The 57,101-nt window shown below is 65.6% G+C and carries 51 protein-coding genes (2 of these 51 only partly in view); 27 read left to right on the plus strand and 24 right to left on the minus strand.

From position 1 onward, the window contains the following. From AADZ90_RS17850 to AADZ90_RS17865, 4 genes are all read left to right on the plus strand, one after another. A protein-coding gene (locus AADZ90_RS17850; RefSeq protein WP_367311973.1) for a Crp/Fnr family transcriptional regulator crosses the window boundary here: on the plus strand, positions 1–303 show its end. It extends 438 nt beyond the left edge of the window; only the last 303 of its 741 coding nucleotides appear in the window; the start codon falls outside the window, past its left edge; its stop codon occupies positions 301–303. Positions 304–385: 82 nt separating this feature from the next. Continuing rightward, a complete protein-coding gene (locus AADZ90_RS17855; protein ID WP_367311974.1) occupies positions 386–1,558 on the plus strand; it encodes an amidohydrolase family protein in 1,173 nt (390 codons plus the stop codon). Between the two features lie 129 nt (positions 1,559–1,687). After that, positions 1,688–1,885 carry a hypothetical protein gene (locus tag AADZ90_RS17860; RefSeq protein ID WP_367311975.1) on the plus strand — a complete coding sequence of 66 codons (198 nt, stop codon included), beginning with the start codon at positions 1,688–1,690 and terminating at the stop codon, positions 1,883–1,885. Positions 1,886–1,966: 81 nt separating this feature from the next. Next, positions 1,967–4,171, plus strand: a complete 2,205-nt coding sequence (locus AADZ90_RS17865; protein WP_411997084.1) for an esterase-like activity of phytase family protein — start codon at positions 1,967–1,969, stop codon at positions 4,169–4,171. A 33-nt stretch (positions 4,172–4,204) separates the two neighbouring features. Here the strand turns inward: AADZ90_RS17865 and AADZ90_RS17870 are convergent, their stop codons facing one another. The 4 genes from AADZ90_RS17870 to AADZ90_RS17885 all read right to left on the minus strand — a co-directional run bounded on the left by AADZ90_RS17870 (position 4,205) and on the right by AADZ90_RS17885 (position 7,827). Next, positions 4,205–4,978 carry an ATP-binding cassette domain-containing protein gene (locus tag AADZ90_RS17870; RefSeq protein WP_367311977.1) on the minus strand — a complete coding sequence of 258 codons (774 nt, stop codon included), beginning with the start codon at positions 4,976–4,978 and terminating at the stop codon, positions 4,205–4,207. Continuing rightward, on the minus strand, positions 4,975–6,051 hold the full coding sequence (locus AADZ90_RS17875) for an ABC transporter permease (RefSeq protein ID WP_367311978.1): 1,077 nt from the start codon (positions 6,049–6,051) through the stop codon (positions 4,975–4,977). Before AADZ90_RS17875 ends, AADZ90_RS17870 begins: the two co-directional genes overlap by 4 nt. 59 nt (positions 6,052–6,110) lie before the next feature. Next, a complete protein-coding gene (locus tag AADZ90_RS17880; protein WP_367311979.1) occupies positions 6,111–7,133 on the minus strand; it encodes a sugar ABC transporter substrate-binding protein in 1,023 nt (340 codons plus the stop codon). Between the two features lie 190 nt (positions 7,134–7,323). Next, the gene (locus tag AADZ90_RS17885) at positions 7,324–7,827 is read right to left on the minus strand and encodes a fasciclin domain-containing protein (protein WP_367311980.1); all 504 of its coding nucleotides are present in this window, start codon (positions 7,825–7,827) and stop codon (positions 7,324–7,326) included. Positions 7,828–7,985: 158 nt separating this feature from the next. On the opposite strand from AADZ90_RS17885, the gene AADZ90_RS17890 reads away from it, so the two are divergent. Then, positions 7,986–8,810 (plus strand): DUF6502 family protein, encoded by an 825-nt coding sequence (locus AADZ90_RS17890; protein ID WP_367311981.1) that lies wholly within the window; start codon positions 7,986–7,988, stop codon positions 8,808–8,810. A gap of 17 nt (positions 8,811–8,827) precedes the next feature. Next, a complete protein-coding gene (locus AADZ90_RS17895; RefSeq protein ID WP_367311982.1) occupies positions 8,828–9,742 on the plus strand; it encodes a DUF5666 domain-containing protein in 915 nt (304 codons plus the stop codon). Positions 9,743–9,778: 36 nt separating this feature from the next. On the opposite strand, the gene AADZ90_RS17900 is transcribed toward AADZ90_RS17895, so the two are convergent. Beyond that, entirely contained in the window at positions 9,779–13,786 is a 4,008-nt protein-coding gene (locus AADZ90_RS17900; RefSeq protein WP_367311983.1) for an ExeM/NucH family extracellular endonuclease, read from the minus strand. A gap of 138 nt (positions 13,787–13,924) precedes the next feature. Between AADZ90_RS17900 and AADZ90_RS17905 the strand changes: the two genes are divergently transcribed. The 6 genes from AADZ90_RS17905 (at position 13,925) to mdoH (ending at position 22,896) form a co-directional block, all read left to right on the plus strand. Continuing rightward, the gene (locus AADZ90_RS17905) at positions 13,925–15,526 is read left to right on the plus strand and encodes a thiamine pyrophosphate-binding protein (RefSeq protein ID WP_367311984.1); all 1,602 of its coding nucleotides are present in this window, start codon (positions 13,925–13,927) and stop codon (positions 15,524–15,526) included. Continuing rightward, positions 15,513–16,673 (plus strand): CaiB/BaiF CoA transferase family protein, encoded by a 1,161-nt coding sequence (locus tag AADZ90_RS17910; protein WP_367311985.1) that lies wholly within the window; start codon positions 15,513–15,515, stop codon positions 16,671–16,673. The genes AADZ90_RS17905 and AADZ90_RS17910 overlap by 14 nt, the downstream gene beginning before the upstream one ends. Before the next feature lie 169 nt (positions 16,674–16,842). Next, on the plus strand, positions 16,843–18,192 hold the full coding sequence (locus AADZ90_RS17915) for a tetratricopeptide repeat protein (RefSeq protein WP_367311986.1): 1,350 nt from the start codon (positions 16,843–16,845) through the stop codon (positions 18,190–18,192). 38 nt (positions 18,193–18,230) lie between these two features. Beyond that, entirely contained in the window at positions 18,231–19,511 is a 1,281-nt protein-coding gene (locus AADZ90_RS17920; protein ID WP_367311987.1) for an OpgC family protein, read from the plus strand. After that, complete coding sequence (locus AADZ90_RS17925; RefSeq protein ID WP_367311988.1) at positions 19,508–21,022, plus strand: OpgD/OpgG family glucan biosynthesis protein; 1,515 nt, start codon at positions 19,508–19,510, stop codon at positions 21,020–21,022. Before AADZ90_RS17920 ends, AADZ90_RS17925 begins: the two co-directional genes overlap by 4 nt. Continuing rightward, the gene (mdoH, locus tag AADZ90_RS17930; RefSeq protein ID WP_367311989.1) at positions 21,010–22,896 is read left to right on the plus strand and encodes a glucans biosynthesis glucosyltransferase MdoH; all 1,887 of its coding nucleotides are present in this window, start codon (positions 21,010–21,012) and stop codon (positions 22,894–22,896) included. Before AADZ90_RS17925 ends, mdoH begins: the two co-directional genes overlap by 13 nt. Before the next feature lie 404 nt (positions 22,897–23,300). Here the strand turns inward: mdoH and AADZ90_RS17935 are convergent, their stop codons facing one another. Together AADZ90_RS17935 and AADZ90_RS17940 are read right to left on the minus strand one after the other, a co-directional pair. Next, positions 23,301–24,650: a DNA-packaging protein gene (locus AADZ90_RS17935; RefSeq protein WP_367312046.1), complete on the minus strand. Its 1,350-nt coding sequence runs from the start codon at positions 24,648–24,650 to the stop codon at positions 23,301–23,303. Beyond that, entirely contained in the window at positions 24,586–24,930 is a 345-nt protein-coding gene (locus AADZ90_RS17940; protein WP_367311990.1) for a hypothetical protein, read from the minus strand. Before AADZ90_RS17940 ends, AADZ90_RS17935 begins: the two co-directional genes overlap by 65 nt. A gap of 332 nt (positions 24,931–25,262) precedes the next feature. Here AADZ90_RS17940 and AADZ90_RS17945 point away from each other — a divergent pair, with 332 nt between their 5' ends. The 3 genes from AADZ90_RS17945 to AADZ90_RS17955 all read left to right on the plus strand — a co-directional run bounded on the left by AADZ90_RS17945 (position 25,263) and on the right by AADZ90_RS17955 (position 27,288). Further along, positions 25,263–26,246, plus strand: a complete 984-nt coding sequence (locus tag AADZ90_RS17945; protein ID WP_367311991.1) for a GT-B fold glycosyltransferase domain-containing protein — start codon at positions 25,263–25,265, stop codon at positions 26,244–26,246. A gap of 92 nt (positions 26,247–26,338) precedes the next feature. Next, the gene (locus AADZ90_RS17950) at positions 26,339–26,767 is read left to right on the plus strand and encodes a hypothetical protein (RefSeq protein WP_367311992.1); all 429 of its coding nucleotides are present in this window, start codon (positions 26,339–26,341) and stop codon (positions 26,765–26,767) included. 182 nt (positions 26,768–26,949) lie between these two features. Then, positions 26,950–27,288: an SH3 domain-containing protein gene (locus AADZ90_RS17955; protein ID WP_411997085.1), complete on the plus strand. Its 339-nt coding sequence runs from the start codon at positions 26,950–26,952 to the stop codon at positions 27,286–27,288. Between the two features lie 4 nt (positions 27,289–27,292). Here the strand turns inward: AADZ90_RS17955 and AADZ90_RS17960 are convergent, their stop codons facing one another. Further along, complete coding sequence (locus AADZ90_RS17960; protein ID WP_367311994.1) at positions 27,293–27,706, minus strand: VOC family protein; 414 nt, start codon at positions 27,704–27,706, stop codon at positions 27,293–27,295. 251 nt (positions 27,707–27,957) lie between these two features. Between AADZ90_RS17960 and AADZ90_RS17965 the strand changes: the two genes are divergently transcribed. Continuing rightward, positions 27,958–29,265, plus strand: coding sequence for an O-acetylhomoserine aminocarboxypropyltransferase/cysteine synthase family protein (locus tag AADZ90_RS17965; RefSeq protein ID WP_367311995.1), 1,308 nt, complete (start codon positions 27,958–27,960; stop codon positions 29,263–29,265). 467 nt (positions 29,266–29,732) lie between these two features. On the opposite strand, the gene AADZ90_RS17970 is transcribed toward AADZ90_RS17965, so the two are convergent. Further along, positions 29,733–30,230 (minus strand): SIMPL domain-containing protein, encoded by a 498-nt coding sequence (locus tag AADZ90_RS17970; protein WP_367311996.1) that lies wholly within the window; start codon positions 30,228–30,230, stop codon positions 29,733–29,735. Between the two features lie 145 nt (positions 30,231–30,375). Here AADZ90_RS17970 and AADZ90_RS17975 point away from each other — a divergent pair, with 145 nt between their 5' ends. Further along, positions 30,376–33,162 carry a hypothetical protein gene (locus AADZ90_RS17975; RefSeq protein WP_367311997.1) on the plus strand — a complete coding sequence of 929 codons (2,787 nt, stop codon included), beginning with the start codon at positions 30,376–30,378 and terminating at the stop codon, positions 33,160–33,162. Between the two features lie 67 nt (positions 33,163–33,229). On the opposite strand, the gene hppD is transcribed toward AADZ90_RS17975, so the two are convergent. Next, complete coding sequence (gene hppD, locus AADZ90_RS17980; RefSeq protein WP_367311998.1) at positions 33,230–34,327, minus strand: 4-hydroxyphenylpyruvate dioxygenase; 1,098 nt, start codon at positions 34,325–34,327, stop codon at positions 33,230–33,232. 120 nt (positions 34,328–34,447) lie between these two features. Here hppD and AADZ90_RS17985 point away from each other — a divergent pair, with 120 nt between their 5' ends. Continuing rightward, positions 34,448–34,921, plus strand: a complete 474-nt coding sequence (locus AADZ90_RS17985) for an Lrp/AsnC family transcriptional regulator (protein ID WP_411997086.1) — start codon at positions 34,448–34,450, stop codon at positions 34,919–34,921. Here AADZ90_RS17985 and cobT read toward each other — a convergent pair. After that, on the minus strand, positions 34,910–35,920 hold the full coding sequence (cobT, locus tag AADZ90_RS17990) for a nicotinate-nucleotide--dimethylbenzimidazole phosphoribosyltransferase (protein WP_367312000.1): 1,011 nt from the start codon (positions 35,918–35,920) through the stop codon (positions 34,910–34,912). The genes AADZ90_RS17985 and cobT overlap by 12 nt on opposite strands. A gap of 48 nt (positions 35,921–35,968) precedes the next feature. Between cobT and cobS the strand changes: the two genes are divergently transcribed. Further along, on the plus strand, positions 35,969–36,727 hold the full coding sequence (gene cobS / locus AADZ90_RS17995; protein WP_367312001.1) for an adenosylcobinamide-GDP ribazoletransferase: 759 nt from the start codon (positions 35,969–35,971) through the stop codon (positions 36,725–36,727). A 100-nt stretch (positions 36,728–36,827) separates the two neighbouring features. Here cobS and AADZ90_RS18000 read toward each other — a convergent pair whose 3' ends face one another. From AADZ90_RS18000 to rpiA, 9 genes are all read right to left on the minus strand, one after another. Then, entirely contained in the window at positions 36,828–37,559 is a 732-nt protein-coding gene (locus AADZ90_RS18000; protein WP_367312002.1) for a VCBS repeat-containing protein, read from the minus strand. 95 nt (positions 37,560–37,654) lie between these two features. Then, positions 37,655–37,978 (minus strand): 2Fe-2S iron-sulfur cluster-binding protein, encoded by a 324-nt coding sequence (locus AADZ90_RS18005; protein WP_367312003.1) that lies wholly within the window; start codon positions 37,976–37,978, stop codon positions 37,655–37,657. Between the two features lie 113 nt (positions 37,979–38,091). After that, the gene (locus AADZ90_RS18010) at positions 38,092–38,844 is read right to left on the minus strand and encodes an SDR family NAD(P)-dependent oxidoreductase (protein WP_367312004.1); all 753 of its coding nucleotides are present in this window, start codon (positions 38,842–38,844) and stop codon (positions 38,092–38,094) included. 209 nt (positions 38,845–39,053) lie between these two features. Further along, positions 39,054–40,526, minus strand: a complete 1,473-nt coding sequence (locus AADZ90_RS18015; RefSeq protein WP_411997089.1) for a Do family serine endopeptidase — start codon at positions 40,524–40,526, stop codon at positions 39,054–39,056. A gap of 197 nt (positions 40,527–40,723) precedes the next feature. Then, positions 40,724–40,918 (minus strand): DUF2065 domain-containing protein, encoded by a 195-nt coding sequence (locus AADZ90_RS18020; RefSeq protein WP_367312005.1) that lies wholly within the window; start codon positions 40,916–40,918, stop codon positions 40,724–40,726. Continuing rightward, positions 40,918–41,955, minus strand: coding sequence for a protease modulator HflC (gene hflC / locus AADZ90_RS18025; RefSeq protein ID WP_367312006.1), 1,038 nt, complete (start codon positions 41,953–41,955; stop codon positions 40,918–40,920). Before hflC ends, AADZ90_RS18020 begins: the two co-directional genes overlap by 1 nt. Then, a complete protein-coding gene (gene hflK, locus AADZ90_RS18030; protein ID WP_367312007.1) occupies positions 41,955–43,139 on the minus strand; it encodes an FtsH protease activity modulator HflK in 1,185 nt (394 codons plus the stop codon). The genes hflC and hflK overlap by 1 nt, the downstream gene beginning before the upstream one ends. A gap of 84 nt (positions 43,140–43,223) precedes the next feature. After that, entirely contained in the window at positions 43,224–44,696 is a 1,473-nt protein-coding gene (locus AADZ90_RS18035; protein ID WP_367312008.1) for an FAD-dependent oxidoreductase, read from the minus strand. Between the two features lie 3 nt (positions 44,697–44,699). Next, positions 44,700–45,488 carry a ribose-5-phosphate isomerase RpiA gene (gene rpiA / locus AADZ90_RS18040; RefSeq protein ID WP_367312009.1) on the minus strand — a complete coding sequence of 263 codons (789 nt, stop codon included), beginning with the start codon at positions 45,486–45,488 and terminating at the stop codon, positions 44,700–44,702. A gap of 152 nt (positions 45,489–45,640) precedes the next feature. On the opposite strand from rpiA, the gene AADZ90_RS18045 reads away from it, so the two are divergent. Further along, positions 45,641–46,528, plus strand: a complete 888-nt coding sequence (locus AADZ90_RS18045; protein WP_367312010.1) for a DMT family transporter — start codon at positions 45,641–45,643, stop codon at positions 46,526–46,528. Here the strand turns inward: AADZ90_RS18045 and AADZ90_RS18050 are convergent. Continuing rightward, positions 46,488–47,186: a thiamine diphosphokinase gene (locus AADZ90_RS18050; RefSeq protein WP_367312011.1), complete on the minus strand. Its 699-nt coding sequence runs from the start codon at positions 47,184–47,186 to the stop codon at positions 46,488–46,490. The genes AADZ90_RS18045 and AADZ90_RS18050 overlap by 41 nt on opposite strands. A gap of 236 nt (positions 47,187–47,422) precedes the next feature. Here AADZ90_RS18050 and AADZ90_RS18055 point away from each other — a divergent pair, with 236 nt between their 5' ends. Beyond that, positions 47,423–49,345 (plus strand): hypothetical protein, encoded by a 1,923-nt coding sequence (locus AADZ90_RS18055; protein WP_411997087.1) that lies wholly within the window; start codon positions 47,423–47,425, stop codon positions 49,343–49,345. Between the two features lie 45 nt (positions 49,346–49,390). Here the strand turns inward: AADZ90_RS18055 and AADZ90_RS18060 are convergent, their stop codons facing one another. Both AADZ90_RS18060 and AADZ90_RS18065 read right to left on the minus strand, forming a co-directional pair. Then, positions 49,391–49,630: a DUF2842 domain-containing protein gene (locus AADZ90_RS18060; protein WP_367312013.1), complete on the minus strand. Its 240-nt coding sequence runs from the start codon at positions 49,628–49,630 to the stop codon at positions 49,391–49,393. A gap of 10 nt (positions 49,631–49,640) precedes the next feature. Beyond that, entirely contained in the window at positions 49,641–50,933 is a 1,293-nt protein-coding gene (locus AADZ90_RS18065) for an adenylosuccinate synthase (protein WP_367312014.1), read from the minus strand. A gap of 131 nt (positions 50,934–51,064) precedes the next feature. Between AADZ90_RS18065 and secG the strand changes: the two genes are divergently transcribed. The 3 genes from secG (at position 51,065) to AADZ90_RS18080 (ending at position 54,098) form a co-directional block, all read left to right on the plus strand. After that, entirely contained in the window at positions 51,065–51,427 is a 363-nt protein-coding gene (secG, locus tag AADZ90_RS18070; RefSeq protein ID WP_367312048.1) for a preprotein translocase subunit SecG, read from the plus strand. A gap of 158 nt (positions 51,428–51,585) precedes the next feature. Continuing rightward, complete coding sequence (gene pyrG / locus AADZ90_RS18075; protein WP_367312015.1) at positions 51,586–53,229, plus strand: CTP synthase; 1,644 nt, start codon at positions 51,586–51,588, stop codon at positions 53,227–53,229. Further along, positions 53,229–54,098 (plus strand): PhzF family phenazine biosynthesis protein, encoded by an 870-nt coding sequence (locus tag AADZ90_RS18080; RefSeq protein WP_367312016.1) that lies wholly within the window; start codon positions 53,229–53,231, stop codon positions 54,096–54,098. The genes pyrG and AADZ90_RS18080 overlap by 1 nt, the downstream gene beginning before the upstream one ends. Here the strand turns inward: AADZ90_RS18080 and AADZ90_RS18085 are convergent. Beyond that, on the minus strand, positions 54,095–54,859 hold the full coding sequence (locus tag AADZ90_RS18085; RefSeq protein ID WP_367312017.1) for a MipA/OmpV family protein: 765 nt from the start codon (positions 54,857–54,859) through the stop codon (positions 54,095–54,097). The genes AADZ90_RS18080 and AADZ90_RS18085 overlap by 4 nt on opposite strands. Before the next feature lie 205 nt (positions 54,860–55,064). Here AADZ90_RS18085 and AADZ90_RS18090 point away from each other — a divergent pair, with 205 nt between their 5' ends. From AADZ90_RS18090 to AADZ90_RS18100, 3 genes are all read left to right on the plus strand, one after another. Continuing rightward, complete coding sequence (locus tag AADZ90_RS18090) at positions 55,065–55,511, plus strand: tellurite resistance TerB family protein (protein ID WP_367312018.1); 447 nt, start codon at positions 55,065–55,067, stop codon at positions 55,509–55,511. Then, positions 55,508–56,290: a phosphate/phosphite/phosphonate ABC transporter substrate-binding protein gene (locus AADZ90_RS18095; RefSeq protein WP_367312019.1), complete on the plus strand. Its 783-nt coding sequence runs from the start codon at positions 55,508–55,510 to the stop codon at positions 56,288–56,290. The genes AADZ90_RS18090 and AADZ90_RS18095 overlap by 4 nt, the downstream gene beginning before the upstream one ends. A 98-nt stretch (positions 56,291–56,388) precedes the next feature. Beyond that, positions 56,389–57,101 carry the 5' portion of an ABC transporter ATP-binding protein gene (locus AADZ90_RS18100; RefSeq protein WP_367312020.1) on the plus strand. It continues 67 nt past the right edge of the window, so the window shows 713 of its 780 coding nt (coding positions 1–713); its start codon is at positions 56,389–56,391; the stop codon falls past the right edge of the window.

A 57,101-nucleotide genomic window follows, 5' to 3' on the forward strand; every position in this document is an offset into this window, starting at 1 on the left:
CGCCTGGATGCGCGTGACCGCCTCATCTATTTCCTGCTCAGCCTGCGCTCCCGCCTTGCGGTCTCGATCCGCGGAATGGGGGACAGATTTCAGTTGCCGTTCAACCAGCAGGAACTCGGCGATGTCCTGGGTATCACCTCGGTCTACGTCAACAAGATCTTGCGCCAGCTTTCGGATGCGGGCGAGATCGAGATCGATCGGCCTTATATCCGGCTTCTCGAACGGGAGAAATGGATCGCACATGTCGACTTCATCGACCGGTTTGCAGAGGTCGACACCAGCTGGTTCCCACGCGCCGCTTAGCTGCGAGGGCCCTAAATTCAGGTAGATTGTCACCGCCCCGATACAATTAACCCTTAGGTTGTATCGGAAACCGAGGTGGCAGATGTTGCATCCAAACGCCCTTCCCGAGGTGCGCCTGACCGGAGCGCGGGTTTTGCAGAACGATCATCTGCAAGCCCTTTCTCTGTGTCTTGCGAATGGTCGCATCGTGGGGCTGTCCCGTTCGGATATCCCCCAGAACGGATCTGAGATCGACCTGAGCGGATATGTCGTCCTTCCGGGCATTGTGGATTTGCACGGTGCACTGTGTGGCCGGCAAACCCTCAGCCACGACGCTTCGAATGCCACGCTTGCCGAAGCGATCGAAGAAACCGCGCGCGACGCGGCGCGCTGCGGCATCACAACGGGCTGGATTTCACAGGGATGGTCCTGGTCGGGGCGGGACCTATCGCCGTCCTTTGCGCACCGCCTCCTTGCCGTGCTCGGCCAGATCAGAAAGTCGCTGCCCGTTGATCTCCGCCCGCAACTTATGGTCGAAACCCACGCAACGAACACCGGCGACCTGCTGCTTGAAGAGGTGCGCCAGCACGGCGTCGATTTCGTTCTCTTCCGCAACAGCCTCGGCTCGATTTTCGGGGAACCTCACCACAAGCCAGACTTTGTCGCAGACAACGACCGTGCGGACGCCGCCCGCGGACGCCGCCGGGAGGTGCCGCGGTTCCTTTGCCGCATGGCCGATGCGTTCGATGCGCTTGGCCTGCGATACGGCAGTTTTGCCGACCCCGACGGCATCACGCGCGAAAACTATGCGATGATGGGCGCGCGCCTGTGTATGCTCCCCGGCGCGTCATCGAGCGCACGGATTGCCAAGGCCGTGGGCGACCCGGTTCTTCTTTCCGCAATACGGCTTCTGCCTCAGCGGACCGGTTTCGAAAGCATGACCGAAATGCTTGTGCGGGTCGGACATTGCGACGCGCTGGTATCCGAATCGTGCCGGGAAGACCTTGGGATCGCCGCGTTCGCGCTGGCCGATGACGATATCTTGCCGATGGGTGAGGCGTGGGCTCTGGTCTCGCACAAACCGGCCGCGTTGCTGGGGCTCAAGGATCGCGGACATATTGCGGAGGGGTTGCGCGCCGATCTGGTCATCGTTCGGGAAAAAGATCGTCGGATCGAGGCAACAATTTCAGGCGGCCGCCTCGTTCACGCAAGCGGCGATGCGGGCCGCAAGCTCGCTATCATCACGGCCAGTAAGACGCTCGTCGCGGCGGAGTGAGCGGGCGGAAAGAAGGTGCGCAACGCGGCGTTCATGCGCTGAATGCTGCCGCAAATGAAATGACTCGCAATAGCCGTCAACTCAGGTTAACCCGGTATCCGGACGACAAGACCTTTGACGGAGACGAGCGTGCAGTCACACCAAGCCGATGCGCGTCACATCCTCAGCCTCGCCGAAGACGAGATCCCGGCTTTCATCCGGGGCCAGATTGAGGCCAAGGTTTTCTCGACGACGATGAAAAGTCTGAACCGGGAACTCTTCTCAACCGACATCGATGCCCGCCAGATGGCGCAAACGGCCCTGACGCGCCTCGGTTTCGAGGTCTGATCGGCGCACCAGGCGCTTTCATCGTTCCGTTACGCAATCGTCACACTCGCGTAACGCACCGGGTTCACGCCGCGCAGGTCAATGCATCGGAAGGAACCCCAAGTGACGATCTGCCGTATCTCGACCGCGTCCGTCTTCGCCCTCATCGCAGGCGCCTCCAGCGCCGCGGCGCAAGACACTGCCTTCAACAGACTCGCTTCTTTCCCAGTCCCCGCAAACACCCCCGACGGTGGCGATGCATCGCGGGAGATGTCGTCGGAGATCATCGATGCGACCGCCGACGGCATGACCTTGGTCTACACCGACAGCCCCCTTGGCGCCCTTGGAATCATCGACATCACCGACCCATCCGCGCCGCAGCCCGGCGGCATCATCGACCTGGATGGCGAACCGACATCGGTGGCTGTGGTCGGTGGCATCGCCAATGTCGCCGTCAACACCTCTGAAAGCTATACCGAGCCGTCGGGATACATCGCATCGATCAATATCGCAGACCGAAGCGAAGCGGATCGCTGCGATCTGGGCGGCCAGCCAGACTCCGTTGCAAAAGCCCCCGACGGCAGCTTCCTCGCCATCGCGATCGAGAACGAACGCGATGAGGATCTGGGCGACGGCCGGACGGGGCAGATGCCCGCAGGCGCGCTGGCCATCGTCGACTTGACAGGCGAGGGTCTTCTCAACTGCGACACGCTGCAGATGGTCGACCTGACCGGCCTCGCCGAGGTTTCGCCCGAAGACCCCGAGCCGGAATTCGTCGACATCAATACCGAGGGCGAAATTGTGGTCTCCCTTCAGGAAAACAATCACATTGTGGTCGTCTCTGCCGAAGGAGAGGTGCTCAGTCACTTCTCCGCTGGCGCGGTTACACTTGAGAACGTTGATACCGAAGAAGAAGGCGCCCTCCGCTTCACCGAAACGCTGGAGGATGTCGTCCGCGAGCCGGACGCGGTGAAGTGGATCGACGACACTCATTTCGCCACCGCCAACGAAGGCGACATGGATGGCGGTTCCCGCGGCTGGACGGTCTTCAGCCAGGATGGAGAGGTCATCTACGACAGCGGCATGTCCTTCGAACACGCCGTCATCGCCGCGGGCCACTACCCCGAAGAACGCTCCGGCAACAAAGGCGTCGAGCCCGAGAGCATCGAAACCGCGACGTTCGGCGACACGCCGATGGTCTTTGTCGGCGCCGAGCGCTCGTCGATCGTCGGCGTCTACGATATCACAGACCCGGCCACGCCTGCCCTTGCCCAGCTCCTCCCCTCGGGCATCGGGCCGGAAGGCTTCGTCGCAATCCCGGATCGCAACCTCCTCGTCGTCGCGAACGAAGTCGACCTAGGCCCCGACGGCGGCGTCCGCAGCCACGTCATGATCTTCGAATACGGCCAAGGCACCCCGGCTTATCCGATGTTGACCTCCGAGGGTCTCGAAGAGAACGGAGCACCCGTCGGCTGGGGCGCGATCTCCGGCATGGCCGCCGGCAATGACGGCACGATCTACGCCGTCAATGACAGCTTCTACGCCATGCAGCCCACGATCTTCGTCATCGACCCAAGCGAGTCGCCCGCCCGGATCACAGATGCGATCCGGATCACCCGGAACGGCGCCCCGGCCCAGAAACTCGACCTCGAAGGCATCGCGCTCGACAACGATGGCGGCTTCTGGCTCGCCTCTGAAGGCAGGACCGATCGCCTCGTCCCGCACGCGATCTACCGTGTCGACGGCAACGGAGAGATCATCGAGGAGATCGGCCTGCCAGAGGCGCTGATGGACAATGAAATCCGCTTCGGGTTCGAGGGCATCACCGTCGCCGATGGCCGCCTTTACCTCGCGATCCAGCGGGAATGGCAGGACGATCCGGAAAACCACGTCAAGATCGTCTCGATGGACATCGAAACCGGCGATTTCTTAGTTGCCCACTATCCGAAGTCCCCCGCCGAAACCGGCTGGGTCGGCCTCAGCGAGATCACGCATTACGATGGCCACCTCTACTTCATCGAACGCGACAACCAGATCGGCAATGCGGCGCAGATCAAAAAGATCACCCGCGCCCCGCTCGACCCGGCGATGTTCGTGCCGGTCGGCGAAGAACCGCAGGTGCTCGCCGTCGAAGACGTGCGCGACCTGATGCCAGACCTCCTGCAGCTTAACGGCTACATTCAGGACAAGGTCGAGGGGCTGGCGATCTTAGGCGACGGTACTGCATGGCTCTCGACCGACAATGACGGCGTCGACGATCACTCCGGCGAGACACTGTTCTTCTCGATCGGGCAGATCGCGAACTAAGGCAGACGGCGCCCCCGACCGGGGCGCCTCACATCACGCCGCTATCTGCTCCGGCACCTTCGCGCCGGTCATATAGGCCACCGCATCCGACATGGAGTGGTCGCCTGGCCGGATCACCGTCAGCCGCTTCCCAAGGCGGTGGATATGGATCCGGTCGGCGACCTCGAAGACATGCGGCATGTTGTGGGAGATCAGGATCACCGGCAGACCCCGCGCCTTCACATCAAGGATCAGCTCCAGCACCTTCCGGCTTTCCTTCACGCCCAGCGCCGCCGTCGGCTCGTCCAGGATGATGACCTTCGACCCGAAGGCCGCCGCCCGCGCGACCGCCACGCCCTGCCGCTGGCCGCCCGAAAGCGTCTCGACCGCCTGGTTGATGTTCTGGATCGTCATCAGGCCAAGGTCGCTCAGCTTCTGCCGCGCCTGCCGCTCCATCTCGCGCCGGTCAAGCTGCCGGAAAAGGCTCCCGCGCAGGCCGGGTTTCCTCAGCTCCCGCCCCATGAACATGTTGTCCGCGATCGACAGGGCGGGCGACAGAGCAAGCTGCTGATAAACCGTCTCGATCCCCTTCTCGCGCGCATCGAGGGGCGAATGGAAATGGGCCTTCTGGCCTTCCAGAAAAATCTCGCCGCCGTCGGGCTGCACCGCGCCCGACATCGCCTTGATAAGCGTCGACTTGCCCGCGCCATTGTCGCCGATGACAGCCAGGATCTCCCCCGGATACAGCTCGAAATCACAGTGATCGAGCGCCGTCACACGCCCATAGCGTTTGACGAGGTTCCGGGCCGACAGAATGGGATCGCTCATACCGAAATCCTCCGGATCCATTGATCGAGCGCCACGGCGAGGATGATCAGACATCCGCTCGCAAACAGAACCCATTGAGGATTGGCCCCGGCAAGCTTGAGCCCAGTGGCGAACACGCCCACCGTCAGCGCCCCGAAGAGCGTCCCCATGATCGTGCCGCGCCCGCCGAACAACGACGTGCCCCCGATCACGACGGCCGCGATACTGTCGAGGTTCGCCTCTGCAAAGGACGAGGGTGAGATCGACCCGACCCGCCCGATCGCAGCCCAGGCTGCAATCCCCACGATGAAACCGGCCACGATATAGACCGACAGCAGGACCCGCTTCGTCTGAACCCCTGCCAGTTCTGCCGCTTCGATATCATCGCCCACAGCATAGACCTGCCGCCCCCATGCGGTGTGGTTCAGCACGTACCAGAAAAGCACGAACAGCCCCAGCATCAGGACGACCGCATAGATCGTCGGCGCGCCCATGATCCTGAGCGACCAGTCCCCGATCTCGACCCGCTCCCCGAAGAGCTTCAACAACGGCGCCGCTGCGTCGATGTCCTGGCTGCGGATCGATTGCGATCCGGTGTAGAGAAACACCGTCGCCAGTACGATCTGCCACATACCCAGCGTCACGATGAAGGGCGGCAACTTGATCCGCGTGACGAGCAGGCCGTTCACCGCCCCGATCGCCATCGCCAGGAAAAGGCCCGCCATGATGGAAATCGAGGGGGGCCATCCGTAGGTCACTGCCATATGGCCCATGGCCACGTAGCTCAGCACCATCACCGCGCCGACGGACAGGTCGATCCCAGCCGTCAGAATGATCAACGTCTGCGCGCAGGCGAGGATGCCGACGATGGCTGTCTGCTCCAGTGTGATCTTAATCGCGAGGCCCGACAGAAGCCGCCCATCCGTCACAACCGCAAAGACCGCAACCGACAGCAAGAGGATGAAGATCGGGACCAGCGTCGGGTAGTTGTGCAAAAGATGCTGCAGATGCCCGAGGGGCGATCGCCGGGTCTGCTCGAACTCCGCAACGCGTGTATCGGCCCCCGACGCCGATGCCTCATAGCTGTCGGCCATATCATCCTCCTCCTGTGGCCGGGGCAGGCCTCAGCCACCCCGGACCGGTGATCAGTTGCTCAGCCCCAGCAGCGCTCGAGCCCCTCCTCGACGGAAATCGACTCGACACCATCCGCCGGCGCGTCCGTGACGAGGTTCACCCCGGTATTGAAGAAATCGAGGCCCTCGCTCGGCTCCGGTACTGTTCCGTTCGCCGCGAATTCGGCGATGGCCTCGATCCCCAAAGACGCCATCAGCAGCGGGTACTGCTGAGACGTCGCACCGATCACCCCATCCGCAACGTTCTGCACCCCGGGGCAGCCACCATCGACCGATACGATCAGAACGTCACCGTCCCGCCCCATCGCGCGCAAGGCCTCGTAAGCGCCCGCCGCCGCAGGTTCGTTGATCGTGTAGACGACGTTGATCTCGGGATCCTGCAGCAGCAGGTTTTCCATCGCGGTCCGGCCACCCTCTTCGTTGCCTGCCGTCACCTCGTTGCCGATGATCCGCGGATCGTCCTCATCGCCCCAACGGCTTGGATCCTTCACATCGATACCGAACCCCGTCAGGAATCCCTGATCGCGCAGCACGCCCACCGACGGCTGACTCTCATTGAGGTCCAGCATCCCGATCTTCGCGTTCGCCGCCTCATCCCCTAGGGTCGCCGCCGCCCAAGCGCCAATCAGCCGCCCGGCCTCGAAATTATCGGTGGCAAAGGTCGCATCGGCCCCATCGATCGGTTCAAGCGGCGTGTCCAGCGCGATGACGAGGATACCGGCATCCCGGGCCCTCCGAAGCGGTTCGACAATCGCCTTGGTGTCAGAGGCGGTGATCAGGATACCCTTCGCGCCCGCTGCAATGCAGGTCTCGATCGCGTCCACCTGCGCTTCGTGGTCGCCATCGACCTGGCCCGCATAGGCCTGCAGTTCCATGCCGAGTTCTTCGGCCTTGGCGGCGGCCCCCTCGCGCATCTTCACGAAGAAGGGGTTGATATCGGTCTTGGTAATTAGGCAGGCCGTCGCGCCCTCATGCCCCGCGGCGAACGCCGTGCCGGTCGTCGCCAACAGAGCCAGCGCAGCGCTGGTGAAAGTCGTCTTCATCGTGATCCTCCCAAGGTCATACCGGCCGGTTGTCTCCTGCCAGCCCGGCATGCTCCTTCGGCTGCCGGTGACGCCAAGGAAAGTCGAATTGACGCGGCGGGTCAATCGTCCTGCGCAAAACGAAGACGGCGCCCGAAGGCGCCGCCCGTCATTCCGCCGATATCCTGCGATGCCGGCGAACGCTGTTCGATCAGCGCGGAAGAAGGACGGTATCGATCGCGTGGATGATGCCGTTCGATGCGGCGACGTCAGCGGCCACGACAGTCGCACCGTTCACCTGGACACCGGATGCGCCATGGATCCGCAGGGTCTGCCCCTGCACGGTCGGGATGTTGCCCCGCTGACCAGCCAGTGAAGAGGCCGGGTAACGGCCGGGAGCCACGTGATAGGTCAGGACGTTGACAAGCTGATCGCGGTTTTCGGGCTGCAACAGGCTCTCGACCGTACCGGCTGGCAGTGCCGCAAAGGCGTCATCGGTCGGGGCAAAGACGGTGAACGGACCGGGACCCTTTAGCGTCTCGACAAGCCCGGCGGCCTGGACAGCCGCGACCAGCGTCTCGAAACCGCCCGCCGCGACGGCTGTGTCGACGATATCCCCCTGCGTCGGTGTGCTGGCTGCAGGTGCGCAAGCGGAAAGAAGTGCTGCGCCCCCGACAAGCGAGGAAGAAGCGATGAAGGAACGGCGGGTGATCATGTCTTGGTCTCCGTCTTTTGATTTAAACGCCGCCGCAGAGGGCTCTGCCCGGTCGTCATTTCGTGTGAATTTTTTACACAAGTGGCGAAATGCCACACTTTGACGGCAAGTCAAGTTTCTCGTGGAAATTTTTTCCACGTCCGCCTAGATCGGATTCCATGACCGAGGATCCGACAGATCGATTCACCCGCGTTCTGCGGGGGCTTTTGCGGCCACTCGTGCGCGTTTTGATCGCGCGCGGCGTCACCGTACCGATCGCCTACCGGCTTCTCAAAGAAGTCTATGTGACTGTCGCCGCTGAAGATTTCGCCATCAGCGGGGACCGCCCGACCGACAGCCGCGTCAGCGTCCTGACCGGAGTGCACCGCCGCGACGTGAAAACGATCCGCGAGGCCGAGGACGACGGCTCCACCGGGCTCCGCCAGAAGACGGGACTCCTGACGACGGTTGTCGGTCGCTGGGCGGGCGGGCGTGATACCACCGGCAAAGACGGCAAACCGCGCCCCCTGCCCCGGTCCGGTGAGACCGCGCCGAATTTCGAGGCGCTTGTGCGCGAGATCAACCGCGACATCCGTCCCCGCACCGTCCTCGACGAACTGCTCCGCCTCGGCCTTGTCCAGGTCGACGATGACGGCCTTCTCGTCCTCGACGAGACCGTGCTGATGGGTTCTGGCGACAGCGATCAGCAGACCGTCTTCTTCGCCCAGAACGTTGGCGACCACCTCGCCGCCGCCGCCGAGAACCTCATGTCAGAGGATCCGCCCTTCCTTGAACGCGCAGTCTTCTACAACAATCTCAGCCCGGCCTCCGTGGACGAGATAGAAACGCGTGCCCGCACCCTCAGCCAGGACACGCTCGTCGAACTCAACGCCATGGCCCGCGACCGCCAGTCACGGGACGAGGCATCGGGCAAGCCTTTGCAACGGTTCCGTTTTGGGGTCTACCTCTACCGCGAAGACGCAGAGCCGAAGACAGAGGATTGAGGACCGGACCGCCCGTGATGAGACGCCGCCACTTCCTCGCGACCTGCACCGGAGCTGCCCTCGCAGCACCCTATGTCGCCGCGCAAGACAGCCAGCGCCCGTCCGAAGGTGGCATCGGCGGCACGGGCATCGTGGGCCTCCTGACCGATTTCTCCAGCCTCGTCGTCGGCGGTCTCAGGGTCGAGACCGATCGCGGTACCCGCTTCGTCAACGCCTATGGCCGTGCCCGCGAAGGCGATATCGGCATCGGCACCGCTCTGACGGTCGAGGCGATCGGTCGCGGCGGCGTGCCCGTCGCCCGCCGGGTCGAGATCAGCTATCCGCTGGTCGGCGAGGTCGCGGCCGATGGCACCGTCAATGGCATCCGCATCACGGCGGAGCCCGGCGCGCTCGGCCGCCTCGCGCCCGGTGACACCGTCGCGATCAGCGGCGTCTGGCGCAACGACGGTGTCGTCGCCAGCCGCTTCGACCCGATCCGCGGCATCACCCGCGCGGTCATCGCCGGAGAGATCCTGCCGACGGAAAGTGGCTGGCGCATCGGTACCACCCCCGTTCTCTTGCCACAGAGTGCCCGCCCGATCCCCGGCGGCTACGAAACACTTCTGGGCCAGCCGACGCCTGAGGGCTTCCAGGTCGACCAGCGCCGCATCGGCCGCTTCGACCGCCGCGCCCAGCTCGACCAGCTCGCCATCGAAGGCTTCCTGCGCCAGGTGCCCGCGGCCCCCGGCTACCGCATCGCGGGCCTCGGTCACTCCTTCGACGACGGCGCTCAACTCGCCCCCTTCGCGGGCGAGCGCACACTCTTTACAGGCCCTTACGGCCCGGAGTTCAATGTCGCCAACGGCCTGATCCTGCCGCAGGCACTTGCCACCCGCCGTCGGGTGATGGCCGATGCCGTTTCGGGCGGCGCTAACTTCCGCCCCGCCCGGTAGAACAGGCCGGCCCCGATGAAGGGCCGGCCTGTCATCTCACATCAGCGTATCGGGCGCCCCGAAGTCGATCCCGACGATCAGCGGATCATGGTCCGATGCCGCAAAGACATCACCACTGTAGAAGCCTGGATCGTTGAAGGCCGAGTTGTAGTTCAGCAGATCCGGCTCCTGCGCATTGATATGCCACTCCGTCGCCCCGGTAACGAACGCCGCCAGCTCTTCCGAGGCGAAGCCCTGATCGAGCGTGCCCTGCTGTCCGTCGAAGACAAAGCTGAACGCATCCGCCTGCCCGCCGGGCACGAAGGTGCCGATCAGATCGACATAATCGGCAGTGCCGTCGTCATCGAGATCCGCATCGCGCACCGTCTGGGTCGGATCCTCCTGCGCATAGGCGTTGAAGTCGCCCAGGATCAGTACATTCTCGCTGTCGCCGGTATACTCCGTCTCCAACCACTCCACGAGCTCGGCCGAAGCATCGTCCCGCGCCGCGTTCCAGAACGCCTGCCCGTCCCCCTGATCGTAGTTCGGGTCGCTTAGCAGCGCCGCCAGATCCGCCTCGACCTGCGCGCGATCCTCCTCCGGGATCGTCCCCGCATCCAGCGCATCCTGAACCGCCTCCGCGAGATCCTCCAGGCCGCTATCCCCCTTCGACTTGTGGTGGACGGAGACGACCGTAAAGGTCTCACCCGTCTCGTTGTCCTCGAAAGTGGCGACCGTTGCAGGGCGCGACCGCTGGAAGTCCTCCAGCTGATCGCCCGCCGGGACATAGGGGTTCAGACGCTCGGCGATCTCGAAGGTGTCAGCAGCACTCGGCTCCTCGAAAACAAGGTAGTCCGCCTCGACCAGCGTCAGCTTGTTGGCGTCGTAGATGATGCCGGTCGTGATCGCATCGGTCCCGATGAACCCGTCCTCGCCCGGGTCGGACGGATCGGTCGGATCGACGAACCGCATATCCGTTTCGGGATTGGCATCATCCAGCGCCTGCGTCAGTGCCGCGATCGCACTATCCTCTCCGAAGCCGTTATTCTCGACCTCCTGGATGGCGAAGACATCCCCGCCGGTCGCATCCAGCGCGTTGACCAGGCTCTCGGTCTGCCGCGCCAGATCCTCTTCGGTCCGCGCACCCCGCGGGTCGAGCGTGCCGTCCGGCCCCGTACCGTTGCCCGACACATCCAACGTCGTGAAGTAGTTCAGAACGTTGAACGACACGGCCTGCAGGCTGCCGCCCACATCGTCCGGCGTCTCGGGCCGGGCACCCCCATTGGTGCTTTCGTCGATCTCCATCGTCTCGGTCGCCCAGACGCGGTAATCGCCGAACGCTTCGGCCATGATCCCTTCGATCGGTGCCGTCACCTCAGTGCCAAGCCGCAGCGTGCCGCCCGCATCGAAGTTGTCCTCCGCGTCCAGAATGCCGTCCCCATCGTCACCGGGCGAATTGTTCGGGATGTAGGCAAACTCCGTCGGGTTCTGCCCGAAATCACCATCATCGATGATCAGCCGGTTGTTGAGATTGGCCTCCTGCAGCGCGTCGACCTCATCTTGCTGGGTCTGTGCATCGAACAGCTGCGTCGGCTGCGTCTGTGTGCCCGCCGATACCGAGATCTCGCCGAACCGGTCGAGGTTGAAGTTCTCGATCACCGTCAGCGCCTCGTCCGTGCCCGAAACGATCTCGACCCGCATCCCTTCCACGGATTCGTAATCGGTCTGCGCCACGGTGTCCGGCCCGACGCTCACCGTGACGGCATCCGGCAGCGCCGGCGCCATCTCGCCCAGCTCTAGGTCCGTGACGTTCGAGATCTGCGTCTGATTACCAAACTCGGACACCGTCCCCGAAACCGTCACCGTCTGCCCGACCATCACTGCGGGGTTGGAGTTCGATCCAGTGAAAACGAATATCCCCTCGGACGTCGCATCGTCCCCGTCGCTATCGGCGGCCTCTTCCTGAACGTAGAAACCATCCTCACCGACATAGGTCACGACCGCCTCGACGGTCACAGCCTGACCCTGCAACTCGCTTTCCAGGCCACTGCCCTGGATCGTCGAGATCAGCGTCGCATCGTCGTTTTCCACGATGCTGGTGGCCGACCCCGTCGCGATCGCTCCGCCCTCCGGATCAGACAGTTGAACGGTCAGCGCCTCGTCGGCCTCTGGGTCCAGATCGCCCGTCACCTCGACGGTCACGATCTGGCTCGTCTCGCCCGCAGCAAACGTCACGACACCCGACGGCAGCACCCCGCCGAAATCGTCCGCATCCACGTCGCCACCGATCGAATAGGCAACCGATCCGGGTTCCGAGACGTCCCCGCTTCGCGTCACCTCGAAGGCAAAGACGGTCACGCCGCTGTCGCCTTCGGGCTGATCGCCGGTCACGGCAGCGACGGAGAATTCGGTCTCATCGCCGGTACTGCCGTCACTTTCGCCTTCAATCACGATGTTCTGGATCGCAAAGGCTTCCGACCCGCCATCCGTCTGCGCGGTGACGGTCAGGGCCAGGTCCGACCCCGTCCCCTCGATCTCGGTCGTCACCGTCTGCAGCACGTTGCTCAGAACGATCCCCGAATTCTCTTCGGTTAACGGATCGTCCAGCGTGAACGTATCGCCATCCGCCAGGGTGTAGGTCTGGCTGCCATCTTCGTTCACCACGAACGAGAACGCCGTGACGGCCTCCCCGCCGTCGATCGTATAGGTGATCTCGAACGTGTCGTTGCTTTCGAAATCCCCCATCGCGCCGACATCAAGCGACAGGCTCAGATCCTCGAAACCCGAGATATCGAAGGTCCACGTGGCCGAGACGGGTCCGTCATTGTCCGCGTTCTGGGTGTCCGTGATGCCAAAGAAGGCCTCTGTATTCACCGCACTGTCGATGATGCCCAGGCTATCGTTCGCAAATCCGTTATTGCTGTCGTCGAGCAGCGAGAAGGGGATCGTATCGCTCACTCCCACCTGGAAGACGCCGAAGCCGTCGCCCGCGCTCGAAAAATCGATGCCGCCGGTGAAATCGCTCAGGCGCTGGCTCTCCGAATCGACCAGATCGAAGGCCACGACCTCCCGGACGTTTTCATCCACATCGGTCACCGTCACCGAAACCGCCTCGGTCGTGGTCCCGCCATTTCCGTCATCGGCGGTCACCGTCAGGTCATAGACGTTGTCACCGTCGGCATCGCCCGGCGCCTCGAAATCCGGCGCATCGGCAAAGCTGATCTTTCCCGTCTCGGGGTCGATCACGAACAAAGCCGCATCGACCCCGCCCAAGGTAAAGCTCACCGCATCGCCTTCTGCATCGCTCGCCGTGGCGGTGGCGACCGCCGTCGTGTTCTCCTCGACTGACACGTCGGACGGCAGCGTCAGAACCGGCGCGTCGTTCGTGCCAGTCACCGTCACGCTGACCGTCACCGTATCGCTGCCGCCATTCCCGTCCTCGACCGTATAGGTGAACGTATCCGTCGCCGTCTCGCCCTCGCCCAGCGCGTCGAACAGATCGCCCGGGTCGTAGGACACCTGATCGCCATCCAGCGTCACCGAAGCCCCTGCATCGCTGACCGCCGAGACGCCCGTCACGGTCAGCGTATCGCCATCCGGATCGACATCGTTCGCCACAAGGTCCGCAGCGGCAAAGACGGCCCCGTCCTCGCCCGCGGCAACCGCGTCATCCACTCCGATCACATCGTTGTTCCGCCCGTCGAGGAACAGTGTGTAGTCATCGAACTGCAGCGCCTCGACACCGACCAGCGTATCGGCGCCATCCGTGCCGTTCACCGTCACGACGGAGCCGAACCAGCCGCCCTCTTCCACCTCGTAATCCAGGAAAGCTCCCGAAAAGACGGCCGTGTCGAACCCGAAGCCGCCATAGATGTCGTCATCCCCCGCGCCCGCCAGGATCGTATCGTCGCCGAACCCGGCAAAGATCAGGTCGTTGCCGTCGCCCGTGTCGATCAGATCGTCGCCACCCAAGGCAAACACCACGTCACGCCGGGCGGACCCGAAAATCTCGTCATCACCGAAGGAACCAATAACAAACGACCGATTGAAAAAACCGAAGGCCATGGGAAATCCCCTCTGAAAGAAAGCGCTGGAAGGCGCATCCCAGATTCCCGTCTCAAATTTGTGTCAATTGCAACAGCCTCTTGCCCTCTTCCCCGCCCTCGGCAATGTCAGCGCACAGTTCTTAATCTGGAAGAACCGATGCCCAACGCCGCCGACATCCTCGCCCGCCGCCTCTACGATGCAGGCTGCCGCCACGCCCTCGGCATGCCCGGGGGAGAGGTGCTGACCCTCGTCGACGCCCTCACCCGCGCGGGGATCAGGATGATCTTGGCGAAACACGAAAACGCCGCCGCCTTCATGGCCGAAGGCGTCTATCACCGCACCGGCGCCCCCGGCATTCTCGTCGCCACCGTTGGCCCCGGCGCGCTCAACGGCGTCAACGCCGTCGCCAACGCCCTGCAGGACCGCGTACCGCTGATCGTCCTCACCGGCTGCGTCGACCCGTGGGAGGCCGAGAGCTACACCCACCAGGTCCTCGACCAGCGCGCCGTCTTCGCCCCCATCACCAAGGCGGGCTTCACGTTCGAGCCCAAAGCCGCCCATATCATCGCTGACAAGGCCGTCGCCATCGCGACCGAAGGCCAGCCCGGCCCGGTCCATATCGACCTCCCGATCACCGCGGCTGCGACACCCGTCACCGACGACGAGCCGCCACGCCGCGCCCCCGCCGCCTCGACGATCCCGGCTCCCGAACCGCTCGTCGAGGCCCGCAAAGCCCTCGCGAACGCCAAGCGCCCCCTCATCATCGCCGGCGTCGACGCGATGAACGAAGCTCTCGACCTCACCGCCATGGCCGAGGCTCTCAACGCCCCCGTCATCACCACCTACAAGGCCAAGGGCCTGATCCCCGAAGATCACCCCCTCGCCCTCGGCGGTGCCGGCCTCTCGCCCAAGGCCGACAAGATCCTCCTGCCGCTCATCGCTCGGGCCGACACGATCCTCTGCCTCGGCTACGACCCGATCGAGATGCGGGTCGGCTGGCGTGACATCTTCGACCCGGCCCGCCAAACGGTGATCGACGTCACCGCCGCACCCAACCACCACTACATGCACCAGGGCAGCCTCAACATCATCGGCAGCATCAAAGCCACCGCCACTGCACTCCTGAACGGCCACAACCCCGGCGACACCTGGCCGGGCGGCGACATCGAAACCGCCCGCCAAACCCTCGCCGACGCCTTCCCCACCGACGAAGACTGGGGCCCCGCCGCCATCATCGACACCTGTCGCCACATGCTCCCGCGAGACACCCTCGCCACCGCCGATAGCGGCGCCCACCGTATCCTCCTCAGCCAGATGTGGGCGTGCTACGAGCCGCGCGGCCTCATGCAATCCTCCGCCCTCTGCACCATGGGCTGCGCGGTTCCGCTCGCCATCGGTGCCCAGATCGCCTCCCCCGACCGCCCGGTCGTCTCCTTCTCCGGCGATGCCGGCTTCCTCATGGTCGCCGGGGAACTCGCTACCGCCGCCGAGAACAAGCTCAAGACCATCTTCGTCGTCTTCGTCGACGCCTCCCTCGCCCTCATCGAGCTCAAACAGCGCGAGCGCCAGCTCCCCAACGCCTTCGTCGATTTCGACGCGCCCGACATCGCCGCCATCGGCCGAGCCTTCGGCGGCACCGGCCACACCGTAAGAACCCGCGCCGAACTGGAAACCGCGATCCAGGACGCGCTGAAGTCCGACACCTTCACCATCATCGCCGCCATGATCGAAAGGGGCGCCTACGATGGCCGCATCTAAGGGTCCCCTCGACGGCCTCGTCGTCCTCGACCTCTCCCGCATCCTCGCAGGCCCCACCTGCACGCAGCTTCTGGGCGACCTCGGCGCGACCGTCTGGAAGGTCGAAGCGCCCGAAAAGGGCGACGATACCCGCGGCTGGGGGCCGCCCTATGCTGGCGACCCGTCAGACAAACGCTCCGCCTATTACGTCGCCGCCAACCGCAACAAGCTTTCCATCACGATCGATCTCAGCACCGAAGAGGGTCAGTCTCAGGTCCGCCAACTCACCGCCCGCGCCGATGTCGTCATCGAGAACTTCAAGCCCGGCGGCCTCGCCAAATACGGCCTCGACCACGACACCCTGCTCGCCGCCCATCCGCAGCTCGTCTACTGCTCGATCTCCGGCTTCGGCCAGACCGGCCCCAACCGCGACAAGCCTGGCTACGACCTCATGGCCCAGGGCTACGGTGGCATCATGTCGCTCACCGGGGCCCCCGACGGACCGCCGATGAAAACAGGCGTCGGCATCGCCGACGTCATGTGCGGCATGTACGCGGCGACCGGCATCCTTGCCGCGCTTCGCCACCGCGACCAGACCGGCGAAGGCCAGCATATCGACCTCGCCCTCGTCGACACGCAGATGGCCTGGCTCATCAACGAAGGCACAAACTACCTGACCTCGGGCAAGGTCCCGGACCGCCGCGGCAACGCGCATCCGAACATCGTCCCCTACGATGTCTTCGCCACCTTCGACGGCCACGTCATCGTCGCCGTGGGCAACGACACCCAGTTCGCCCGTTTCTGCGCGGCCCTCGACCTGCCGCCTCTGGATCAGGACGACCGCTTCGCTACCAACGCCGCCCGCGTCACCAATCGTGACGCGCTGATGCCGCTCATCGCGCCCGCGCTCGCCGCCCTACCCGCCAAGGAAGTCATCGCCCGCCTCGAGGCCGCCAAGGTCCCCGTTGGCCCCATCCACACCGTCGCCCAGGCGTTATCCACCGACCAGGCAAAGGCCCGCGGCGCCGTCATCGAAACAGGCGGCCTCGGCCTCCTTGGCAACCCGCTGAACTTCTCGAAAACTCCGGTCCGCTACGACCGCGCGCCGCCGCTCCTCGGCGCCGACACTGAAACAGTTCTTAATACCCTGAAATCCGAAACCGATTAAACCTGCGGCAGAATCCCGTTTTCCAAGGCTTTCGGCCATCCGCCGCTTAAACTCTTCACGAAATCAGGCGGTTGCGATCACGCTTCTGTCACGTCACCGACTTGAGAGATGGTGTGGCCGCCCGGTTGGGATACATCCTGATCAACGCTGGAGACCCGAGGAGGCCCCGATGCACGATATCTGCGACGGCCATATCGACACCAAGACACCCGAGGCGCTGGCCGATTGGAACGCCATGATCCTGGCCTTCCTGGCCCACGGCACCGACACGCCCGTTCGCCTCAAGGCCGTCCTCGACCGGCAGCCCGACCTTGCCATGGCGCAGGCCGCCCGCGGCCTGTTCTCCATGCTCATGGGCCGGCGCGAACTGGTCGATACCGCCCGCGATGCCCTGCGCCTCGCCCGCGCCGCCGGTCCCGCCGACCTGCGCACCCGCGCCTGGACCGACGCGTTGGAACACTGGCTGGTCGGCCACCCCCTCCGCAGCATCGCCGCGCTCGAGGCCGCGCTCGGCGCCAATCCCCGTGACACGCTGACGATGAAGGTCATCCACGCGATCCGCTTCGTCCTGGGCGATGCCGACGGCATGCGCGCCTCCGTCGAACGCGTCCTGCCCTATCACGACGAAAGCCACCCCTGCCGCGGCTACGCGCTCGGCTGCCACGCCTTCGCGCTCGAGGAAACAGGCGACTACCAAGCCGCCGAAACCGCGGGCCGCACGGGCCTCACCCATGCGACGGACGATGCCTGGGGCCTCCACGCCGTCGCCCATGTCTGCGACATGACCGCCAGATCGCAGGACGGCATCCGCCTGATCGACGACAACACCGGCGCGTGGATGCATTGCAACAACTTCCGCTACCACGTGTGGTGGCACAAGGCGCTCCTCCACCTCGACGCGGGCGAAACGGACGAGGTTCTGGCACTCTACGACACCAGGATCCGCGACGACAAGACCGACGATTACCGCGACATCGCCAACGCCACCTCCCTGCTCATGCGGCTGGAGCTGGAGGGCGTCGCCGTCGGCGACCGGTGGGAGGAACTGGCCAGTTTCTCGGAAAGCCGCTCTGACGACGGCTGCCTCGTCTTCGCCGATCTCCACTACATGCTGGCGCTGATGGGCGCCGAGAAGACGGACGAGACCCGCCTTATGGTCAGCCGCTTCACCCGCACCGCGAACCCCAGCACCGATATGGGCCGCATCTACGCCGATCCGGGTCGCGCCGCCGCCGCGGGCCTCGCCGCCTTCGGCGAAGGCCGCTACGACGATGCCTTCCGTGCACTCGCCGCCGCCCGGCCCCGGATGCAGACCATAGGCGGCTCTCACGCCCAGCGCGACGTGTTCGACCGGATGACCGTCGACGCGGGCCTCCGCGCCGGTCACCTCGACGCGGCAGAGCACATCCTGCTCGACCGGCTTGCCTCCCGCGCCAACCGCGCCGACACATTCACCGAAACCCGCCGCGCCCGGATCGACGCCGCGCGGCGCGAGGCGCTCCGCATCCCGGCAGAGTGACCTCGGACCCCGACCCGGCCCCGCACGTTAGACCCAAGATGACGCTCGCCGACACCGCGACCCTGAACCGAGAAACCCCCGCCCCCATCGCGGCGGCGCCGGTCGCGCGCATCCGCGACCCGCGGCTGGATTTCTTCCGCGGCATCGCGATGTTCATCATCCTCTTCGCCCATACGCCGGGCAACTGGGTCACCCTCTGGATCCCCGCCCGCTTCGGCTTTTCCGACGCGACCGAGATCTTCGTCTTCTGCTCGGGCATGGCGTCCGCTATCGCCTTCGGCGGCACCTTCGACCGCGCGGGCTGGACGCTGGGCACCGCCCGCGTCGGCTTCCGCATCTGGCAAGTCTACTGGGCCCATATCGGCCTTTTCGTGGCCACTGTCGGCCTCACGATCTTCCTGACGAACCTCGACGTGACGGGCCGCAACTACTGGGGCCAGCTTAACCTCTGGCCGCTCTTCGTCGACAGCGAGAACTGGTCGAACACCGAAAACATGCTGGCGCTCATGACGCTCCGCTACGTGCCGAACTATTTCGACATCCTGCCGATGTATATGGTCGTGCTCGCCATGATGCCGCTCGTCATGGCGCTCTCCCGCGTCAGCCTCTGGGCCGCCGCCGCGCCAATCCTGCTCTTCTGGCTCTTCGCGCAAGAGGCCCTCACCGCCCAGCTCGACCTGCCCCACTTCGCCTTCCCGGCCGAGCCGTGGTCTGAGCGCAACTGGTTCTTCAACCCCTTCGGCTGGGCCCTCATCTTCTTCACCGGCTTCGCGCTCATGCGCGGCTGGATCCCCAAACCACCTGTGACTCCACTCCTCCTCACCATCGCCGCCCTCATCGTCCTCGCCAACGTCCCCCTCTCCAATATCGGCATTCGCAGCGCTAACTTCGAGTGGCTTCCCCTATGGTGGCGCGAGTTCGGCGTCGACTGGGCCCGCGACTGGCGCATCGCCAACCGACCGTGGTTCGACAAGAGCGATTTCGGCATCCTGCGCTACGTCCACTTCCTCGCCCTCGCCTACCTCGCCTGGGCACTCGCGGGCGAGGCCGGCCGGCGCCTTCTTCCACCGGAGGGCGACGGCCCCATATCCCGCATCTGGACGCCCTGCCTCGCCGCGATCATGAAGGTCGGCCAGCAATCGCTCGCCGTCTTCATCACCTCGATGTTCCTCGCCCGCCTCCTCGGCTTCTCGCTCGACGTGCTCGGCCGCAGCTACGGCACGATGGCCCTCGTCAACATCACCGGCTGCCTCATCCTGATCGCGGTCGCCTACGGCGCAGGCTGGTTCAAGACCCAACCCTGGCGGGCCAGGAAATGAAGCGCCGCACCTTCCTCCAGGCTGCCACCGCCCTCGCCGCAACGCCGCTCCAGGCGCTCGCCGACGAGCCAGGCCTTACGCTCGGCGATCCGGTCCCCTTCACCCATGACGGCCTGATCGCCCGCGCCCGCGCCATGGCGGATGAACCCTACCGGCCGCGCCCAACCATCCCGCAAGCCTGGCAAGACCTCAGCTACGACCAGTTCCGCCACATCTGGTTCGACCACCGCAACGCGCTCTTCACCGAAACCGACGCCCCCCTCCGCGTCGACCTCTTTCCACCGGGCCTCTACTTCCCCCAAGCCGTCGCCTGCCACGTCATCGAAGACGGCCAAGCGCGGCAGATCGCCTTCGACAAGGCCGTCTTCGACACGACCGACCAGTTCCCCGACCTGCCGATGGACGACACGCTGGGCTTCACCGGCCTTCGCCTGCGCGCCGAACTCGAAACCCCCGGCATCTTCCAGGAATTCGCCGTCTTCCAGGGCGCCAGCTACTTCCGCGCCATCGGAACCGGAGACATCTACGGCCTCTCCGCCCGCGGCCTCGCCATCGACACCGCCGAACCCTCGGGCGAGGAATTTCCCGACTTCACCGCCTTCTGGCTCGAACGCCCCGCCCCCGGCTCCGACAGCTTCGTCCTCTGCGCGCTCCTCGACAGCCCCTCCGTCACCGGCGCCTACCGGTTCGAGATCACGCCCGGCGCGCCCCTCTCGATGGAGGTCGACGCCGCCCTCTTCCCCCGCCGCGACATCCGTCATATCGGCATCGCGCCGCTCACCTCGATGTTCCTCTTTGACGAGACGATGCGCGACCGCTTCTCCGACTTCCGCCCCGCGGTCCACGACAATGACGGCCTGCTGATCGCCAACGGCGCGGGAGAGGTCATCTGGCGCCCCCTCGCCAACCCGCGCAACCTTCAGATCTCCGCCTTTGCCGACACCAACCCGCGCGGCTTCGGCCTCATGCAGCGCTCCCGCCGCTTCTCGGATTTCGCCGACCTTGAAGCGCTCTACCACCGCCGCCCCGGCCTCTGGATCACCCCGCACGAAGACTGGGGGCCCGGCGCCGTCACCCTGATCGAGATCCCCGCCGATCTAGAAATCTACGACAATATCGTCGCCTATTGGCGCCCCGCCTCCCCCTATGTAGAGAGATCAGAACACCGCCTCACCTACCGCCTCGACTGGGGCGAGGCGCCCGCCCCCGATCTTGGCCTCGCCAAGGTCATCAACACCCGCATCGGCGGCCGCCCCGAAGGCGGCCTCGTCGTCGCGATCGATTTCGAACCCCGCGACGGCCTGCCCGATCTCGACGCGATCACCCCGCTGATCCGTTCCAGCGTGGGAGAAACCACACCCGGCCTCCTCCAGCGCAACCCCGAAACCGGCGGCCCCCGCCTCGCCTTCACCTTCCGGCCGGGCGACGCGACGCTGGCCGAATTCCGCGTCCAGCTCCGGTCCGAGACCGATCCCCTCTCCGAAGTCTGGCTCTACCGATGGACGGCGTGACCCCCTTCCCGCAGGAGTGGGATCCGCTCCGCTGCGCCATGCCCGCGCCCGCGCCGCTCGCCATGCCGGTGCAGGACCCGCGCGCCTGCCCGCCGCGGGCCGCCGACCCAACCGCACCCAAGCTCTGGCGCCTCGCCGTCTTCGCCCCCGCCATCGCGCTTACGGCCGGGCTGATCGCCGCCCTCCTCACCTGGCTCTCCGCCGACGGCCTCTTCGCGGTCGAAATCGCCCTGACCGCGCTCATCGCGCTCACCTTCATCTGGGTCGCGATCTCTCTCTCCACCGCCGCCATCGGCCTGACCGCCCGCAGCCACCGGCCCCGCGGCGCCCTGCCGGAACGCCCGCTCTCCACGGCGCTCCTCATCCCCGTCTACAACGAATACCCCGCCGCGGTCGCCGCCAATGCGCGCGCCATCGCGGACGCCCTCGCCCGGCGCCCGCTCCCCGGCGACACCGCGCTCTTTATCCTCTCCGACACGACCGACCCGCAGATCGCCGCCGCCGAATGGCGCCTCACCCTCCGCCTTGCCGCCGAAGCACCGCTCCCCGTCCACTACCGCCGCCGCCGCCAGAACACCGACCAGAAGTCCGGCAACATCGCCGATTGGGTCCGCCACCAAGGCGCCGCCTGGGACGCGATGCTCATCCTCGACGCCGACAGCCTGATGTCGGCCCGCACGATCCGCCGCCTCATCCGCACACTCGCCGCCGAACCGCAGACCGGCCTCATCCAGACCGCCCCGGCGCTGATCGGCGCGCAAACCCTCTTCGCCCGCGCCCAGGAATTCGCCAACATGGCCTATGGCTGGCTGCTGGCCGAGGGGCTGTCGCTCTGGTCGGGAACCGAGGCGAACTATTGGGGCCATAACGCCATCATCCGCACGCAGGCCTTTGCCCAAGCCGCGGGCCTGCCCCGCCTCGGCCGCCAGACGATCCTCTCCCACGACTTCGTCGAGGCTGCCTTCCTCCGCCGCGCCGGCTGGCATGTCCGGCTCCTGCCCGGCACCGGCGGCTCGTTCGAGGAAACGCCCGCCACCCTGATCGACCACACCCTGCGCGACCGCCGCTGGTGCCGCGGCAACCTCCAGCACCTGCGCCTGCTCGCGGCCAGGGGCCTCCACCCGGTCTCCCGCTTCCACCTCTTCCACGGCGCGATGAGCTACCTGCTCTCGCCCGCCTGGTTCATCCTGCTCGTCATCTGGGCCCTGCGCGGCACGGGCGAGGCCACGGTCCTCACCTACTTCACCCCCGACGCGCCGCTCTACCCGATCTGGCCCGAGATGAGCCCCCTCGGCGGTCTCGCCATCCTCGCCGCCCTTTACGGAGCACTCCTCGCCCCGAAACTCGCTGGCGCCGCAGCCATCGCGACCCGCCCCGCCGCCCGCCGCCGCTTCGGCGGCACCCTGCGGCTCGCCACCTCGACCCTCTTCGAGATCGCCCTCTCGGTCATCTACGCCCCGATCCAGATGGTCCAGCAAATGCAGGCGGTCGTCCGAGCGGCCCTCGGCCTCGGCGGCTGGACCCCCCAAAGCCGCCGCGCGACGCACTACCCGCTGACCACACTCCTCCGCTTCCACGCCCTCGAAACCGCACTCGGAGCCATCCTGACCGCAGGCCTCTTCACCGGCCTCGTCTCCCTCTGGCTGATCCCCATCGCCGCGAGCCTGACCCTCGCCGTCCCGCTCTCGGCCCTCTCCGGCCTGTCGCTGGCCAAAGCGCCCGCGATCCTGCGCCTTTCCACCCCGCAGGCCTTGCACCCACCCCGCATCGCCCGCGACGCGGAACGGCATCGTAGACGCTACGGCGCGGCAGAGACCGCGCAGAAAGATGATCCGGTCAAGGACACCACGCTCAGCCCGATCCCGGCTGAGTAGAGAATAACTCAGGAAGCATAGTGCGGAGGGCATCGCCCGACCTGAAGGGCGACGCAACGGTTGAACTTCGAACGACAGCGTCATCGCTCAACCGAAACCGCTATGGGAGACGTCGCAAAATCGCCCTCCTGGGGGAGGTCGGGCGATGCCCGGCGGTGCCGCCGGGCGGGGTGTCTGATACCTGTCTCGCGAGCGGCCTAAGCCGATGAGGCAAAGCCCTCACCGCAAAACCCACCGTCCCGGGCTTGATCCGGGACCTCTTCCGGGATCATCCGCGCCAACGCTTCCGCAACGCCGTAGGGCGGGGTTCCACCCCGCCATCCCCGCCAAAACAAAGCGCTACATCCAGGGCTCCGCCCATTCGCGGCTGAAATCCTCCAAAGGAGGATTTTCCGAGACGCCGCTCACCCCACCACACGCATCCGCGGCGCCCCCACTTGGGCCCCCATCAACTCCGTCAACGCCCAGACAAGCGCATCCACCCGGTCCGGCGATCCCGCCCCCTGATATCCGTCGCGCCCCATCAGCCGCATCTGCTCTTCCAGCTTCTTCAGCCCCGGCAGATGCGCCACCCGCCCCTGCTCGTAGAGGCTCGCTACCGGCTCCGCCCGCGCCGCCTTCCCGCGCGAGGCCCGCACCGCCCGATAGGGCACCAGAGGATCCACCTGCCGGATCATCTCCTCCACCAGATCGCCCCCCTGATTGACCTCCGCCACCAGCCGGTCCGCGCCGAACTCATGGAAGGCCGACACCGCCGCCTTGGCCCAGCCCAAAGGCGAGGCCCCCTCCACGCTGCGGTCCGCAAGAACGACCCATCGCCACCCCGATTTCGGCCCGCCCGACACCACGCCGGCCACCACGATCCCGCAGGCATCCGCCCGCTTGCCACCCGTCACCGGCGGATCCACCGCCACGACGATCCGCGACAGCTCCGGCGCCTCCGCCACCTTCGCGCGGTCGATCACCCAGGCGGGCCAAAGCGCGCCGTCCACCTCCTCGACCAGCACCCCGTCCAGCTCCTGCGCGCCCAGCGACGTCCCATCGTACCGCGCGCGCACTTCCTTCAGGAACCCATCCGCCAGGTTGGCCGCATTCGCCTCGGTCGGCGCGCTGGTCATCACCGTCGACGACCGCCCCAGCAGCGCCTTCAGGAACGGCACCGCCCGCGGCGTCGTCGTCACGCAGGTCTGCGGATTGTCCCCCAACCGCAGCCCGAACTGCAGCATATCCCACGCCGCCTCGGCCTTCTTCCACTTGGCCAGCTCATCGCACCAGGCCGCGTCGAACTGAGGCCCCCGCAGGCTCTCCGGATCATGCGCCGAAAACACCTGCGCCGTGGCCCCGTTCGGCCAGACCAGCATCTTGCGCCCCGCGATCCACTCGGGCCGCCGGTCCGGCGGCGAACAGGCCAGGATCCCGCTCTCCCCGAACACCATGACGTCCCGCGCCTGCGCCACCGTCTCGCCCACCAGGGCCACGCGCCTGGCCCGCCCGGGGTCAGTGGGGCGCGCGCCCTCGACCACCGAGCGGACCCATTCCGCGCCCGCGCGCGTCTTGCCCGCGCCGCGCCCCCCAAGGATCACCCAGCTGCGCCAGTCCCCCGATGGCGGAAGCTGATGGTCCAAAGCCCAGAATTCGAAAAGGAAAGGCAGAGCACGCAGCTCTGCCTCCCCCAGGGAGCTCAGGAACTCATCCTGCCTTGCAGCAGGACCTGAGGCGATGAAGGCGGCACCCGATCTGATCGCGGACCGCATCGAGATCGAGGGGCCCTGCCCCGCTGTCTCCATCCCGTTCGCGTCTTCCATCAAGAAGCGCCTCCATCCGTTTCGCCTGGGCCAGCGCCATGGTGAGCGCCGCCTGCCTTTGCTCGATACCGGTCCGCCCGGCCTCGGCCTCCAGGGCGATCGCCCTGAGTGCCTCCGCCAGCTCCCGGCTCAGCGCCGTGAAAAGCGCTGCACTGTCCGTCAACTGCCCGTCGATCTTGCCGCCCTGTTTCTGGGCGCTGTTATGGTGCGTCATGGTCTCAGCCTGCATGTTGGAGGATCCGCCACGCAGAGAGGGCCGCCGCCACCGCACCGCGCAAGGGAAAACCCGGCACGGATGGAACGCGGCGTCTAGCAAAGGCAACATACCCAAATTGGATAAAAGGTCAATATTTTCATATGTTTATACGCAACACCATCGAACGTTGCGTCCAGATTTCATTTACCTGCAGAACCACCGAGCAACGCGTGACAGGCCACCAACACCCGCTCGGCAGATCACGGCCGGTCAACAAAGCCCGCCCAACGGGAAGCCGCGGCCGCATGGCGCTCCGGCCGGGAACCGGTTAGCGTGTCTCCCGTGACACTCGCCCGGACCCGCCGATGCCCGCCACCCCCTTCAACATCCTCGCCGTGGCCCAGTCCGGCCGCCTGCAATACGAGGCGATCCTGCTCGCCGCCTCCCTCCGCGATGCCGCGCCCGGCTTTCCCGGAAAGCTCATCTTCGCCGAGCCGCAGCCGGGTCCGCTCTGGCCGAACAATCCCCGCATCGGCGAAACGGCCCGCGCGCTCCTGACCGAGCTCGGCGCCGAAATCCGCCCCTTCGAGAACAAGCATTTCGGCCACGCCTATCCCTACGGCAACAAGATCGAAGGCCTCGCCGTCCTGCCCGAGCGCGAGCCCTTCCTCTTCCTCGATACCGACACGCTGATCCTGGGCGATCCGATGACGCTCGACATCGACTTCTCCCGCCCTTCTGCCTCGCTCAAGCGCGAAGGCACCTGGCCGGTCGAGGATATCTACTGGCCCGGATATAACGGCGTCTGGGGATCCCTTTACAAACGTTTCGGGCTCGACTTCGAGAGCTCCCTCGACCTCTCCCAGCCCGACGAATACTGGCGCCGCTACCTCTATTTCAACGCGGGCTTCTTCTACTACGAAGACCCCAAGATCTTTCACGACCTCTTCCTGCGCTACGCCCTCTCGATCCGCGACGACACGCCCGAGGAACTGGCGAGCCAGACGCTCGACCCCTGGCTCGATCAGATCGCGCTGCCGCTGGTCATCCACGCGCTCGGCGGCGGCCGCGACGGCCCTCACGGCCAGCTCGACGGCACCGTCACCTGCCACTGGCGCGCCCTGCCGCTGGCCTACGCGCGCGAGGCTGACGCCGTCATCGACCACCTCGAAGAGGTCGCCGCCCCCAACAGGATCAAGAAGGTCCTCAAGGAATACGACCCCTTCAAACGCCTGATCTTCCAGGGCCGCGGCCGCAAGGCCCGGGCGCTTTTCGACCGCGACAACCTCCCCCGCAAGGAACAGAAGATCCGCAACCTCCTCAAGAAAGAGGGGTACTGGCTCCGGTAACCGGCACGCTCCGCCGCGGCCAACGATGTCGACAACTGTCCGTGGATCGCTAATCTTGAGGTCACGTCTGACGTCGGGGAGTGTGGCCCGCCATGCGGCTTCTGTTGACTGGACTGATCGCGATTGTCGCGCTCTTCGCGATCTCGATCCCGTTGCTCTTTCGCACCGATGTCGTCGACCTCCTGACGGAGGCGCAGAACGCCGTCGGCTTTCCGCCCGGCGCCAACAATCTCGAACAGGGTCAGATCCCCGACAACGTCGAGGGCGCGCAAGTGATCAGCCTGCCCGTCCGCTTCCAGCTTCCTGCGGGCAGCGATCTGGAAACCCTGCGCGCCTTCTACCGCGCCCGGTGCGAGGCGCTCGGCGCCACATCCTACGGGTCCGGCCTGGTTTCCGCCGTCACCGGCGACCCGGACGCAATGTGCGGGTTCCCGATCGACGATCACGAGTTCCGTCTGGACTTTGCGCTGTCATGCGACGACGGATGCACCGGCCAGCAGACAGTCTTTCTTCAAAACTGAGGTTATCTGAATGGCGGATCGTTCAGCTATCGCGACCAAGCGCTCCAGCTATACCTGCATGGCCGGACGGATCGACCGGGGCCATGCGAACAGCCTGCCACGGCCAAATCCACTGCTCCGGCGTCCCCTATGACAGACCCCACCGGCCCCTTCGCAGTCTCGAGCATTCGAAAGCGCCCATGATGTCCGAAAAACGACGAGTCACCAGGACGTGGACCGCCAGCTATCCCGACCCGATCTCGATAACGGCAGGCGCGCGCCTCGACCTCACCGGCAAGACCGACGACTGGGGCGGCCACATCTGGCTCTGGGCGATCGCCCCTGACGGCCGCGAAGGCTGGGTGCCCGACACGCTCCCCGACGACGAAGGCCGCGCCCGCCGCGACTACTCCGCCCGCGAGCTCACCTGCACCGAAGGCGACATCCTCCTTGCCCTCGACCGGACTCACGGCTGGACCCTCTGCCGCAGCACCTCCGGCGCCGAAGGCTGGGTGCCGGACGCCAACCTGATCCCCGCCTAAGCCGTCAGGCGTCAAACACCGCGGCCATCTCCCGGAACCCCTTCACCTCGATCGGGTTGCCCGACGGGTCGCGGAAGAACATCGTCCACTGCTCCCCCGGCTCGCCTTCGAACCGCACCTGCGGCTCGAGCACGAAGTCGGCCCCCGCCGCCTCCAACCGCTCCGCCAGGGCCGTCCATTGATCCAACGGCAGCACGACCCCGAAATGCGGCATCGGCACGTCCGTGTCGCCCACCTTGCCCGTCTCGGCCACCGCGAAGGGCGCCCCCAGATGCAGTGACAGCTGATGCCCGAAGAAATCGAAATCCACCCAGGTCTCGGTCGACCGCCCCTCCGCACAGCCCAGCACGTCGCCATAGAAGGCCCGCGCCGCATCCAGATCGGTCACGTGGCAGGCCAGATGAAACGGTGTCGGCATCCTCTTCTCCTCGCAGGCCGCGGTTGAGGCGCCGCCCGCCGTGATTTAGACACGGGAAACAACGGCGCGGAAACCCGCAACGTGCCAAATCAACGATACGCTGCCGAAGGGGGGAATTGTTTCGGCTAAAATCGGCGCCCGACGTCCGAAAACTCGTTCAACGGCTAAACTTGTCCGACAGAAAGCTGACGGGAAGCCGACGGAATGCAGCACCCCCTCAAACAAGAATTTCTTAAGTGAAAGGACGACCCATGCCTGAAGACAGCGCCGCCATCGGCCCCTCCTACGGCTTCGACACGCTCCAGATCCATGCAGGCGCCCGCCCCGACCCGGCGACCGGCGCCCGACAGACGCCGATCTACCAGTCGACCGCCTTCGTCTTCCGCGACGCCGATCACGCCGCCGCCCTCTTCAACCTGCAAGAGGTCGGCTACATCTATTCCCGTCTGACCAATCCCACGGTCGCCGTCCTGCAGGAACGAATCGCCACGCTCGAAGGCGGCGTCGGCGCCGTCTGCTGCTCCTCGGGCCACGCCGCGCAGATCATGGCGCTCTTTCCGTTAATGGCGCCGGGGCGCAACATCATCGCCTCCACCCGGCTCTATGGCGGCACGGTCACCCAGTTCAGCCAGACGATCAAACGCTTCGGCTGGTCCGCGAAGTTCGTCGATTTCGACGATACCGACGCACTGAAAGCCGCCATCGACGACGATACCCGCGCCATCTTCTGCGAAGGCATCGCCAACCCCGGCGGCTACATTACCGACCTGCGCGCGGCCGCCGACATCGCCGATGCCGCGGGCATCCCGCTGATCGTCGATAACACCTCGGCGACCCCGTATCTGTGTCGCCCGATCGAACACGGCGCGACACTCGTCGTCCATTCGACCACCAAATACCTGACCGGCAACGGCACGGTCACCGGCGGCGCAATCGTCGATTCCGGCAAGTTCGACTGGGCCGCCTCGGGCAAGTTCCCGTCCCTCTCGGAACCCGAACCCGCCTATCACGGCCTGAAGTTCGCCGAGACGTTCGGGCCGCTGGCCTTCACCTTCCACAGCATCGCCGTCGGCCTGCGCGACCTCGGCATGACGATGAACCCGCAAGGCGCCCACTACACGCTGATGGGGATGGAAACGCTGTCCCTCCGCATGGACAAGCACGTTGAAAACGCTGTGAAAATCGCGAAGTGGCTCGAGAATGACGACCGCATCACGCGCGTCACCTATGCGGGCCTCGAAAGCTCTCCCTATTACGACCGGACCAAGACAGTGTGCCCCCGCGGCGCCGGTGCGCTCTTCACCTTCGCGGTCAAGGGCGGCTACGAGGCCTGCATCAAACTGATCGACAGTCTTGAGATCTTCAGCCACGTCGCCAATCTCGGCGACACGCGCAGCCTGATCATCCACTCCGCCTCGACGACCCACCGCCAGCTTGATGAAAACCAGCAGCGCGCCGCCGGCGCCGACCCGGATGTCGTCCGTGTCTCCATCGGCATCGAGGATCCGGATGATCTGATCGCCGACCTCGACCAGGCCCTGTCCAAGGCGACGTCGTAAGCCGAATTCCGGTGGTGCCCGCCCCCGCGGGCACCGCCACATGCCGCATCCCACCGGCGATCATGCTGCGCCTTGAGCAGCGTAGATCGAAGGTGTCGGGGTCAGCCCAGCCGGGCTGGCGACACATGCAGAAACGGCGCCCTGTCCACCCAGATATCGAGGCAAATCGGCCCCGGCAGCAACTCGCCTCAAACAAAAACGTCCCTACGTCATGCAACTTCCAGTTGCATTTCCGTTAAGATGTGTAAACGTTAATGCCACGGGTGATCCCTCCGGTCGTCGTCCAGGGGCCTGCTCCCCAGCATGCAGGCACCGGACACGCACCGCACCCATCCCGGCCAGAGCTCGGCCGGCGGTACGTGGTCTGGGTCTGTCTCCCACGACGGGCTTCCCTCCAGGCCAGGCGGGGCTTTCCGGGGTGCCACTCCCCGGAAAGCCCCGTCATCCGCACTATGGATTAAGCTCCCCTAATCCTGGACCCTGTAGACAAGGTTCACCGTCGCCACAAAGCGGATCTCTCCCGGCACAACCCGGCCGCCATTGCCGCGCCATCCAGACCCCACCTCGTCAAGTTTTTCTAAACCGCCCAGGATCAGACCCGCCGCCGCGGCCTTTCCCATTCCTTGCACCACCGCCCGTTGCACCGCCTCCGCCCGCACCGGCCCGGGATCGGCAACACCGAACCGCACATGCCTCAGACCGGCCCCCGCCGCTTCGATCGCCGCGTCGAACTGCTCCAGATCGCGCAGCACGAAGACCGCCTCGCCTGGATCGCGCCCGGCCGCCCTCTCCGCCCCGATCTCCTCCATCGCATCGGCGAGCGCCGGCATCTCCGCAGGCCCGGCCTGGACCAGCATCCACGCCAGTTCCGGCGCCACCCGCACCTCACCCACGCCCGTCACGGTCAGCGTCTCCGCCGCGGCGAAAACCGGCAACACGATGAGAAAGTAGAAGAAATACCGCATCACACGACGCCCGACCCGGCATTCATCCGCCCGGCCTTCATCCTGGTTCTTTCCACACAATCTAGGCTAGGTTAAAGAGAATTCAGGGAAACGGACGGCGTGCAGGCGCCGGACCAAAAAGAAACGACCGACGCATCGGGGGACGATGACCGTCAATTTCGCACTCTCGCTGTCGCCGGAAGGGATTCAGCTTCTGCACCGGGTCTCCGACGGGTGGCATCTGGTCGGCGACACGTCTCTTGAAAACCCCAAGCTCAAAAGCGCGCTCGAAGACCTGCGCCGCAAAGGCGCGGCGCTCGCGGCACCCGATCCGCTCCGCTGCAAGCTCCTGCTGCCGAACGACCAGATCAAGTATATCACGATCAACCGGCGCGACATCGACGAAGACGATGTCCGCCACGCGCTGGCCGGCACGACGCCCTACACGGTCGATGATCTCGCCTATGACTGGCAGACCGCCGGCTCCTACACCTTCATCGCCGCCGTCGCCCGCGAAACCCTGAACGAAGCCAAGGATTTCGCCGCCCAGCACGGCTTCGGCCCCGTCGCCTTCGCCGCCGTACCGCGCCCCTTCACCTATGATGGCGAGGCGTTCTTCGGCGCCTGCGACGACAGCCTGAACATCGCCCGCGACGACATGCCCGTGCAGGTCACCGGCATCGTCGAAGACACCGAAGCTCCGGTCGAGGATGATCCCGCAGACGCCCTCGATCTCGCCGAAATCGCCGCCAGCCTCGACGAGGCGGACGAGGCGCCAGCCGTCGAAGACACTCCCGAAACGCCTGTGGAAGAAGTCCTCTCCGAAGAGCCTGAACCACAGCTCGAAGAACTCGACCTCACCGCCGCCGGGGAAGAGCTCGAGCTGGTTCCGGAACAGGAGGCGGTTGTCGACGCGCCGGAAGAGGAGCCGCAGGATCAGGCTGAAACGGCTGAAGAGATCCCCTCGGATGCCGCCACGCTCACCGCAGACGCTGACGAAGCAGACACAGGCGCGCCCGACGCAACCGAAGACGCACCTCCCGAAGCCGTGACAGACGAGGCTGAAACGCCCCTGTCGGAGTCCGATGGCGACACCGAAGCGCCATCCGCTGAGCCGCAAGGCGAAGACACCAAAGCAGAAGAGGCCGAGACCTCCGAGGCCGATCTCCCGGACACCGAAGAGACGGCCACCAAGGATGGCCCGTCGGAAGAAGGCACGCCTCCCAGCCCGGCCGACGATCAGGAAGAGGCCGCAGAAGAGGCCTGCGACGCGATCACCCTCCCGACGGTCGACGAGGCAGAGCGAAGCGCAAAAGCCTCCGAAGCACCTGTTCTCACCTCGGAACTCAAGCCCCGCATTACCCTCGCTCCCCTCCCGGACGAGGCAGCGCCGGAGACCCCCAAGCTCCCGGCCGCGCCAGCGGCCAAGTCCACAGCTTCTCCAGCGCCCACGCCGCTCGGCGCCGCCACCAGCGCCCCTGCCGCCAAGACGATTCCGACGCCCAAGGCCCCGGTGATCCGAAAGAACGCGAACGAGGCCGAGCGGATGACCGTCTTCGGCGCCCGCAGTGCCGAAGCCTCCGGCCGCGGTCCTCTCAAGCTCGCCGCAGCCATCGCCCTTCTTGCAGGGCTTGCAGGCGCCGGAATATGGGCCCTCGCACCCAAACCCGACGAGACCACGGTCACCGCAAGCGCCCCGGCGCCTGAAATTGCCGCACCGGCCCAGCCGGCTCCGCAACCCGCCGCCCTCTCAGACACCGCCCCAACGGCCCTCGCCGCCCTCGACTCCTCCGATTTCGTCAGCCCCGTCATCGAAGCCGCCCTGACAGACCGCTTCCAGACAGGCGATATCGAGGCCGAGCCAGAGCGTCAGATCGCCGTCGTCCCTGAATTGCCGCGCACCGACCGCGCGCCCTCTGCCGAACGCCGCGTCCTCAGCACCGATGAAAGCCGCCGGATCTACGCCGCAACCGGCGTCTGGCAGAAGGCGCCGCGCCGCCCCGACGCGCCCGGGCAGACGCTGCCCGGCACCCTGCCGACGCTGCCGGACGATCCCGGCCTCGCCGCCGTCGTCCCGGCCGCATTCGCGACCACACCGGCCGTCATAAACGACGTCCCCATGGCGGCTCCCGCGAACCCGCCGCAGCCGGAAGAGGAATTCGACCTCGACGACCGCGGCTTCGTGCGCGCCACGCCCGAGGGCACGGTCACCCCCGAGGGCGTCGTCGTCTATGCGGGCCGCCCCGACCTCGTGCCACCCCAGCGCCCGGACGCGCCCGAACCGGCTCCGGCGGACGAGGCGATCGCTGACGCAGCACCAGAGGCCGATGCCACAGCCGGCGCCGTCTCCCTTGCCCTGCTGTCAGAGGCCCGCCCCCGCCCGCGCCCCGACGCAGAAACAGACGCAGAGACAACCGACGAGCCCGAAACGCTCGCCGCGTTCCGCCCGCAGACCCGCCCCGAGGACATCCCAGAGGCCGCATCCGCTGAACCGACCACCACAACGCCCGGCGCCGTCGAGAACGCTCTGCAGGCCGCCCTCGCAGCCCCACCGCCGCCCGTTGCCTCGTCCAGCCCCCAGGCCGTCGCGCAGTCGATCCGGCCGTCGGTCCGGCCCGCCGGGTTCAGCCGCACCGTCGCCCGCGCCCAGCAAAGCCCGGCCGCCGCCGCACCGATCCAGCCGCGCGTCGTGCAGCCACCGGCGCCGACCGTCACGACCGCCGCCCGCGGGGCAACGGTCGAGAATGCAATCAACCTGCGACGGGTGAACCTCATCGGCGTCTACGGGCGCCCCGACAATCGCAGCGCCCTCGTTCGTCTGACGAACGGGCGCTACGTGAAGGTCCAGCGTGGCGACACCCTCGATGGCGGGCGGGTCGCCACGATCAGCGACGACCAGCTGCTCTACGTCAAACGTGGCCGCACCATCGTCCTCGATATCCCCAGCGGGTAACCCCCGGAGTTGCGGGACGGTGGGCGGGGCGACGCGCGCCAGCGCGAGCGCCGTCCCGTCGTCCCCCTCAGGCACTCTCTTTCAGCACGCCGCGCGCGATCTGGTCCGCCTCGATCGACTCGAACAGCGCCTTGAAGTTGCCCTCGCCGAACCCGTCATCCCCCTTGCGCTGGATGAACTCGAAGAAGATCGGCCCGATCACGGTCTTCGAGAAGATCTGCAGAAGGATCCGCGTCTCCCCCCCATCGACCACCCCTTCCCCGTCGATCAGGATCCCGTGCTCCATCATCCGGTCGAGCGGCTCTTCATGCCCCGGCACCCGGTCATGGCTCTGCTCATAGTAGGTCACAGGCGGCGCGGGCATGAACTTGATCCCGTTCCCCGCGATCGCATCGACCGCGCCGTAGATGTCCCGCGCGCCCACCGCGATGTGCTGGATCCCCTCGCCCTTGTAGCGTTTCAGATACTCGACGATCTGCCCCGTCTCTCCGCGATCCTCGTTAATCGGGATCCGGATCCGCCCGCAGGGCGAGGTCAGCGCGCGGCTGAACAGCCCGGTGAACTTCCCCTCGATGTCGAAGAACCGGATTTCCTTGAAGTTGAACAGATCGCCGTAGAACCGGAACCAGACGTCCATGTTCCCCTTGTGAACGTTATGCGTCAGGTGATCGAGGTAGTAGAACCCGACCCCCTCGGGATGGGCTTTCCCGGTCCAGCCGAACTCCGCGTTATAGGCCGAGGTCTCGTAATACTCCTCAACGAAGTAGATCAGGCTCTCACCGATCCCCCGGATTGCTGGCACGTCCAGCGTCTTCCCGTCGCCCTCATAGGGCTCCGCCCCTTTCGAGACGGCATGGTCGAACGCGTGCTGAGCGTCGACCACCCGCCACGCCATCGACGGCGCACAGGGCCCATGCTCCTCGACAAAGGCACGCGCATGAGATCCCGGTTCGTCGTTCAGGATGTAGGTGATATCCCCCTGCTGCCAGACCTCGATCGCCTTGGTCTTGTGGGTCGCGACATGGGTGTAGCCCATCTTGCGAAACAGCTCCCGCAGCGTTTCGGGCTCCGGATGGGCAAATTCGACAAACTCGAACCCGTCCGTCCCGGCGGGATTGTCCTTGGTGATCTCGGCTTTCGGCGCGTCGTGGGGAAACGGTCCCATGGGTCAAGCTCCCTGCTGTAACGTTTTGGCAAGGATACTGCATCAGACTTGCGGAAGCTGCGCTTTGTGAGCTTCGAATCCAGATAAACGCGCGAGCCATTGACAGACTAAGAAATTCTCATGCGTAATTCCCGCATGAAACTTGATGAAACAGACAAGCGCCTCCTCGCTGCACTGCAGCGCAACGGTCAACTCACAGCCCAGGATCTTGGCGAGCACCTCAACCTCTCGCCCAGCCAGGCGGGCCGCCGCCGCCAGCGGCTCGAGGCGGCCGGCGTCATTGCCAACTACGCCGCACGGCTGGACCCCGAGGCGCTCGGCCTCGACGTCCAGGCCTTCGTGCAGGTCCAACTTGGCACCCATGGCGCCAAACCGGCCCAGGACATCGCCCGCCTGATCGCCAACCGGCCCGAGATCACCTCGGCCTGGACCATGACCGGAGAGGCCGATTACCTCCTCCGCGTCTGGGCCGAGGATCTCAAGACGCTCCATAGTCTGATCCACGACGTCCTGCTCGCCCACCCCGCCGTGGCGCGGGTGCAAAGCCAGATCGTCCTCGATCAGATCAAGCGCGACGCGCCCCTACCCCTCTGACACACCGGCCTGCGCAAAGGTCGCCATCCCGTGATGACAGGCCAACGCCCCTCTCAGGATCTGCACCGCCAGCGCCGCCCCGGTCCCCTCCCCCAGCCGCATCCCAAGATCCAGAAGCGGCTCTTTTCCCAACGCGTCCAGCACCTTGGCATGCGCCGCTTCGGCGCTTCGATGCCCCGCAACAGCATGATCCAAAGCCCCCGGCACAGCTTTCTCCAACGCCGCAGCCGCCGCACAACAGATGAACCCGTCGAGGATCACCGGAATCCGCCGCGCCCGCGCGGAAGCAATCGCCCCGGCCATCGCTGCCAACTCCCGCCCGCCGAGGCAGCGCAACAATTCCAGCGGCGCCTGACCCCCATGGCGCGCGACCCCCTCGCTCACCACCCGCCGTTTCACGGCAAGCCCCACATCATCCACACCGGTCCCCCGGCCAACCCACTCCTCGGCCTCTCCCCCGAAGAGAGCCGCCGCCAAAGCCGCCGCCGACGTCGTATTCCCGATCCCCATCTCGCCGGTCATAACCAGATCCGCCTCCGGGTCGACCGCCTCCCATCCGGCCGACAAGGCCGAGACGACCTCCGCCTCGCTCATCGCCGGTGCGGCCGTGAAATCCGCCACAGGCGCATCCAGCGCCAGATCATGCACATGCAGCTGCGCCCCGGCCAGCTCCGCCAGCTGATTGATCGCCGCCCCGCCCGCATGGAAATTGGCCACCATCTGCACAGTCACCTCCGCCGGAAAGGCCGAAACCCCCTGCGCCACCACCCCGTGATTGCCCGCGAAGACAATCACCTGCGGCCGCTCGCACCGCACCGACGCATCCCCGCGCCAGCTCGCATACCACTCCGCCAGCGCCTCCAGCCGCCCGAGCGCCCCAGGCGGCTTCGTCAACTGCGCATCCCGCGCCCGCACCGCCGCCACAGCCTCCGCATCGGGGCCCGCAAGCGTCGATAGAACCGTCTGAAATTCCGAAAGGGTCGTGAAAGGGGCTGCCATGAGATCCATCGTTGCCAAGCGTGTCCCCCCTCTTTACCGCTCGGGGGGGTGAAGGGAAGCGATCTGATAGAACTGGCCGATATCGGGCGGGCCTTCGGCCTTCTCACCCGGATTCCGGTCCCGGTCGACGGCGACAGGGCGATGGCCCGCGGCGCCCGCGCCGTCTGGGCCTGGCCCCTCGTCGGCCTCACCCTCGGCCTCACCGCCGGGCTGATTGGGGCGGCCGCTCATACCATCTGGGCCTCCCCCCTCCTCGCCGCCGCCGCAACCATGGCGACACTCGCCCTCCTCAGCGGCGCCATGCACGAAGACGGCCTCGCCGACTGCGCCGACGGCTTCTTCGGCGCGTCCGACAAGACCCGCCGCCTCGAGATCATGAAGGACAGCCGCATCGGCGCCTTCGGCGTCCTCGCCCTGATCCTCACCAGCCTCCTACGCCTCGCCGCCCTCGCCCTCCTCTTCGAAGCCGGAAACGCCCTCACCGCCATCACCGCCGCCGCCATCCTCTCGCGCGCAACCATGGTTCCGCTGATGAATGGCCTCCCCCCGGCCCGCCCGAACGGCCTCTCAAGCGCCGTCGGCCGCCCGCCACGGGAAACGGCCCTCACCGCCCTTGGCCTCGCAACGCTCACCACGCTGATCCTGACAGGTCTCCCGGCCCTCGCTGCCCTTGCAATCGCGACCCTGACGGCCCTCGCCTGCGCCGCCATCGCAAGATCAAAGATCGGCGGCCAGACCGGAGACGTCCTCGGCGCCACTCAGCAAATCGTGGACCTCGCCGTCCTCCTCACGCTCGCCGCCCTTTAACCCTACCGACAATTAACCTTAACGCCCCCGATCGGAGGACAAGGCTCCTTCATCTGGCCAAAAATACTCAAAATCCAACGGCCTCGATCAGCCCGAACCCCTAACAGGCAAGCGCGGCTTCCATCGAGGCGCGCCCCCGATAGGCCCCCAGATCGCGCGTGGTCAAAGCCGCCCCGTCCCAGGTCACTCCCACGATCCTCTGCCAATCCGCATCGGCCAGAACCATCTCCGGCCGCCCGCCGCAGTCGCGCACCCCGCCCGAGATGAACTCCTCCCCGATCCGGTGGTTCGTCACCCCCTCGAGCCGCGCCACCTCGCGCAGGCCCCCGCCCTCATACCGCCAGACCCGCAACACCTTCGCCAGATGCGGCCGGTCCACATAGGCGATCTCTACCGCCCCGTCCCCGTCCAGATCCGTCCACGCGGCGGGTGCGAGCCACCGATTCCGCTGACCGATATAGGGAGTCGCGGCAATCAACCGGTACTCCCGCTCACCGTTCAATCCGATAGGACCAGCGGGGTCAGCGCCGTAGATCGCAATCTGAGCGGCCTGAGTGAAGCTTGATCGAACCGTGACGATCTCGGCAATTCGATCATCATCCAGATCGACAATACGCGGCGCCATATCTTCGAAGACATGGTCATCCCCCGCCTCAACGAACGTTCCGTAATCCCGGCAGGCAAGGCTATCGTGGCGGAACAAGATCTCCAGCTTCCGCGCTTCCGGCAGGCGTCCCATGATTGCATGGCCATAGATGTCGGTCGGGTCGGAGTATTGGGCAGCCTCGATACCACCCGAATGACCCCAAACAAAGCTGGTCTTTATACCCACAGCCGAAAAACCGAACCGGCAGGCCTCGGCCTGTGCTGCGCCGAACCACAGAAGAACAACCGCAAGACACGCCCCGAGTATCGCTCGTGCCCCGATCAGATCTGTTTCTCCGGCATCTGCACCACCAACCCGTCCAGCGCATCCGTCACCTTCAACTGGCAGGTCAGGCGCGAGCGCACCGGATCGGGCTCGTAGGCAAAGTCCAGCATGTCCTCTTCCATCGGATCCTTCGCCGGCAGCTTCTCGACCCAATCCTCGGCCACATAGACATGGCAGGTCGAGCAGGCGCAGGCGCCGCCGCAATCGGCCTCGATCCCCGGGATGCCGTTGTCGCGGGCCCCCTCCATGACCGACAGACCATTGGCCACCTCGACCACATGCTCCTTCCCGCCATGCTCGATATAGGTGATCTTCGCCATCCTCGACGCTCCTGCTTCTCAATTCACCTATGTGGTCCTAGCGGTCCCGGCCCGGGGGTCAATCGCTTTTGCCAAGCCTCAGGCAGATCGAGCGGCGCAGGCGCCATTGTATTTCACCGCGCCGTATACCCACCGTCGACCGGCCAGACGGCGCCGGTGGTGAAACCGGCTGCGTCGGACAGCAGAAAGGCAACGGTGTCAGCGACCTCCAGCGGGCTCGCCATCCGGCCCATCGGGTGCATCGCCGCCAATCCGTCACGGTCCTCAGCAGGCAGGTCCTTCATGGAGAGGGTATCAACGAAACCGGGCGCGACAGCATTGATACGGATCCCTTTCCCCGCGCAGTCGAGGGCGGCCTCCCGCGTCAGACCGATCACACCGTGCTTGGACGCGGTGTAATCCGCCAGCCCACCGACACCGACAAGGCCGTTTGCCGAGGCAAGGTTGACGATCGCACCCCCACCGCTTCGCCCGATCGCAGGGATCTCATGCTTCAGGCAAAGGAACGTGCCGGTCAGATTGATCGCAATCACACTGTTCCAGACGTCAAGCCGCTTGCTGGTGAGAGGTACAGGCGCTTCCCCGGGACCCCCGGCATTGTTCACCGCAAGGTGCAGACCGCCAAGACGGTCGCAAACCTCGCCCACAAAGCCGCGAACCGCGCTCTCGTCACGCACGTCGCACCCCCCGCCAAAGGCGCGCTCTCCCGTCGGATCGAGCCTCGCTGCCATCGCTGTGGCCTCAACCCTGTCCCGGCTGCAAAGGGCAACGGCCGCTCCACGCTTGAAAAGGGTTTCGGCGATGACTTCGCCGATCCCGCGTGTTCCGCCCGTTACGAGAACCACCTTGTCAGAGAACTCAACCAAGCCCATCCCCCTCGATCGTCGAGCGAGGCAGGGTGTAAGTCAAACACCGGCAAACGGCGAGCCGGGGCCTGGCCTATTGGTGCCACCCCATTGTCAGCAGAAAAGGCCCCCGAAGTTGCCTTCGGGGGCCGTTATCCGTGCCGGGGGTTTGGCACCCTCAACACCTATCGTCTGCAGCTGCTGCCCAACGGGCGGCATCCGGCGCTGCCTTACTCCTCGACCGGCAGCGCCAGAAAGCGCGGATCGGTGCCGCGGCGAACCAGAAGCAGGATCGACCGGCGGCCCTCATCGCGCGCCTCTTCGACCTGGGCGGTCAGATCGGCGATCGCCGTGACGTTCTCCTGGCCAGCCTCTGTAATGATGTCGCCAGCGCGCAGGCCCTTCTCGAACGCCTCGCTCAACTCGTCGACCTCAAGGACGGCAAGCCCCTCGATCCCTTCGGCCACGCCAAGCTCTTCGCGCAACTCGTCGGTCAGCTCCGACAGGGACAGCCCCAGAAGCTCGGTCTGCCCGCTCTCCTCGGCCTCCGGCGCCTGCGCCGCGGCAGGCACGGCAGCTTCAGCGGTCTCGCGGCGGCCAAGCGTGACGGCGAGCGTTTCTTCCTCGCCTTCGCGCAGGACAATGACCTCGACCTCCTTGCCGATCGCGGTATTGCCGACCATTCGGACAAGTTCACGCGTGTCGGTCACGTCGTTGCCGTCGAACTCGATGATGACGTCGCCCGCCAGCATCCCGGCATCTTCCGCCGGTCCGGTGGGCACGTCGGTTACAAGCGCGCCGACAGTGCCTTCCAGCCCTTCGATCGCGTCCGCCAGATCCGGCGTGACGTCCTGGATGCGCACACCCAGCCAGCCACGACGGGTTTCGCCGAATTCCTGCAGCTGCTCCACGACCCGCGTGACGACGGCAGACGACATCGCGAACCCGATCCCGATCGACCCGCCATTGGGCGACAGGATCGCGGTGTTCACGCCGATCACCTCGCCATCGAGGTTGAAGAGCGGCCCGCCCGAGTTCCCCCGGTTGATCGCCGCATCGGTCTGGATGTAGTCGTCATAGGTCCCGCTCAGCGCGCGGTTCCGGGCCGAGATGATGCCGGCCGAGACCGAGAAACCCTGGCCCAGCGGATTGCCCATCGCCATCACCCAGTCGCCAACCTCGGCGCTTTCGCCGCTGCTGTCGCCGAACGAGACATAGGGCAGTTCCTCGCCTTCCGGCAGCTCGACCTGCAGAAGCGCGATATCGGTGTTGGGGTCGGTCCCGATCACCTCGGCAGGAAGCTCCTCCCCGCGATCATAGAACTCGATCAAGATCTCGTCGGCGCCTTCGATCACGTGGTTGTTCGTCACGATGAACCCGTCGGCGGAGATGATGAACCCCGATCCCAGCGCCGACGACCGGCGCGGGCCGCCTTCGCGGTCAGGCAGGTTGCGGAAGAAATCCTCGAACGGCGATCCCTCGGGCACGATGCCCTGCGGGCCGGTGCGCTCGGCCACGGTGGTCGATGTGGTGATGTTGACGACCGCGGGGCTGACCTGTTCGGCCAGCTCGGCGAAAGAGGACGGCCGACTCTGGCCCTCAGGGGTCAACTCCTGCGCCGGGGCCATGGAAACGGATCCGGCCACCAGGGCGGATCCCAAAAGCAGCGCGGTCAGAAGCCGCGCAGGGGCGGAAAGATACATCGTTTCAGCTTTCGCTCGTGTGGGCACAGATTAGCTCCTCGTCTCGATTGTCCCAGAATACTCTCCCTTTCGGCAGCGGTCATCCCCCACCGTGCCAGGGCCTTCCTTCAAATGGATGTAGGCCAGACGGACCACAACGCAAAGCTCGGTCGCAAAACGTCAACAGCCTGTGAAGATCCCGTGTCCGGCGCCTGGCCTCAGATCCCCAGCGCATTGGCCCCCGCCAGAAAGAGGATCCCCGCCGCGATCGCCGCCAGACCGACCAGCCGCCGTGTCTCGACCGGGATGTCCCGCAGGGCCTTCAGCAGGTCTTCAACGATCGAAGGGGCCAGCGCATAGACCAGCCCCTCCAAAATCAGCACGCAACCGATGGCGAGAAAGATGTAGGCCATCAGTTCCCGAGTACGGGCGCCCCGTCTTCCGGCGTCTCATTGCCGCCGCTATCGTCGGGTGCACCTTCGATCGGCGCTTCCTCCGGCGCGTCCTGCTCGGGCTCGGTGCCCGGCCCTGCGCCATCGAGCCCCTCGATCAGCTCGGCGGGCGAACCAACCTCGATCCCCTCAGCCTGAATCGCATCGAAAAGCTCGTTAACCAGCGTGCTGTTGGGCGACAGGACCAGCGTCGAGTTCTGCCGCTGCAAAGACCGCTCAAGCGCGATCAGCGATCGGTAGAATGCGAAGAAGTCCGGACTCGACCCGAACGCATCGGCAAAGATCCCGTTCCGCCGGGCATCCGCCTCGCCTCGGGCGATCTGCGCCTGCCGTTCCGCGTCCGAGGTCAGTTCGACCACGGTCCGGTCGGCTTGGGCGCGCACCCGCTGCGCCGCTTCGCGGCCACGCGCGCGTTCGTCTTCAGCTTCCCGCTGACGCTCGGCGATCATCCGGTCGAACGTGGCCTGAAGGTTCTCCTCGGGCAGGTCTGTCCGCTTGAGGCGAACGTCGACGATCTCAAGCCCCAGATCCTGCGCTTCGTTCACCGCACCGTCGCGGATGCGCTGCATCAGGGCCGCCCGATCGACCGACAGGATGTCGTTCGACGGAACGGAACCCAGAACGGCCCGCAACTCGTCCCGCAGGATGCCGTCGACGCGCCGGGCCGCGGCTTCTTCGCCACCGGCACCGACCGCCTCGCGGAACCGCTGGACATCCGTGATGCGGTAGCGCGCGAAGGCGTCAACGACGAGGCGCCGATCATCAAGCGGCGTCACTTCCAGCGGTTCGATGTCCCGGCTGAGGATACGGTCGTCGTAGTAGACGACTTCCTGGATCAGCGGGATCTTGAAGGCGAGACCCGGCTCTTCCTTCACCGCGACGACACGGCCGAACTGAAGGACCAGCGCCTTCTGAGTCTCGGTCACGATGAAGATCGAACTCAGGATACCGGCGATCGCAAGAACGATGATCGGCAGAAGAAACGTTGTCTTACGCATCAGTTGCTTCCTCCAGCCGAAGGTGCCGTCGTCGTGGCGGCTGCACCGGACCGGCGCAATTCGTTGAGCGGCAGATAAGGCACGACGCCCTGACCGCCCGCGCCACCTGCGGCCGCTTCATCCAGGATGATCTTGTCGACGTCACCCAACACCCGCTCCACCGTCTCGAGGTAGAGGCGGCGTTGCGTCACTTCGGGCGCAAGCGCGAACTCCTCCGCGATCGCGACAAAACGGCTGGCCTCACCTTCCGCCTCGTTCACGACGCGCGCGCGATAGGCCTCGGCCTCTTCCAGCGTCTGCGCCGCACTACCGCGGGCCTCGGCCAGAACCCGGTTGGCGTAACGGTCAGCCTCGTTCTGAAGACGGTCCCGCTCCTGCTCGGCGTTCTGCACATCACGGAATGCGCTGATCACGGATCCCGGCGGGTCCGCCCTGTCGAAGTTGATCCGCACAATGTTGACGCCGCTGTTATAGCTGTCGAGCGTCGACTGGATCAGATCCTCCAGCCGGTCGGCGATCACACCGCGGTCCCGGTTCAGGATCGGGGCGAGTTCCGATTGCGCGATGATCTCGCGCATCGCCGATTCCGAGACGGCCTCGACCGTCTGTGGCGGATCGGCGAGGTTGAAGAGGTAAAGGTCTGGCTCCGTGATGTTCCAGACGACCTGAAAGTCGATATCGACGATGTTCTCGTCCCCGGTCAGCATGAAGCCCGCTTCGCCGCCCGTCCGGCCCGTACCGATCTCGATCGTCTGTTCCCGCGTCACCTCAAGCACCTGCCGCGTCACCAGCGGCCAGGGGGCGAAGTTCAGGCCGGGGTCGCCGATGCTGGAGAACGAGCCGAGGAACAGCTCGACCGACCGCTCTTCCGGCCGCACCGTGTAGAAAGACGAGGCAAGCCAGAGAACAAGCGCACCGATCGCGACCAGCCCGACGGTGCCGCGGCCAATCCCGCCATCGCCGCCGCCGCCGCCATCACCGTTGCCGCGGCCACCCTGGCCGCCCATCAGGACGCGCAACTGCTCGCGCCCCTTGTTCATCAGCTCATCGATTTCGGGGATCTGGGGCCCTTCACCCCGCGGCCCGGGCGCACCCGGCCTGCGCCGGTCGTCACCACCTTCGCGATCATCTCCCCCACCGCCTCCGGAATTGCCGCCCCAAGGGCCGCCGCTTCTTCCAGCCATCTACTGTGTCATCCTTTTCGCTGTGCCCGGGCGCGCATGCCCGGTCTGCCTGTCCCTGCTAACCTGTGCGCAAACCCGCCGAATTCAAGCGGTCCTCACGGGGCTGCGCATTGTCACGATCTCTTCCGAAATCGTGGGGTGGACTGCAACCGTTCTGTCAAAATCTTCTTTCGTGGCGCCCATCTTCACCGCAACACCCGCCAACTGGATCATCTCACCGGCGTGATCACTCACGATGTGGCAGCCCAGAACCTTGCGCGTCTCCTTTGAGACGACCAGCTTCATCAGCACGCGGTCGCTGCGTCCGGCAAAGGCCTGCTGCATGGGCCGGAACGAGGTGCAGTAGACCTCGATCGGCTCCTGATCGCGCGCGTCTTCCTCGCTCAGGCCGACCGTGCCCATCTCGGGCTGGGTGAAGATCGCCGACGGGACAAGCTTGTGATCCACCTCGGTCGGCTTGCCCTCGAAGACGGTCGACACGAACGCCATCCCCTCGCGAATCGCGACCGGCGTGAGGTTGAGGCGATTGGTCACGTCCCCGATTGCATAGATCGACGGAACCCCGGTCTGGCTGTAGCTGTCGACCTCGATCTCGCCCCGCCGCCCGATCTTGACGCCCAGTTCGTCCAGGCCCAGCCCCGCTGTGTTGGGGGTCCGCCCCGTGGCAAAGAGGACCTGGTCATAGACCGCCTCCTGCCCGCCGGTCGACTTCACCCAGATCGGCCCCTGATGCCCGCCATGGTCCCGCGCCGCCGTGGCGCGATTCCGCTCCCGCACCGTCTTGATATCGACGCCCATCGCGGCGTCCGAATCCGTGCCGCCGGTCATGTCCTCGTCGTATTCCTCGGCCGCCATCATCTCCACAATGTTGGTGCCCAGATGCAGGTTCACGCCCCGCGCCCGCATCATCTCGGCCACCAGCCCGCGCGCCTCGTCGTCGAAGCCCCGCAGGATCTGCGCCCCGCGGTAATACTGCGTCACCTCGACGCCCAGCCCGTTCATGATGCAGGCGAATTCGCAGGCGATATACCCGCCGCCGACGATCAGCAGCCGCTTTGGCAGCACCGGCAGATGGAAAACATCATCCGACACGATCCCAAGCCCGGCATACGGCAATTCCGGCCGCGCGGGCCGCCCGCCGGTTGCCACAAGAATATGCTTCGCGCTCTTCTTCGTGCCATCGGCCAGTTCGACCGTATGCGGATCCGTCAGAACCGCCCGGCTGTCATGGATCTCCACCCCCGACTGGTGCAGAAGGTTGCGATAGATCTCTTCCAGCCGGTCCAGTTCCCCCTCCAGATGGGTCCGGAACTTCGGCCAATCGAAAGCACCCTCCGTTACGTCCCAGCCGTAGGAGCGCGCATCCGAAAACGTCTCCCGATAGCTCGAGGCGAAGACCATCAGCTTCTTCGGCACGCAGCCCCGGATGACGCAGGTGCCGCCCATCCGGCTTTCTTCGGCAAGGCCCACCTTGGCACCGGTCGCCGCAGCCATCCGCGCCGCGCGCACGCCGCCGGACCCGCCGCCGATCACGAAAAGATCGTAGTCGAATGCCAAAGCTCAGTCCCGGATATCTGCAAACAGGTTCTCGGTCTCCTCAAATTCCACCTTGCTCTCCTCGATGGTTCCGCTGTCAATATCGCAGACTTCGATCCGTCCGTCGCCGTGGCCGACCACGACGACGTCACAGATATCAAGGAACAGCCCGTTTTCAACGACCCCCGGCATCTGGTTCAGCATCAGGCTCAACTGCCTGGCATTGCCGATCCGCTTGAGGTCGAGGTCGAGGATGAAGTTCCCCTCATCGGTCACGAAGGGCGTGTCGCCCGTCATCCGCAGCGTGGCCTCCCGGCCCAGCACATCCATGCCCAGCAGGGTTTCCTCAACCAGCGCCTTGGTTGTCTGCCAACCGAACCGGATGATCTCGACCGGCAGGGGGAACGCGCCCAGCCGGTCCACGTGTTTCGAGCTGTCGGCGATCACGATCATCTGATCGGACGCGGTCGCCACGATCTTCTCGTAAAGCAACGCTCCGCCGCCGCCTTTGATCAGGTTCAGTTCGCCATCGTATTCATCCGCGCCGTCGATGGTCACGTCCAGCCAACGTGCCTCTTCCAGCGAGACGACTTCGATCCCCGCCTCCCGCGCCAGTTCCTCGGTCCGGAACGAGGTCGGAACGCCCTTGATGCGCAACCCTTCCTCGCGCACCAGTTCGCCCAGACAGCGGACAAGCCATGCGGCCGTCGATCCGGTTCCGAGCCCCACGCGCATCCCGGTTTCGACGTAATCGCAAGCTTTCTTGGCGGCGGCAAATTTCGCCTTATCTATTGGTGATAATTCTAAAGACATAAAACCCTCCACGGCCACTACACACACAACTATATTCCGACGCTGCGTAAGGTGCGAGAGGGGAAATCTCCCTCTTCACTCACCGTTTGGCCCGGCCACCTTCAACCGCGGCGCGATTGCGCTTGTGCAACGCGGGCCCTAGCGTCGCGCCAATGACCGCCGACCGCCCCCTTTTCGGCATCGCCCTGATGTCGCTGTTCTGTCTGCTCGCGCCGCTCTCCGATGCGGTGGCCAAACTGCTGACCGCCACGGTCCCGATCCTCGTCATCGTCGTGGCCCGTTTCGTGGTGCAGGCGGCCATCACGACCCCCCTCAGCCTGGCCCGCGGCGAAAGCTTGCGGCTCGGCGGGCGCCTCCTCCATCTGACGATTCTCAGGATGGCGTTGCAGGTCGCCGGGCTTGTTCTGATCTTCGCCGCCCTGCGCGTGATGCCGCTCGCGGACGCGATTGCCATCGCCTACGTCATGCCGTTCCTCATGCTGATCCTCGGGCGCCTCGTCCTCGGCGAAACGGTCGGGCCGCACCGGATCGCAGGCTGCGTCATCGGTTTCGCCGGCACCCTCCTCGTGATCCGTCCAAACTTTGCCGAGGTCGGCGCGGTCGCGCTCCTGCCGCTTGCGGTCGCGCTCGTCTTCGCGCTGTTTATGCTGGTTACCCGCGCCATCGCCAAAGAGATCGGACCGGTCCCGCTGCAGGCGATCACAGCGCTCGCTGCGCTCCCCTTCCTCGCCGTCGCTCTGCTCGCCTCGGCGCCAGACCTCACGGGCTTCACGCCCCGGATCTGGGCCCTCCTCGCCCTTGTCGGGCTCCTCGGAACCCTGTCCCACTTGGCGATGACGTGGGCTTTGCGGTTCGCGCCTTCAGCCACGCTCGCGCCAATGCAATACTTGGAAATCCCGCTCGCCACGGCGATCGGCTTCGTGATGTTCGACGATCTGCCAGACGGCCTCGCCGCGCTCGGCATCCTGCTGACGATCGCCGCAGGCCTCTACATCGTGTTCAAGGAGAGGGCCATCGCGGCGCGTCCAGCACCGCTCTGACCGCCTCGCCCAGCGCTGCTTTCGGCACCAGAACCAGCATCTTCGGACCGTCGGCCTGTAACCTGACCGGCCCCGACACCTCGTTCGATGTGCCGACCCGGCTGTCCGGGCGGAAGGGGATCCCGCCGGTCGGCCAGCGCAGCCCGGCGCTCTCCACCCCGACCGGCCCCATGGGAAAGAGCGAAAACAGCGACCCAACCGGCAGGTCCATCTCCAGGCCGGGCGGGCACAGGAAGACCGCCATCTCCGCATCCAGGACGATGCAGCGCCGGTCCGGCCGCCGGACCAGCACGTTCAGCACCGCAAGATGGTGATCCAGTCGCCCGCCCGAAAACCCCACGGCCAGCATCAAGGGCGCCTCGACAGACCGCATTACCTTGTCGAAATCGGTGCTGTCCTGATCCTCGATCGGGTGAATGCGCCCCGCGATGCGCGGGTCGGATCGCGCCACTTCGGATAGCGAATCCATGTCTCCGATCACCGCAGTCGGCATCAACCCATGCGAGAGTGCGACCGCTCCACCCCCATCCGCGGCGACGACCGCCTGCGCGTGATTTCCCGCAATTTTGATGTCTTCTCGGCGGAGATCCCCCGCACCTATAAGGAGAATCGGCGCCGGACTGCGAACAATCGGGGCCACGTTGTCATATTTGTTCATGGACTGCGAGGCCTGCCTTCTTTTTGCCACGAAATGATACCGTTCAAAACCTAGGATCGTTCCGGTTGGCGAACCAATTCAAGATCAGTATCAGAGATGATCGGTAAAGGGGTGTGCGCGATATGGTTGGACCGAGCAAGATTCTGACTGTTTCTTACGGAACTTTCTCTTGCACGCTCGAAGGCTTTGATGATGCCTTCGAGACCATGAAGGCTATTGCGGAGTATTTCCGTGAAATGGCTGCAAATGATCGCTTTTTCGGGGCGGATCCACTTCAGCCTGATCCGGAGACGATCGCTCGCATTGCCGAGACGGCCCTTGGCCGCACCGTAGAGGTCGACGGGGATGCCCCGGGTGTCGCCCTGCGCGTCGGAACCCCCCTTAGCGATTCGGAGATTTCGGACCGCGAGGCCGAGAATGAGGCAGCCGAGCCTCCTGAATCTGGCACGATTGAGGCAGGCCGCGCCGAAGCCGCCGCCACAATCGCCGACAAACTGCGGAGTTTGAGGTCTCGTCCGACCCTTGTTTCGGTCGACGAAGACGACGAGGAGGCCATCGAGGACAGCGCGTTCGATCTGGCCGAGGACGAGCCCACAAACGCCTTCGTCGAAGACGAGGTCGACACGCTCGAAGCCGACGATGAGGAAGAGTTCGGCGAAGAGGCCGTCACCGAAGACAGCGACGTCGCAGTGGAACAAGACCCGGCAGAATTCGAGGATGTCGCTGAAGACATCTCCGAAGACGATCTCGCGGAAGAGGACGATCTCGCGGAAGACGATGACCAGGAGGTCGCCGAGACCGAAGCTACCGTCGATGAACAAGGGACGCTCGAAGAGGCTGAAACAGAGGCCGACGGCGAACTCATTGACGACGTAGCCGAGGACGACGCAGCCATCGCTGAAGACGAGGTCGCGGCCCACGAGACAGACGCGACCAGCGAGGACGAAGAAGAGATCGCGGACGACGCGGTCCAGGCACTGCTTGAGGCAGACGAGACCCCCGACCCCGAACCGGCAAGTGCCAGCGATCTCAGTTCGCGCGTCCGGGCGCGGGTCATCAAGATGCGCCGCAGCGAACCGCTGATGAACAACAGCGGGGAAAGCCCACGCGCCGCCATCCTGGGCCTGACCAATGCCCTGCGCGGCCACCGGACCGACGCCCAGGCGGAGGAAGCCGAAGCAGAGGATCAGGACGAATCCGTCGCAGCGGAAGAGGGCGCATTCGACGACCAGCCGCTCGACGACATGGCCGACGACATCGTGGCGCTTGACGATGACATGGCGGACGAAACCATCGACGCCGCCAGCGACGAAGACAGGCTCGAAACCGACGAGCAGGAAGAAGCCGTCTTTGATGATGACGGCCAGGAAGAAGAGGTCGACGACGGCGAGGACGAGCCGGTCGCCATGGCCCAGACAGACGATGATGTCTTCGCCGAAGACGACGCCGACGCCGCGGCCCTCGCCGAAGCCGAAGGCGAGACCGGCGACGAAGACGAGGATGACGACTGGCAGAGCGCGCGCCGCATCTCCAAGCGCGAACGGCTCGAGGCCGAGGCAGCCAGCGGCGACGAGGCGATGTCACGCATCCTCGATCAGACCAATGCGCAGATGAACGAACCGGCGACCCGCCTGCGCCGCTCGGCCATCGCTCAGCTCAAGGCGGCCGTCGCCGCGACCGAAGCGGACCGTCGCAACCACACCGCCGACGACGACGATAACGGTGACGAGCCGTTCCGCGAAGATCTCGACGCGCTCGTCCTCGAAGGTGGTGGACGTCCCGGCGCCAGCCCTCTCAAACTGGTGGCGTCCCAGCGCGTGGACGAAACGGATGAAGAGGCTGAACTGCGCCGCTCCGGCGGTGTGGCCCGGCAGAGCTTCGCGGATTTCGCCGAAAGCGTCGGTGCCCGCGAGCTGCCCGACCTGCTGGAAGCCGCCGCGGCCTATACCGCCTTCGTGGAAGGCAAGACGCAGTTCTCCCGCCCGCATATCATCCGCAAGATCAACGAGGTCTCCGCCGACGGGTTCAGCCGCGAGGACAGCCTCCGCCACTTCGGCAAGCTTCTCCGCCAGGGCCGGATCCAGAAGGTGCGCGGCGGCCAGTTCGAGGCGACCGACGAAACCCGCTTCCGCCCGAAAGACCGCGCCGTCGGCGCCTAAGAGGCTGTCAGATAAATAAAAAACGCGCCCTCAGAGGCGCGTTTTTTATTGCCGCGGCTCTTCGTTCGGGTCCGCCTGACCCACGCCGAGAAAAACATGTTTGAAGGGCAGCGCCCAAAGGATGCCCAAGCCCATGTAAATGATCAGCTCCAGCCAGATCGGCGGCCGCATTCCGATGCCTGTCAGCCAGGACATCAGCGTCACCGCCAGCACCATGTAGATCGGCAGCGCGATCACCAGGATCACCAGCGACCAGCGCTTCTTCGCCTTGTGGCTCAGGGCCATGAAACCTCCGTCAATCGGCGAACGGGTCGGTCACGAGGATCGTATCCTCCCGCTCGGGCGAGGTTGACACTAGCGCCACCGGGCAGCGGATCAATTCCTCGATCCGCCGCACATACTTGATCGCATTCGCCGGAAGCTCCGCCCAACTGCGGGCCCCCGCGGTGCTTTCCGACCAGCCCTCGATCGTCTCATAGACCGGCACGACCCGCGCCTGCGCCTCCGCCGCCGTCGGCAGGTAATCCAGCCGCTCGCCGTCCAGCTCATAGCCGACGCAGATCTTCAGCTCCTCCAGCCCGTCGAGCACGTCCATCTTCGTCAGCGCGATCCCGTTCATCCCCGACAGCGCACAGGTCTGCCGCACCAGAACCGCATCGAACCAGCCGCAGCGCCGCGACCGTCCGGTCACGGTCCCCTTCTCGCGGCCCACGCGCGCAAGGTGCTCGCCGATCTCGTCATGCAGCTCGCACGGAAACGGCCCCTCGCCCACCCGCGTCGTATAGGCCTTCACGATCCCCAGCACGAAGCCCACCGATCCGGGCCCCAACCCCGTCCCCGTCGCCGCCATCCCGGCCAGCGTGGTCGACGAGGTCACGAAGGGATAGGTCCCGAAATCCACATCCAGCAGTGACCCTTGCGCCCCCTCGAACAGGATCCGCCGCCCCGCCCGCCGCTTCTCGTCCAGCACTTTCCAGACCGGCGCGGCAAAGCGCAGGATCTTCGGCGCGACCTCCATCAGCGCGGCTTTCAACGCTCCCGCATCCACTTCCGGCATGCCCAGCCCCCGCCGCAACGCGTCGTGATGGACCAGAAGCCGCCCCAGCCGCGCATCCAAAGTCGCCTCATCCGCCAGATCCGCCACCCGGATCACCCGGCGGCCCACCTTATCCTCGTAGGCCGGGCCAATCCCCCGGCCTGTCGTTCCGATCCGGGCCACCGCGTTCGACTGCTCCCGCGCCCGGTCCAGCTCTCCGTGGACCGGCAGGATCAGCGGCGTATTCTCGGCGATCATCAGGTTCTCGGGGCTCACCCGCACCCCCTGCGCTTCGATCTTGGCGATCTCCTCGACCAGCGCCCACGGGTCCAGCACCACGCCGTTGCCGATCACGCCCAGCTTGCCTTCCCGCAGGATGCCCGACGGCAGAAGCGACAGCTTGTAGACCTCGCCGTCGATCACCAGCGTGTGGCCGGCATTATGCCCACCCTGAAAGCGCGCGATCACGTCGGCCCGTTCGCTCAGCCAATCGACGATCTTGCCCTTCCCCTCATCGCCCCACTGGGCGCCGACGACTACGACATTGGCCATTCCGCTTCTCCTCGCGACATTCCGGCGCCCCTCTTAGCGACCCTGCGGAACGCCCGAAACCCGCAAAAGCACGGGTTGCGGCGCGTGCGCCGATGGCCTATCTGCCCTCCATCACCCAGATCGGGATTTCCATGGAAAACGTCGTCCTCATCGTACACCTCCTTCTCGCGCTGACGCTGATCGGCGTTGTTCTTCTGCAGCGTTCCGAAGGTGGCGGCCTGGGGATCGGCGGCGGCGGCGGCACGGCCTCGGGACGTCCGCCCACCCAGGGCATCCACAAGATCACCTGGGCGCTTGGCGCGGCCTTCATCGTCACCTCCATGACGCTGACCATCATCGCCGCGCAGAACACCGAAGGCGCTTCGGTTGTCGACCGGCTCCGTGACGTCCCGCGCAGCCAGGCGACAGAAGAACCCGCCCCGCTCGATGGTGAACTCCTCCTTCCGCCCTCGCCGGAAGAGGCTGACGCCCCCCTCGCCCCGTTGGCCGACTAAGCCACAACGGATAGAGCACTTTTTAAAAACGTCCGCAGGATATAGCGGTCCTGTTGCCAATCGCGGGCGAATCTCCTAGAGCTTAAATCCCGTGATGCTGCGTCGCCCGAAGGCCTCGCAGCGCCCGAAACCGGCACTCACGGGGGTCATCCAGACACATGGCGCGCTTCATCTTCATCACCGGCGGCGTGGTTTCCTCGCTCGGCAAGGGGCTCGCCTCGGCGGCCCTCGGCGCGCTTCTCCAGGCCCGCGGCTATACCGTGCGCCTGCGCAAGCTCGACCCCTACCTCAACGTCGATCCCGGCACGATGTCGCCCTTCGAACATGGCGAGGTCTTCGTCACCGATGACGGCGCCGAAACCGACCTCGACCTCGGCCATTACGAACGCTTCACGGGCGTCGCCGCCCGCAAGACCGACAGCGTCTCGTCCGGGCGCATCTATTCCAACGTGCTCGAAAAGGAACGCCGCGGCGACTACCTCGGCAAGACGATCCAGGTGATCCCGCACGTCACCAACGAGATCAAGGAGTTCATCTCGATCGGCGAGGATGAGGTCGATTTCATGCTCTGCGAAATCGGCGGCACCGTCGGCGATATCGAAGGCCTGCCCTTCTTCGAGGCGATCCGCCAGTTCTCCCAGGACAAACCGCGCGGCCAGTGCCTCTTCATGCACCTCACGCTGCTGCCCTACATCGCCGCCTCGGGCGAGCTCAAGACCAAGCCCACCCAGCACTCGGTCAAGGAACTCCGCTCCATCGGCATCGCACCCGACATCCTCGTCTGCCGCTCCGAACGCGAGATCCCGCAGAAGGAACGCGAAAAGCTCGCGCTTTTCTGCAACGTCCGCCCCGACAGCGTCATCGCCGCCTACGACCTCAAATCGATTTACGAGGCGCCGCTGGCCTACCACAAGGAAGGGCTCGACCAGGCCGTCCTCGACGCGTTCGGCATCTCGCCGTCGCCCAAACCCGACCTCTCGCGGTGGGAGGATGTGGCCGACCGCGTCGAAAACCCGGAAGGCGAGGTCAAGGTCGCCATCGTCGGCAAATACACCCAGCTCGAAGACGCCTACAAATCCATCGCCGAGGCGCTGACCCATGGCGGCATGGCCAACCGCGTCAAGGTCAGGATCGAATGGGTCGATGCCGAGCTTTTCGAACGCGAAGACCCGGCGCCCCACCTCGAGGGCTTCCACGCGATCCTCGTCCCCGGCGGCTTCGGCGAACGCGGGACAGAGGGCAAGATCAAGGCCGCCGAATTCGCCCGCACCCATCAGATCCCCTATCTGGGCATCTGCCTCGGCATGCAGATGGCGGTGATCGAAGCCGCCCGCAACGTCGTCGGCCTCAAAAACGCAGGGTCCCAGGAGTTCGACCACGAGGCGGGCCGCGACCGCTTCGAACCGGTGATCTTCCACCTCAAGGAATGGATCAAGGACAACCAGAAAATCGCCCGCGACGTGCTTGACGACAAGGGCGGCACGATGCGGCTCGGTGCCTATAACGCGACGCTCGCCGAAGGCTCCAAGGTGGCTGAGGTCTACGACACCACGGCGATCTCCGAACGCCACCGCCACCGCTACGAAGTCGACATCAAATACCGCGACCAGCTTGAGGAAAAGGGTCTCTGCTTCTCAGGCATGAGCCCGGATGGACGCCTGCCCGAGATCGTCGAATGGAAGGATCACCCCTGGTTCATCGGTGTCCAGTTCCATCCGGAACTGAAGTCCAAACCCTTCGCGCCCCACCCTCTTTTTGCAGACTTCGTCCGCGCCGCGGTCGAAACCTCGCGGCTCGTCTGATGCGCCTGCCTTATCACGTCTGGGACGTCTTCACCGACACACCTTTTGCCGGCAACCCGCTGGCCATCGTCGAAGACGCGGGCGACCTGACAACCGCGCAGATGCAGACGCTCGCGGCCGAGTTCAACCTCTCGGAAACCATCTTCGTGATGCCAGCGCGCGATGCGGCCCACACCGCCCGCGTCCGCATCTTCTTCCCCACGGCCGAGATCCCCTTCGCAGGCCACCCGACCGTCGGCTGCGCGCTCTTCCTTGCTGAAAAACTCGGCCTGACCGAGATCACGCTCGAGGAAGAGGCCGGCCTCGTTCCCGTCACCATTGCGGACGGCAAAGCCGAGTTCACCGCCCCGATCCTGCCCGCAGCGACCGGCGCGCAGGCCGATCCGGCCCTCATCGCCGCCGCCCTCGACCTGCCGCCAAAGGCCATCGGGCCCCACCAACCCGGCGTCCTCACAGGCGGCCCGTCCTTTGTCTTCATCCCCCTCACCGACCTCGACGCGCTGGCCAAGGCCCGCCCCATTGAACCCCATTGGTCGAAACTGATGGACGAGTGCGGCGTCGACGCGGGCTACCTCTACACACCCGGCACCGAGTGCGACTACCGCACCCGCATGTTCTCCCCGACCGCAGGCATTCCCGAGGACCCCGCCACCGGCTCCGCCGCCGCGATCCTCCAGGCACACCTCCTCGCCAATGCCGCGCTGCCCGACGGCGAAACATCGCTCCACATCCTTCAAGGTGTCGAAATGGGCCGCCCCAGCCACATCCATGCGACAGCTGCCGTCACGAACGGCCAACTCACCTCCGTCCGCATCGCCGGACAGGCCGTACCGATAAGTTCAGGAAATGTGACCGTCCCGGGCGTCTAGAACCCGAAAGAGAATGTCCGCATCAGCCCCAGCCGCGCCGTGTACTGCTCGTCGCTGCCTTCTTCCACGATCGGGCTGTCCGCCGCATCGCCCAGGAACCGGTCATAGCCGACAGCGCCATCGACCGCCCAGCGCTCGTTGAACTGATAGGTCATCCCCAGTTCCAGCCCCGCCGACAGCACGCCGCCCTCGGCATCGAACGCGTCGAAATCGCTCGCCGCCGCCTCATCTTCGGACACACCGAAATACGTCTCGGCATATTCGTCCGACCCGATGAACACGCGCGGCCCGAACCGCCATTCCAGCTGATTGCTCGGGGTAAAGATCGCATCCGCCCCGACCTCGCCGACCACACTCTCATGCCCGCCGAAGCCGCGCCGAACATCGGCGAACACCTCATAGCCCGGCTGGCGGTACACCAGCCCGAGCCCAAGCTCGATCGTCTGATCCACATCGTCGAGCCCGTCGAGTTCGTCGAACTCGTCGCTGTCACGCTCGCCGATCAGCCGGACCGAGCCGCGAAAGCCGAGTCCATTCTCCGGATTGCCGCCGGACCCGAAAGTCCCCAGACGCAACTCGTCCATCCGGAACGACAACCGCGGTTCAACCTCGTTTTCGTCCGATCCAAAATATTCCGGTCTGGATTCTGCCCCGACACCAATGCTGAACGTCACACCATTGCCCGAGACCGAATCGGTCTGGGCAACACCCACGGATGGCGCAGCCCCAAGTATTACGGCCAGAAAGGTCGCTATCCGCATCGTATCGCTCCCGCAGACGGTGAAAGTGCCGTCATCTCCGCAACTTAGCCGCTTGCTATTGCATATCAAGTGGCCTTCTAAGCGCTGACCGGACTGTGATGTGCCCGCACATCACCCCATCCGGCAGCACCTGACACACGGCCGCCGAAAGCCCTTCTGTCGAAGGGTCTTTGCCCTGGCTGCGCGACGCCATATATCCCGGCGCATGTTTGCCGATTTCTTAAAGCGCCTCACCGCGCCCGACCCCGACCCGCTGCCCGAGCTGGATGCGCGTCTCGCCCTTGCCGCGCTTCTCGTGCGAATCGCCAAGTCCGACGGCGACTATGACCAGGCCGAGATCGCGCGCATCGACCGCATCCTCGCCAAGCGCTACGACCTCGACCCGGTCGAGGCGGCCAAGCTCCGCGCCCAAAGCGAGGCGCTGGAACACGACGCCCCCGATACCGTCCGCTTCACCCGGGCGATCAAGGACGCCGTCCCCTACGAGGATCGCGAAGGCGTGCTCGAGGCGCTCTGGGACATCGTCCTCGCCGATGGCGAACGGGACGAGGCCGAGGATGCCCTCCTCCGTCTCGTGGCCCCCATGCTCGGCGTCACCGATCAGGACAGCGCGCTGGCCCGCCAGCGGGTGGAGGCACGCCGGTCAGCATGACAGCCAGTTTCCCGATGTATCTGCGGCCGGAAAACCGCGCCGCCTATGGCCGCTTGTGGGCCACGATCCGTGACGACCTGCGGGCGCAGGGCATTGAATCTCCTGAAGAATTGACCGAGGCCGACAGCCTTTGGGATCTCTGGACAGACCCCGATCTTCTTCTGTCGCAAAGCTGCGCCCTGCCCTGGCGGATGCGCCTCGACGGGGTCGCAACGATTCTCGGTGCCCCGGATTACCAGCTCCCCGGATGCCCGCCCGGCTATTACAACAGCGTTTTCGTCCTCCGCGCGGACGACAACCGCATCAGCCCGTCTGACTGGGCCGGCCTGCGGCTTGCCTATAACAGCCCCAATTCCCAATCAGGCTACGCGGCACCACAGGCCTTCGCTGCCAGCAACGGCGTCACCTTCACCGATCTGGTTGCCACCGGCAGCCACCGCGCCTCCGCCACGGCCGTCCTGGAAAACCATGCGGACATCGCCTGCATCGACGCCCAGACCTGGCGCATGATCGCCCGCTGGGATCCGAAGGCGGACCAACTGCAAGAGGCCGCCCGCACCGCCCCCACACCCGCCACCCCGTTCATCACCGCCGCCTCCCGCGATCCCGAACCGATCCGCTCAGCGCTCGCGCTTGCCATCTCGGCCCTGCCCGACGCCGACCGCGCGCTTCTCGACCTCCACGGCCTGGTGGAGATACCGGTGGACACCTACCGCGCCACCCTTCTGCCGCCCGATCCCGAAGCGATCCCGCCTGCCACTGCTGCACGAACGGGCTGACGCAGCGGCATCACACAGCTTTCAGCAAGCAACACATTGCATTTCCCGCCATTTCGCGGCCTAGTGCAGCGTCAAAAGTTGAGAGCCAACCCGTTCCCGTGACAGCCGACAGCGCCCCCGTCCTCGAAATCCGCGACCTGCACAAAAGCTTCGGCGGCCTCGAAGTTCTCAGGGGCGTCGACGTGACCGCCCGCCGTGGCGATGTCGTCTCGCTCATCGGCTCCTCCGGCTCGGGCAAATCCACCCTCCTGCGCTGCGCGAATCTGCTCGAGGACAGTCAGCAGGGCGAAGTCATCTTCTGCGGCGAACCCGTGACCTGGCGCGGAGCTGGGTCGAACCGCCACCCCGCCGACCGCAAGCAAGTTCTCCGCATCCGCACGAACCTCTCGATGGTGTTCCAACAGTTCAACCTCTGGGCCCACATGACCATCCTGCAGAACGTGATGGAGGCGCCCGTTTCCGTTCTCGGCCGCGACCGGGCAGAGGTGGAAGAGGCCGCGCGCGGCTACCTCGACAAGGTCGGCATCGCCGACAAGGCCGACGCCTATCCGGCCCAGCTTTCCGGCGGCCAGCAACAGCGCGCCGCCATCGCCCGGGCACTCTGCATGGAACCCAAGGCGCTTCTCTTCGACGAACCCACCTCCGCCCTCGACCCCGAGCTGGAACAAGAGGTCGTCCGCGTCATCCGCGACCTCGCCGCGGAAGGCCGCACCATGATCCTCGTCACCCACGACATGAACATGGCGCGCGACGTGTCCAAGCATGTCGTCTTCCTGCATCAGGGCCGCGTCGGCGAGGAAGGCGCGCCCGA

This window comes from Aestuariibius violaceus (assembly GCF_040779325.2).
Classification (GTDB): Bacteria; Pseudomonadota; Alphaproteobacteria; order Rhodobacterales; family Rhodobacteraceae; genus Aestuariibius; species Aestuariibius violaceus.

Coding starts and splice junctions, on each gene's coding strand:
- AADZ90_RS17855 (WP_367311974.1), top strand. CDS start 386: ATGTTGCATCCAAACGCCCTTCCCGAGGTGCGCCTGACCGGAGCGCGG.
- AADZ90_RS17865 (WP_411997084.1), top strand. CDS start 1,967: ATGCATCGGAAGGAACCCCAAGTGACGATCTGCCGTATCTCGACCGCG.
- AADZ90_RS17870 (WP_367311977.1), bottom strand. CDS start 4,978: ATGAGCGATCCCATTCTGTCGGCCCGGAACCTCGTCAAACGCTATGGG.
- AADZ90_RS17875 (WP_367311978.1), bottom strand. CDS start 6,051: ATGGCCGACAGCTATGAGGCATCGGCGTCGGGGGCCGATACACGCGTT.
- AADZ90_RS17880 (WP_367311979.1), bottom strand. CDS start 7,133: ATGAAGACGACTTTCACCAGCGCTGCGCTGGCTCTGTTGGCGACGACC.
- AADZ90_RS17885 (WP_367311980.1), bottom strand. CDS start 7,827: ATGATCACCCGCCGTTCCTTCATCGCTTCTTCCTCGCTTGTCGGGGGC.
- AADZ90_RS17890 (WP_367311981.1), top strand. CDS start 7,986: ATGACCGAGGATCCGACAGATCGATTCACCCGCGTTCTGCGGGGGCTT.
- AADZ90_RS17895 (WP_367311982.1), top strand. CDS start 8,828: ATGAGACGCCGCCACTTCCTCGCGACCTGCACCGGAGCTGCCCTCGCA.
- AADZ90_RS17900 (WP_367311983.1), bottom strand. CDS start 13,786: ATGGCCTTCGGTTTTTTCAATCGGTCGTTTGTTATTGGTTCCTTCGGT.
- AADZ90_RS17905 (WP_367311984.1), top strand. CDS start 13,925: ATGCCCAACGCCGCCGACATCCTCGCCCGCCGCCTCTACGATGCAGGC.
- AADZ90_RS17910 (WP_367311985.1), top strand. CDS start 15,513: ATGGCCGCATCTAAGGGTCCCCTCGACGGCCTCGTCGTCCTCGACCTC.
- AADZ90_RS17915 (WP_367311986.1), top strand. CDS start 16,843: ATGCACGATATCTGCGACGGCCATATCGACACCAAGACACCCGAGGCG.
- AADZ90_RS17920 (WP_367311987.1), top strand. CDS start 18,231: ATGACGCTCGCCGACACCGCGACCCTGAACCGAGAAACCCCCGCCCCC.
- AADZ90_RS17925 (WP_367311988.1), top strand. CDS start 19,508: ATGAAGCGCCGCACCTTCCTCCAGGCTGCCACCGCCCTCGCCGCAACG.
- mdoH (WP_367311989.1), top strand. CDS start 21,010: ATGGACGGCGTGACCCCCTTCCCGCAGGAGTGGGATCCGCTCCGCTGC.
- AADZ90_RS17935 (WP_367312046.1), bottom strand. CDS start 24,650: ATGCGGTCCGCGATCAGATCGGGTGCCGCCTTCATCGCCTCAGGTCCT.
- AADZ90_RS17940 (WP_367311990.1), bottom strand. CDS start 24,930: ATGCAGGCTGAGACCATGACGCACCATAACAGCGCCCAGAAACAGGGC.
- AADZ90_RS17945 (WP_367311991.1), top strand. CDS start 25,263: ATGCCCGCCACCCCCTTCAACATCCTCGCCGTGGCCCAGTCCGGCCGC.
- AADZ90_RS17950 (WP_367311992.1), top strand. CDS start 26,339: ATGCGGCTTCTGTTGACTGGACTGATCGCGATTGTCGCGCTCTTCGCG.
- AADZ90_RS17955 (WP_411997085.1), top strand. CDS start 26,950: ATGTCCGAAAAACGACGAGTCACCAGGACGTGGACCGCCAGCTATCCC.
- AADZ90_RS17960 (WP_367311994.1), bottom strand. CDS start 27,706: ATGCCGACACCGTTTCATCTGGCCTGCCACGTGACCGATCTGGATGCG.
- AADZ90_RS17965 (WP_367311995.1), top strand. CDS start 27,958: ATGCCTGAAGACAGCGCCGCCATCGGCCCCTCCTACGGCTTCGACACG.
- AADZ90_RS17970 (WP_367311996.1), bottom strand. CDS start 30,230: ATGCGGTATTTCTTCTACTTTCTCATCGTGTTGCCGGTTTTCGCCGCG.
- AADZ90_RS17975 (WP_367311997.1), top strand. CDS start 30,376: ATGACCGTCAATTTCGCACTCTCGCTGTCGCCGGAAGGGATTCAGCTT.
- hppD (WP_367311998.1), bottom strand. CDS start 34,327: ATGGGACCGTTTCCCCACGACGCGCCGAAAGCCGAGATCACCAAGGAC.
- AADZ90_RS17985 (WP_411997086.1), top strand. CDS start 34,448: ATGCGTAATTCCCGCATGAAACTTGATGAAACAGACAAGCGCCTCCTC.
- cobT (WP_367312000.1), bottom strand. CDS start 35,920: ATGGCAGCCCCTTTCACGACCCTTTCGGAATTTCAGACGGTTCTATCG.
- AADZ90_RS18005 (WP_367312003.1), bottom strand. CDS start 37,978: ATGGCGAAGATCACCTATATCGAGCATGGCGGGAAGGAGCATGTGGTC.
- AADZ90_RS18015 (WP_411997089.1), bottom strand. CDS start 40,526: ATGTATCTTTCCGCCCCTGCGCGGCTTCTGACCGCGCTGCTTTTGGGA.
- AADZ90_RS18020 (WP_367312005.1), bottom strand. CDS start 40,918: ATGGCCTACATCTTTCTCGCCATCGGTTGCGTGCTGATTTTGGAGGGG.
- hflC (WP_367312006.1), bottom strand. CDS start 41,955: ATGCGTAAGACAACGTTTCTTCTGCCGATCATCGTTCTTGCGATCGCC.
- hflK (WP_367312007.1), bottom strand. CDS start 43,139: ATGGCTGGAAGAAGCGGCGGCCCTTGGGGCGGCAATTCCGGAGGCGGT.
- rpiA (WP_367312009.1), bottom strand. CDS start 45,488: ATGTCTTTAGAATTATCACCAATAGATAAGGCGAAATTTGCCGCCGCC.
- AADZ90_RS18045 (WP_367312010.1), top strand. CDS start 45,641: ATGACCGCCGACCGCCCCCTTTTCGGCATCGCCCTGATGTCGCTGTTC.
- AADZ90_RS18050 (WP_367312011.1), bottom strand. CDS start 47,186: ATGAACAAATATGACAACGTGGCCCCGATTGTTCGCAGTCCGGCGCCG.
- AADZ90_RS18055 (WP_411997087.1), top strand. CDS start 47,423: ATGGCTGCAAATGATCGCTTTTTCGGGGCGGATCCACTTCAGCCTGAT.
- AADZ90_RS18060 (WP_367312013.1), bottom strand. CDS start 49,630: ATGGCCCTGAGCCACAAGGCGAAGAAGCGCTGGTCGCTGGTGATCCTG.
- AADZ90_RS18065 (WP_367312014.1), bottom strand. CDS start 50,933: ATGGCCAATGTCGTAGTCGTCGGCGCCCAGTGGGGCGATGAGGGGAAG.
- secG (WP_367312048.1), top strand. CDS start 51,065: ATGGAAAACGTCGTCCTCATCGTACACCTCCTTCTCGCGCTGACGCTG.
- pyrG (WP_367312015.1), top strand. CDS start 51,586: ATGGCGCGCTTCATCTTCATCACCGGCGGCGTGGTTTCCTCGCTCGGC.
- AADZ90_RS18080 (WP_367312016.1), top strand. CDS start 53,229: ATGCGCCTGCCTTATCACGTCTGGGACGTCTTCACCGACACACCTTTT.
- AADZ90_RS18085 (WP_367312017.1), bottom strand. CDS start 54,859: ATGCGGATAGCGACCTTTCTGGCCGTAATACTTGGGGCTGCGCCATCC.
- AADZ90_RS18090 (WP_367312018.1), top strand. CDS start 55,065: ATGTTTGCCGATTTCTTAAAGCGCCTCACCGCGCCCGACCCCGACCCG.
- AADZ90_RS18095 (WP_367312019.1), top strand. CDS start 55,508: ATGACAGCCAGTTTCCCGATGTATCTGCGGCCGGAAAACCGCGCCGCC.